The sequence below is a fragment of the Alistipes onderdonkii genome (assembly GCF_025145285.1).
Lineage (GTDB): Bacteria > Bacteroidota > Bacteroidia > Bacteroidales > Rikenellaceae > Alistipes > Alistipes onderdonkii.
This window is the reverse complement of the sequence record NZ_CP102251.1, coordinates 1,380,639-1,438,309: the sequence shown is the minus strand read 5'-3', so window position 1 is coordinate 1,438,309 and position 57,671 is coordinate 1,380,639. Positions and strand designations below refer to the sequence as shown.

General features: G+C 61.5%; 33 protein-coding genes and 1 pseudogene (2 of these 34 cut by a window edge). 20 read left to right on the top strand and 14 right to left on the bottom strand.

What is annotated here, in order from left to right; all coding sequences use genetic code 11:
• The 7 genes from NQ559_RS06025 to NQ559_RS05995 form a co-directional block, all read right to left on the bottom strand.
• Positions 1-1,403, bottom strand: the 5' portion of a protein-coding gene (locus NQ559_RS06025) for a BACON domain-containing protein (protein WP_018695723.1). Its footprint begins 241 nt before the window's first position; the window shows 1,403 of its 1,644 coding nt (coding positions 1-1,403); the start codon lies at positions 1,401-1,403; the stop codon falls past the left edge of the window.
• Between the two features lie 19 nt (positions 1,404-1,422).
• The gene (locus tag NQ559_RS06020) at positions 1,423-4,095 is read right to left on the bottom strand and encodes a DUF4458 domain-containing protein (protein WP_018695724.1); all 2,673 of its coding nucleotides are present in this window, start codon (positions 4,093-4,095) and stop codon (positions 1,423-1,425) included.
• Positions 4,096-4,187: 92 nt separating this feature from the next.
• Positions 4,188-6,086 carry a DUF8477 domain-containing protein gene (locus NQ559_RS06015; protein ID WP_154654015.1) on the bottom strand — a complete coding sequence of 633 codons (1,899 nt, stop codon included), beginning with the start codon at positions 6,084-6,086 and terminating at the stop codon, positions 4,188-4,190.
• Between the two features lie 27 nt (positions 6,087-6,113).
• Positions 6,114-7,058, bottom strand: coding sequence for a DUF4984 domain-containing protein (locus tag NQ559_RS06010; protein ID WP_018695726.1), 945 nt, complete (start codon positions 7,056-7,058; stop codon positions 6,114-6,116).
• 23 nt (positions 7,059-7,081) lie between these two features.
• A complete protein-coding gene (locus tag NQ559_RS06005) occupies positions 7,082-8,587 on the bottom strand; it encodes a RagB/SusD family nutrient uptake outer membrane protein (RefSeq protein ID WP_026318330.1) in 1,506 nt (501 codons plus the stop codon).
• 15 nt (positions 8,588-8,602) lie between these two features.
• The gene (locus NQ559_RS06000; RefSeq protein WP_026318331.1) at positions 8,603-11,557 is read right to left on the bottom strand and encodes a SusC/RagA family TonB-linked outer membrane protein; all 2,955 of its coding nucleotides are present in this window, start codon (positions 11,555-11,557) and stop codon (positions 8,603-8,605) included.
• Positions 11,558-12,340: 783 nt separating this feature from the next.
• Complete coding sequence (locus tag NQ559_RS05995; protein WP_018695729.1) at positions 12,341-13,243, bottom strand: AraC family transcriptional regulator; 903 nt, start codon at positions 13,241-13,243, stop codon at positions 12,341-12,343.
• Positions 13,244-13,335: 92 nt separating this feature from the next.
• Between NQ559_RS05995 and NQ559_RS05990 the strand changes: the two genes are divergently transcribed.
• The 9 genes from NQ559_RS05990 to NQ559_RS05950 all read left to right on the top strand — a co-directional run bounded on the left by NQ559_RS05990 (position 13,336) and on the right by NQ559_RS05950 (position 27,832).
• Positions 13,336-14,757, top strand: coding sequence for a rhamnulokinase (locus tag NQ559_RS05990; RefSeq protein ID WP_018695730.1), 1,422 nt, complete (start codon positions 13,336-13,338; stop codon positions 14,755-14,757).
• Positions 14,758-14,770: 13 nt separating this feature from the next.
• Positions 14,771-16,024 (top strand): L-rhamnose isomerase, encoded by a 1,254-nt coding sequence (locus tag NQ559_RS05985; protein WP_018695731.1) that lies wholly within the window; start codon positions 14,771-14,773, stop codon positions 16,022-16,024.
• Between the two features lie 4 nt (positions 16,025-16,028).
• A complete protein-coding gene (gene fucO / locus NQ559_RS05980; RefSeq protein ID WP_018695732.1) occupies positions 16,029-17,183 on the top strand; it encodes a lactaldehyde reductase in 1,155 nt (384 codons plus the stop codon).
• Between the two features lie 10 nt (positions 17,184-17,193).
• Positions 17,194-18,207 carry an L-rhamnose/proton symporter RhaT gene (gene rhaT, locus NQ559_RS05975; protein ID WP_018695733.1) on the top strand — a complete coding sequence of 338 codons (1,014 nt, stop codon included), beginning with the start codon at positions 17,194-17,196 and terminating at the stop codon, positions 18,205-18,207.
• A 2-nt stretch (positions 18,208-18,209) separates the two neighbouring features.
• Positions 18,210-19,013: a rhamnulose-1-phosphate aldolase gene (gene rhaD / locus NQ559_RS05970; RefSeq protein ID WP_018695734.1), complete on the top strand. Its 804-nt coding sequence runs from the start codon at positions 18,210-18,212 to the stop codon at positions 19,011-19,013.
• Between the two features lie 190 nt (positions 19,014-19,203).
• Positions 19,204-21,837 (top strand): alpha-L-rhamnosidase, encoded by a 2,634-nt coding sequence (locus NQ559_RS05965; RefSeq protein WP_018695735.1) that lies wholly within the window; start codon positions 19,204-19,206, stop codon positions 21,835-21,837.
• Between the two features lie 104 nt (positions 21,838-21,941).
• Positions 21,942-25,184 (top strand): glycosyl hydrolase, encoded by a 3,243-nt coding sequence (locus tag NQ559_RS05960; RefSeq protein ID WP_018695736.1) that lies wholly within the window; start codon positions 21,942-21,944, stop codon positions 25,182-25,184.
• Entirely contained in the window at positions 25,181-26,944 is a 1,764-nt protein-coding gene (locus NQ559_RS05955; RefSeq protein ID WP_018695737.1) for an alpha-L-rhamnosidase-related protein, read from the top strand. The genes NQ559_RS05960 and NQ559_RS05955 overlap by 4 nt, the downstream gene beginning before the upstream one ends.
• A gap of 39 nt (positions 26,945-26,983) precedes the next feature.
• Complete coding sequence (locus NQ559_RS05950; RefSeq protein WP_154654016.1) at positions 26,984-27,832, top strand: alpha/beta hydrolase; 849 nt, start codon at positions 26,984-26,986, stop codon at positions 27,830-27,832.
• A gap of 106 nt (positions 27,833-27,938) precedes the next feature.
• Here the strand turns inward: NQ559_RS05950 and NQ559_RS05945 are convergent, their stop codons facing one another.
• Positions 27,939-28,937, bottom strand: a complete 999-nt coding sequence (locus NQ559_RS05945; protein ID WP_018695739.1) for a glycoside hydrolase family 43 protein — start codon at positions 28,935-28,937, stop codon at positions 27,939-27,941.
• Between the two features lie 3 nt (positions 28,938-28,940).
• The gene (locus NQ559_RS05940) at positions 28,941-31,886 is read right to left on the bottom strand and encodes a glycosyl hydrolase 115 family protein (RefSeq protein ID WP_018695740.1); all 2,946 of its coding nucleotides are present in this window, start codon (positions 31,884-31,886) and stop codon (positions 28,941-28,943) included.
• 423 nt (positions 31,887-32,309) lie between these two features.
• Between NQ559_RS05940 and NQ559_RS05935 the strand changes: the two genes are divergently transcribed.
• From NQ559_RS05935 to NQ559_RS05925, 3 genes are all read left to right on the top strand, one after another.
• The gene (locus NQ559_RS05935) at positions 32,310-32,939 is read left to right on the top strand and encodes a porin family protein (protein WP_026318332.1); all 630 of its coding nucleotides are present in this window, start codon (positions 32,310-32,312) and stop codon (positions 32,937-32,939) included.
• A 160-nt stretch (positions 32,940-33,099) separates the two neighbouring features.
• Positions 33,100-34,884, top strand: coding sequence for a hypothetical protein (locus tag NQ559_RS05930; RefSeq protein WP_018695743.1), 1,785 nt, complete (start codon positions 33,100-33,102; stop codon positions 34,882-34,884).
• A gap of 157 nt (positions 34,885-35,041) precedes the next feature.
• On the top strand, positions 35,042-36,775 hold the full coding sequence (locus NQ559_RS05925) for a helix-turn-helix transcriptional regulator (RefSeq protein ID WP_026318333.1): 1,734 nt from the start codon (positions 35,042-35,044) through the stop codon (positions 36,773-36,775).
• A 72-nt stretch (positions 36,776-36,847) separates the two neighbouring features.
• Here NQ559_RS05925 and NQ559_RS05920 read toward each other — a convergent pair whose 3' ends face one another.
• The 3 genes from NQ559_RS05920 to NQ559_RS05910 form a co-directional block, all read right to left on the bottom strand.
• Positions 36,848-37,315, bottom strand: a complete 468-nt coding sequence (locus tag NQ559_RS05920; RefSeq protein ID WP_026318334.1) for a nucleoside deaminase — start codon at positions 37,313-37,315, stop codon at positions 36,848-36,850.
• Positions 37,316-37,560: 245 nt separating this feature from the next.
• Entirely contained in the window at positions 37,561-38,388 is an 828-nt protein-coding gene (locus NQ559_RS05915) for a hypothetical protein (protein ID WP_018695746.1), read from the bottom strand.
• A gap of 97 nt (positions 38,389-38,485) precedes the next feature.
• Positions 38,486-38,872, bottom strand: coding sequence for a hypothetical protein (locus tag NQ559_RS05910; protein WP_026318335.1), 387 nt, complete (start codon positions 38,870-38,872; stop codon positions 38,486-38,488).
• Positions 38,873-39,174: 302 nt separating this feature from the next.
• On the opposite strand from NQ559_RS05910, the gene NQ559_RS05905 reads away from it, so the two are divergent.
• Entirely contained in the window at positions 39,175-39,960 is a 786-nt protein-coding gene (locus tag NQ559_RS05905; protein ID WP_018695748.1) for a hypothetical protein, read from the top strand.
• Between the two features lie 162 nt (positions 39,961-40,122).
• On the opposite strand, the pseudogene NQ559_RS05900 reads toward NQ559_RS05905, so the two are convergent.
• Together NQ559_RS05900 and NQ559_RS05895 are read right to left on the bottom strand one after the other, a co-directional pair.
• Positions 40,123-41,939: pseudogene (locus NQ559_RS05900) on the bottom strand (beta-N-acetylhexosaminidase).
• Between the two features lie 56 nt (positions 41,940-41,995).
• Positions 41,996-44,173: an alpha-galactosidase gene (locus NQ559_RS05895; RefSeq protein ID WP_032134754.1), complete on the bottom strand. Its 2,178-nt coding sequence runs from the start codon at positions 44,171-44,173 to the stop codon at positions 41,996-41,998.
• Between the two features lie 801 nt (positions 44,174-44,974).
• Between NQ559_RS05895 and NQ559_RS05890 the strand changes: the two genes are divergently transcribed.
• The 7 genes from NQ559_RS05890 to NQ559_RS05860 form a co-directional block, all read left to right on the top strand.
• Positions 44,975-46,015, top strand: a complete 1,041-nt coding sequence (locus NQ559_RS05890; RefSeq protein WP_018695752.1) for a glycoside hydrolase family 130 protein — start codon at positions 44,975-44,977, stop codon at positions 46,013-46,015.
• A 31-nt stretch (positions 46,016-46,046) separates the two neighbouring features.
• Entirely contained in the window at positions 46,047-47,711 is a 1,665-nt protein-coding gene (locus NQ559_RS05885) for a GxGYxYP domain-containing protein (RefSeq protein WP_026318337.1), read from the top strand.
• A gap of 271 nt (positions 47,712-47,982) precedes the next feature.
• Positions 47,983-51,030: a SusC/RagA family TonB-linked outer membrane protein gene (locus NQ559_RS05880; protein WP_083923841.1), complete on the top strand. Its 3,048-nt coding sequence runs from the start codon at positions 47,983-47,985 to the stop codon at positions 51,028-51,030.
• Between the two features lie 21 nt (positions 51,031-51,051).
• Positions 51,052-52,851: a RagB/SusD family nutrient uptake outer membrane protein gene (locus NQ559_RS05875; RefSeq protein ID WP_018695755.1), complete on the top strand. Its 1,800-nt coding sequence runs from the start codon at positions 51,052-51,054 to the stop codon at positions 52,849-52,851.
• Positions 52,852-53,082: 231 nt separating this feature from the next.
• Positions 53,083-56,022, top strand: a complete 2,940-nt coding sequence (locus NQ559_RS05870) for a discoidin domain-containing protein (protein WP_018695757.1) — start codon at positions 53,083-53,085, stop codon at positions 56,020-56,022.
• An 8-nt stretch (positions 56,023-56,030) separates the two neighbouring features.
• The gene (locus NQ559_RS05865; RefSeq protein WP_018695758.1) at positions 56,031-57,464 is read left to right on the top strand and encodes a sialate O-acetylesterase; all 1,434 of its coding nucleotides are present in this window, start codon (positions 56,031-56,033) and stop codon (positions 57,462-57,464) included.
• Between the two features lie 31 nt (positions 57,465-57,495).
• On the top strand, positions 57,496-57,671 hold the start of the coding sequence (locus NQ559_RS05860; protein WP_018695759.1) for a GDSL-type esterase/lipase family protein. The gene runs 544 nt beyond the window's last position; the window shows 176 of its 720 coding nt (coding positions 1-176); it begins with the start codon at positions 57,496-57,498; its stop codon lies beyond the right edge, outside the window.

The following is a 57,671-nucleotide window of genomic DNA, read 5'->3' as shown; positions in this document are numbered from 1 at the left end:
TTGGTGTGCGGCATCACCTTCGGGGTTCCGATCAGCGCACGGGGCAGCGTGTCGGCGTCGATGATGTCCTGTTCGGTGTATTTCTCCCAGTCGTCCATCTTGGGCAGCGGGCCCTGTAGGTAGTTGACCGATAGTTGCAGCGTGTCGAGATCCCATTCGATCATGCGGCGCGGGAATCCTTCTTCATCGACGAGGCCGCCGTAGTTGGTTTCGACGGTGTTGCTCAGGTCATAGATATTCCTGCGCGTGTTGGCGCCCATGAGCAGTGTCCGCAGTTTCGGGAAGTTGGTCGGATTGATCTCGTCGGGAATCTTCTGGAAGTTGTTGCTGCTCAGGTCGAGGAACTCGAGGTTCTTGAGCGCCGTGAAGTTCTTGTCCAGCGAAACCAGCCCGTAGGCGGCGATGGTGAGGCGTTTGAGCTGCGTGAGTTTGGTGATGTACTCGCCGGTGGTGAGGTCTTTCAGGAAGGCGTTGACGTTGCTGTAGAAGTTCAGCTCGTCGGCGGCCGTCAGGTACTGCACTTCGAAAGGCAGCTCTTCCTTGGTGTCGAACATGAAGAACCGGGCGTATTTCACGCGGCCGTTCTTCTCGGGCGTGTAACCCGCCATGCCCTCCTCCCAAAGGGTGACGTCGTCCCAGTTGTCCATGCGTTCGCCGTTCTCCCACGAACTGTTGGTTCCGAGCGTGCGTGCGATGGCCAGCAGGGCGATCGAGTCGCCGCTGCGGGTGTTCTCCTCGATGGGTTCGGCGGCGCCCTGCGTGACGAGCAGGTTGTCCTGGCGGGCGAGTTCCACCTCGCGTTTGGGCTTGAACACCACGTCGGCGATACGCTCGTTGGGCTGGGAGTTGATGCTCCAGTTGAAGCGTACGGTCACCTCGCGCGGGCGGATGCCGCGGTCGAGTTCGACCTTATAGCTGTCGAATTTGAGCCAGCTTTCGGCCGAGGTGGGGACTTCGACGGCGAAGTCGACGTTGGTCTTGACCTTCACGTCGAAATAACGGGTGCCGAAGGCCGAGAAGTTGGCCACGGAAACCTCTTTCTCCCCGAGCGTGATGGCGTAGTCGAAACCCTGCTGGTCGATGGTGATCTCCTTCTTGTCCCAGGTGTTCTGCTCCTGGATGCGTACCACGCCGCGGCGGGGCGAGTCGGTCAGCGCCGAGTCGATGAGGATCCTGCACTCGGTGGTGCCGCGGCCGTTGGCCGGCGAAATGGAAATCCACGGCTCGTCGGTGGTGGCGACCCAGTCCCCCGATGCCGATACTTTGATCTTGTGGCTTCCCCCTGCGGCTTCGGCTTTGATGGCGTCGCTGTCGAGCCCGAACGCGATGTTCTTGTCGGCGTCGGAGCAACTGCATAATGCGATCGAGCAGAGGATGACCGGTATGTAATTCTTTATTTTCATTGTCGTTTCTCCTTAGGTGTTATTCGAGCATTTTGTCGCAGTTCAGGATGTTCTGGGTCTTGTCGTAGATCAGGTTGTAGACCCCCTGCTGCCAGTAGTAGCAGATGGCCGAGGCATCGAACGTGATGTTGGGGTTGTCGCTGATGTCGAGGTGGTAGATCAGGTAGGAGATCGTGTCCTCGATCTTGCGCAGGTCGTTCGAACCGATGTAGAACCCGCGCAGGCCCGTGTGCTGGTAGAGCCCCGTGGGCCACTCGCGCAGGCAGCGCTTACCCTCGGCATCGCGCTGGCCGCGGATGGCGTATACGGTCAGCCCGGCGCAGTTGAGCGGCCCGAACGGGAACTTGTCGAACGAGTTGTACGATATATCCAGCCCGTAAAGGTAGGGCAGCTGCTCGGCCGTGAAATCCTTGGACAGGGCCTTCAGTTTGTTGTAGGTCAGGTCGAGCGATATGAGCGCCGTCGAGTTCTTGCCGCCAAAGCTGCCCTCGGGGATTTCGTCGATGCTGCAACCGCGCAGGATGATGTAGGAAACCAGCGAATTGGTCGTGCCGAGGCATTTGGGGAACTTCGTCAGCCCGGGGTTGGCCGCCAGCGAGAAGGTCTCCACCCGCAGGCCCTTGTATTTGCCCTCCTCTTCGCCTTCGAAGCCGTCGATCTCGTTGTAGGAGAAATCCACCGATTTCATGACGTATTTGGACTTGGCCGAGAAGATGTTGGGAACCTTCTTGAGCTTGTTGTAGGTCACCGAGAAGGTCTCCGTGTCGTCCGTGCCGCAGAAGATGCCGTCGCTGTTGGCCGGGAGCGAAGTGATGTTGTTGTGGTCGAGGTAGAGCTGTTCGGGTGCGACCTCCTTGCCCAGCGGATGGAGCGTTTCGATCTGGTTCCGGGACAGGTCGAGCAGGCCGATCTTCTTCAGGTTGCTGAACGACTCGGGGATCTCCCTGAGTTTGTTGTTGGTCGCATAGAGGATCTGGAGCTTCTCCTTCGATGGGCCGTTGGCGATGGCGTCGAGCCCCTTGTATAGCTCTTCGGCCGACCATTGGGCGTTGTTGGAGATGTTGACCGAAACGAGCTCGGGCATCTGCGCGATCTCCACCGGGAAGCGGGTCATCTTCGGGCAGTTGTAGACCTCCAGGTCGGTCAGCGACTTGAGGTTGGCTACTTCGGCGGGAATCTCCTCCAGCTCGCCGTTGGCGATGTTGAGGTACTCGAGCTTTTCGAGTTTGCCGATGGCCGGGTCGATCGACTTGAGCCCGTTGGTGAGCTTGCCGTGTACGACGTCGTAGGGACGGATATTGTTCTGGAGGCCGGTCTTGCGGTCGATGATCTGATCCTCGGTGAAATTCTTGTAGAGCGACGTGGCCGGGATCGAGATGCCGTGTTCGGCCAGGGCCCGGGCGATCGGCTCGGACGTCTGGGTCGGGATATGGATCAGCGAGAGGAACTCCTTGTGACGCTCCATGCGGGTGCGGTTGCGCTCGGAGAGGCTCTTGTCGTGTGCCAGCGAGGGGTCGTATTCGAGCAGGTTGCCGTCGTTGTGCGTGCCCAGATACAACTCGACGAGCTCCGAGAGCTGGCCGATGGCTGCCGGCACGTGCCCGCGGAAGCCGAACTCGCCGATCGAGATCTTCGCCACGCGGCCGTTGGAGTGCACCTCCACGCCCGGCTGGACGCCCCACAGGTCGGGATCCTTGTTGAAATCCCAGTTGACGCCGGTGGGATAGTTTTCACCCCTGTAAGACCAGTGCTCCCCGTCGAGCGCCTTCCAGATTTCGTAAAGCGCGTAGTAGTCGCGGATATACTCGTCGGCCTCGTAGAGCGTGACGCCGACTTTGGCCTCGGTGGTCTTGTTGTCCTCGATGGTGAAATCCAGGTTCTTGGGACGCTTGTTGGTCTCCAGCAGGATTTTGTTCTTGTCGTAGGCCTGGTATCTCTCCAGGCTGTAATCGCCCGCCTTGAGCGAGAGCAGCGTGTCGCATTCGAGCGAGGAGGTCTGGTAGCCGTCCTCGATGTCCTCGGGGGCCCCGTCCTCGCGGTCGTCCCTGAAGTGGATCGAGAACTTCGCGGGGAGTTTTTCGAACGTGGTGAGCTCGTTGGTCGTCTTGTGCCTTACGGTCAGGTCGAGGAACGCGATCTCGTCGAAGGTGTACTGCCGTTCGGCGGCACGCGTCACCACGGGTGTCTCGGTGAAGTCCGACAAGTCCTTGGAGATCGAGAAACGCACCGTGCCGCGCGGCTCCACGTCGACCGTCAGGTCGTGCGAAACGAGGCCGCCGGCCACGATGTCGAGCCTCTCTTCGCCCGGCATGCCGTTGTAGATCAGCTCGTCGTCGGCATTGAATAACGAGAAGGTGATGAGCTGGTATTGTCCCGCCAGCAGCCGGAGCTTCTCGCTGCGCAGCCCGAATTCGGCGCTCTCCTTGTCGGGGGCCGAGAGCGTCAGCGACTGGGTGATGGTCGTGCCGTCGTAATAGAGCGAGACCTGCACCTTGCTGGCTTCGGAAAGGTAGTCGAGCTGGGGTTTCTGGGCCCGGCTCACGGCGTCGTAGGACGCCTCCTTGTGTAGTTTGAACTGAACGTATCCGTAATCGCGGTCGCGGTTGTCGATGCCGTCGTCGTCGGAGCATCCGCCGAGGAAGGCCGTGGCCAGTGCGAGGAGTGCCGCTACGGAAAATTTAAAAAGTTTCATATCTAAAAACCTGGTCTGTATGTTCTCCATAAATTGTAGTCGTATCGAACAGGGCCCCTGCCCCTTCGGAGAGGGGCCCTGAATCATTGGGGTCAGATGTTGAGCGTGCAGATAATCACCATTACCACGTTCCAGTTGGCTCCGTAGAGGAACATGACGCCCTCCGCGGCGGTCTGAGAGTCCATGTTGACGTAGATCTGGGTCGGGCCGTAGGATTCGGCCGTAAGCCAGCTTTCCGCATCGCCCTGGGCCATGAAGCTCGAGTAGGTCGGGACGTTCATCGCGGCGTTCGTGGTTTCTCCCTCGTAGGTCAGGTGGTAGATCGGGGCGCCGTACTCCGCATACTGTTCATAGTATTCGCCCGAGGTGATCTCTTCGAGGGTTGCGCCGGTGACGTATTCGGGATATGCGAACCCGATGTCCGTGCCGCCGATGTCCGCATTGGGATCGTAGAGGCAGTTGACGGCCGCGATGTTGCCCTGGGCGTCGTAGAAGACGATGTAGCCTTCGTCCTCGCGATCCATGTCGATGATGGCCCCGCCTTCGACGCGGCGTACCGAGAGCCAGTTCTCTTCGTCCGACAGCGGCTGGCAGTCGGCGTCGTAGCATTTATAGCCGGTGAAGTCGCGTTCGAATGTCAGCGTGGCTTCGGGGTCGTTCGACCAGGCCTTGGTGTAGGTCAGTTTGTAGGCGTCGTCGACTTCGAGCTCGCGGAGCGACCAGTGGGTCGAGGGGAGTTTCTCGAACATGGTGCCGATCTCCGCCATGCCGTCGGGGTTGGCAGCCTGGATCGGGCCGGGGCTGGCCAGCTGCGTCAGCGTAGCGAAGACGTAGGGCTGGAACTCTTCCTTGATGTCGTAGTCGAAGAGTTCGTTGGGGTCTTCTACGGCCAGCGATGCCGGGAGTATGATGATCCGTGCCGTGCGGGCATCGCCCTGGTTGACCTGCGTGCCGATGGTGAAGCCCCTGTCCATGATCACCAGGTCGTCGTCCCAGGCATTCTCCGTGACCGTGACCCATTTGGTGTCGGCTTCGTCGCCGCTCAGGCTGGTATTGCTCCAACGATCCGTGACTTCGGCGATGACGTAGATCCTCGCGCCCCTGATGCTCTTGACCGAACCGCGTGCGGCGCCGGGCGACCAGTCGCCGTTCATGCTGTTGTAGATTTCGGCTGCGGCGTTGAATTTGAGTTCCTTGTCGAGCGTGACGTCGAAAATGTCGCGGCAGGAGGGAATCGTGATCGGAATCTCGACCTTCGCGTCGAGGTTGCTCCTGTCGATGAACACCAGTTTGTCCTGCGCCCCGTCGAGCGGATAGGCCGACGGGTTGCCCTGGATGCGGATCTCGACTTTCGTGCCGGGCTGCCCGACCGTCACCGACGGGGTGGATACCCATTCCGGCATCCGGTTGATCGCCCACTCGTAATTGGCTTCGACCAGGATCGGCATCGAGAAATCGGTGCGCCCCTCGGGCCAGGTCAGGTCGATGCTTTGGGCTTCCCCTTCGTTATAGGAGTAGGTGAGGCCGGTTTCGCTGTCGCCGTATTCGAAGTCGCCGTACTCGTCGATCTTGCATGTGCGCAGGCTGAAGCCGCGTTCGAGCGTACCGCGCGTGATCGTGGCGATGACCTTGCTTTGGCCGCCCATCTTGAGGGTTACCTCGCAGACGCGCGTGTCGTCGAACTCATCGAGTTCGGCCACGCCGATTACGATCCGCGATGCACCCGCACCGCCGCGCAGCGTCCAGACTTTTTGTGTTTCGTCCTGTATCCAGAACCATGCGGCGGTGGCCGTCGGGACACTCACCTCCCAGTTCTGGTTGGGCTCTATCTCGAGCGTGTAGGTGCCGCCGGCTTCGATGGTCGCCGAAACCGCCTCGGGGAAGTTGGGGCTGGGGAGCTTCGTATCCTCATCCGAATCGGAACACGAAGCGGCCGCCAGACATGCTCCGGCGAGCAGCGACATCACCAAGTGTAAATAATGTCTTTTCATATTTCGTTTCTTTATTTACGTTATGATTTAGAGCGATCCGGACGCCGTGACGCCTCCCGGGAGCATGCCTTCTTCCCGCTGGAGCCGTTCGGCCTCCTCGTCGCTGACCCATTCGATGATGTTGTAGAAATGGCCTACCAGGCCCATATTCACGCCCATGTCCTCGACATGCACCTTGATCCACAGCGCCACGTAGTGCTGGCAGCTGTTGAAATAGGAGTCGTAGAGCGGGCTGTTAGTGACCAGTATCTTGTTGTCCCCGACGATCTGTCCGAAGATCGAAGCCTCGTCGGCCAGTACCTGGTTCTTGTCCATGGTTACCAGCGGTTCGATCGGATCGCGCGGGTCGAGGCGGATCGTGACGTCGTAGCCCGAGAAGAGCCAGTCGTGCAGGATAATCATGTTCTCTTCGGTGGGGTGCTTCTCGGTGCGGATGAGGCGCTGGATGCTCTTGTTTTCCACGCCGGGGTAGCTGTTGAGGAACGTCGAGGTCACCACGCACCAGCCCGTGAATTCGTTGATGTCGTAGGGGCAGCTTTTCTGCATGACGACCTTCGTCCGGTCGTGGTAGAGATCCCATTTCAGCTGCTCGGGCATGACCAGTTTGAGGATGAAGCCCAGCGAGTCGGTATCTTCGATGTTGTCGTAGAACCCGTGTACCTGTACGTCGGCCTTACGCGAACCGGCCTTTATGGTGATGGTGTTCGACAGGAGGCGGTAGTGCTTCCCCTCGACGGCATTGCTGCCCTGGTCGATGATCTCCACGCCGAATGTGCGGTCGTAATCGCACGCGACGGTCGAGGAGACCGGTACCGAGAAATAGTCTTGGTCTTGGAGTACGGCGTAGGTCGCCAGGGTGTCGGCGAACAGCACGTACTCCGCATCGGAGTAGGTCTTATATTCCTCCTTGCAACCCGTTGCGAGGGCGGCCAGGAGTCCCGTTGCAAACAAAACCGTGATAATTCGTTTCATTGTCTCTCTTCTATTCGTTGTTGCTATCTGTTGCTTTCGTTCGGGAGTATCTCCGAGCCGGGGGCTTCCAGCTCGTGCTGCGGGATCGGCCATACGAAAAGCGGGTTGTCGGCTTCGATCTTGAGCGAGCTTCCCTCGGCCTGCGAATTGGCCTGCGGCTTACGCTCGAAGCCCTTGTGCCAGCGTTTGAGGTCGTGCAAGCGGAAACCCTCCATGTAGAGTTCGCGCAGGCGCTCGTCGGAGATGGTCTGCAACCAGTTGTCCTTCGTGACGTTGATCGTGCCGCCCGATTTGTAGCGCATCTTACGCAGCGTCGAGAGGTCGTTGCCGGCCTTCGAAAAATCGTTCTTTTGGCAGTAGGCCTCGGCGCGGATCAGGTACTGCTCCGCCAGGCGGAACGGCTTGGGCATCGAGACATGGTAGATCTGGTTGGCGATCAGGTTGCGGTTGCCGTAGTATTTGACCAGCAGCGGCCAGCTCAGCCCGTGAGCATAACCGGTCTCAGTCTGGTAGAAGTAGCCCGAATAGCGCAGGTCGGCATCGTCGTAAAGATCCAGGGCAGCCTGGCCGGGGACATAGTCGGGATAGAAATAGGTGTAGTCCTTGTTGAAGTTGAGGAACACCGTGCCGAGCGCCCCGCCGTAGGAGGTGTCGGTGAAGCCGATGCGCCAGATGACCTCGTATCCCAGGTCGTACGCCCACATGTAGTCGAAATAGGTGTAGTCGGAGGTGTAGTTGGTCTTGGCATCGGAGAGCTGGAAGGTGGCTTTTTTTTCGTCGATCAGGGTGCTCGAATATTCGATCGCCGTGTCCCAGTCCTGCATGTAGAGCGCAACGCGGGCGTGCAGCGCCTCGGCCGAGGCCGAGGTCATGTAGACGTTGCCGTAGGCGTCGTTCTCCTTGTCGAGGCGTTTCTCGGCCTCGGCTAGGTCGTCGAGCACGAACTGGTACGAGTCGTAGAGCGACGCGCGGCGGGCCGCCTCGGGCGTAAAGTATTTCGTGCGCAGCACGACGCCCAGTTCCGATTGGGCCGTGTCCGGCTCATAGGCCTTGCAGAAGGTCTTGAGCAGCTCGGTATAGCAGAGCGCACGCACGGCGTAGACCTCGCCCGTGTACTGCTCGAGCTTCTCGATGTTGGTGTCGCTGATTTCGTTGGCCATCACCTCGTCGATGCGGTCGAGGTAGAAATTGCAGTTGCCGATCACCTTGTAGAGGGCGGCGTAAACCGCTTCGAGCTGCAGGTCGGTCGGGCGTATGTCCCAGCGCCAGAACGAGCCGTAGGTATTGGTGTTGCCTTCGACGGCATAGACCAGGTCGGCCTGGATGTCGGGCAGCAGGGTGAGGTAGCCGCTGTAAAGCGCGTTGCTCTTGAGCGAGGCGTAGATGCCGGTGAGCGTCTGCTCGGCGTCGGCGAAGGTGCGCATGGCCTCCTTCTCCGGGATGGACGAGCCGGGGTACTTGTCCAGGCACGAGGTGGCGCCGACAAGTATCGCGAGGGCCGAAAGATAGAATTTTATATTGCGTAACATGTTCATAGTCCCTGATTAGAATGTTAAGTCGAGTCCGAAGGTGAATTGGCGTGCCATCGGGTACTGTGCCTGGTACATATTGCTCGACCCTTCGGGATCGAGGCCCGTGAATTTGGTGAAGGTGAAGAGGTTCTGGGCCTGGGCGTAGATCTTCACGCCGCTGATGAAGCGTGTCTTACGCAGCCACTCCTGCGGGAAGGAATAACTCAGCATGAGGTTCTTCAGGCGCAGGAACGAAGCGTCCTCCAGCAGGCGGTCGTCGAACTCGGTGTAGACGCCGTGGCGCGGGATGTCGGTGATGTCGCCGGGTTTCTTCCAGCGGTTGAGCAGGCGCTTGGACTGGTTGTAGGAGGCGAATCGGCCGTTCGACTCGTCGAAATAACGGTCGTTGTTGATCATCCAGCGGTCGGCGACCCAGCTGAACTGTGCCGACAGCGAAAGTCCCTTCCAGGCCAGCGTCGTGCCGAAGCCGCCCTGCCAGGGCGCCACGTAGCTCTTGCCGACCATGACCTTGTCCTCGTCGCGGAGCTCGGTGGTCAGCTCGCCCTCCTTGGTGTACCACAGCGCGTCGCCGTTGGCGGGGTTGACGCCTGCGAACCGGTTGAGGTAGAACTCGCCGAAGGAGTGCCCCACGACCAGTTTGGTATTGGTGCTCGAAAGCTCGTATTCGCTGACCCCGCTGTAGAGCTTGGTCATCTTGTTCCTGTTGTAGGAGACGTTGGCGTTCACGCTCCACACGAAATCCTTGTGCTGGATGACGTCGGCGGCCAGGCTCACCTCGACGCCGCGGTTGGTCATGTCGCCCACGTTGTCCCAGCGGAAGCCGAAGCCGTTGGAGGTGGTGTAGGAAACGGGAACCTCCATGAGCATGGCGCTGTTCTTCTTGTGGTAGAGTTCGACGTCCACGTTCAGGCGGTTCCAGAAGCCCAGGTGCACGGCCAGGTTGGTGATCCACAGCTTCTCCCACTGCAGGTCTTCGTTGCCCGGCTGCGAGGGGGCGATGCCGGCGTCGCCGTAGTAGTTCAGGCCGCCGCTCACAAGCGCCATGTGTTCGTAGTTGGGGATCGACGAGTTACCCGAGGTACCCGTGCTGAAGGCGATCTGCGCGTTGGTGAGCCAGCGGCGCGAGTTCTCCATGAATTTCTCGTTGCGCAGGTTCCACATCATGCCCACCGAGCCGAACGCCGCCCAGCGTCCCGAGGTGCCGAAGCGCGAGGAGCCGTCGGTACGGACGGAGAAGTCGACGTAGTAACGGTCGGCGTAGTTGTATTCGCCGCGCGCGAAGAACGACAGGAAGGCGTAGTTGTCGTCGGTGACGTCGCTCCACGACGTGGCACGTGTTCCCGACGAGATGTTGACCAGCTTGTCGTTGTTCTGGCCGCGGGTGGCCAGCGTGAACTCCTCGTAGCTGTAATCGACGCCCTCCTGGCCCAACAGGAAGTTGAACGAGTGTCCGCCGTCGAGCGAGAAGCGGTAGTTGATCGTGTTGGTGACCGAAAGGCTCATGCCGTCGGTCGAGTAGCGCTGGGCCGTGCCCGAGCCCAGGTTGGGCGGGTAGTTGGGGTAGGAGGCGCCGAAGCCCGTCGTGTGCGAATAGCCTACGCCGAACTGCGACCGGATGGTGAGCCCCTCGATGGGGGTGGCCTCGGCGAAGAGCGTCGAGATCACCTTGTATTTTTTATAGGAGATCTTGTTGTTGGCCAGCCATTCGAGCGGGTTCTGGCCTTCGCCCTTCCAGGTGCCGTCCTTGATCGAGGCGAGCGAGCCGTCGGGGCGGTGGGGATTCCAGTACGGCATCATGAAACGTGCGGCCGAGATGGGGGTCACGAGCGTATATTCGCCCGACTCGGCGCGTTCGATGGTCTGGTAGTTCATCATCGTGTTGGTGCCGAGCTTGAGCCATTTGGCGGCCTGCTGCTCGACGTTGGCGCGGAGCGAGAAGCGCTCGAAGGCCGAACCTGCGGCGATGCCCTCCTGGTTGTAGTAGCCGCCCGAGACGTAGTAATTGGTCTTGTCGGTGGCCCCCGAAACCGAAAGTTCGTAGTTCTGGAGCAGGGCGGCATCGTTGAACACCTCGTCGAGCCAGTTGACGTTGGTCTTGCCCAGGACGTTGTAGTTTTTGCCGTCGGTGAACCCGATCTCCTTCTCGTACCGGATGCGTTCGTCGGTGTCCATCAGATCCCAGTTGCCGTAGGCGATCTGCGAGAAACCGAGCTGCATGCGGTAGTTGATCTTCGCCCGCTCGGCCATGCGCCCGCGCTTGGTCGTGATGACGATCACGCCGTTGGCCGCGCGCGCACCATATATAGAGGTGGAGGAGGCGTCCTTGAGCACCGAGATGCTCTCGATGTCGGCCGGGTTGATGGTGTTGAAGTCGGAACTGGCGATGGCGACCCCGTCGAGTATGTAGAGCGGCGAGGTACCCGAGTTGATCGAGTTCATGCCCCGGATCATCATCGTTGCCGACGTGCTCGGCTCACCCGAATTGGAAAGTACCGTCAGGCCGGGAACCTGTCCCTGGATGGCCTGGTCGAACGCCGCCGTAGGGGTGTTCTCGACCTTTTCGGCCTTGACGGTCGATACCGATCCGGCGATGGTGCCCTTCTTGCGGACACCGTAAGCGATGACCACCACGTCGTCGAGCGCCTGTGCCTCGCTCTCGAGGGAGACGTTGTAGGTCAGCGAGGCGCTGCCGCCCGGAACCGTGAAGGTGGCGGGCTTGTAGCCGATGTACTGGAAGGTGAGTGTCGTCCCTGCGGCGACGCTGATTGAGTAGCTTCCGTCCGCAAGGGTGCTCACCCCGCTGGCGGCCCCGGAAATCACGTTGACCCCGATGAGGGGTTGCTTGTCATCCGCCGAGGTGACGATGCCTCTGACGGTCACATTTCCCCCCCCCTGCGCTACGGCTATCGCCGGCAGGGCACATAGGAAAAATGCAAGAATGTTGAGTAGGAGTTTCGTTTTTTGCATAAGTAAATGATACTTTCTTACGCAACAAAGAAAAATAATTAAAACGAATTTGCCAAATGTTCAAAATAGATGAAATGTAAGCAGGAGTGTTCGGAAAGGGTCTTTCCGGCCCTCTTTTCAGGGCGAAAACAGGTGCTATAAGACTAAGTATAAATAACTTAACATTTTGTTTTAACCCGAAGAATCATTGTTGAATATGGGCTAAAATATTTTTATAAAAATGAAAATAAAATTCAATGTATTTTGAATATTTTGGGGTTTTCGGGCGAAAAAATACCCTCCGGTACGGTTTGATATGCGGTGGGTTTCCGGTCGTAGGTGTTTCTGGATACCTTATTTTTTTAATAATATTTAATATGTGCCAACCTGCGGGGTGGATTTTTGAAAAAAATATAAAAAATATAAAAATATTTTTCGCCGGAGGGGACGAACTTCCCCGAAAACCTGAGGAGATAACAATTTTCCGGCGATCGGTGATGTACGGAGGAAATACGCGAAACCCCGTAAAGAGTTCTCAAAGGGGATTTTATCGGGGGCGATTAGGCTGAAACGGGAAGTAAAGTAAAGGATGCGCAGTTTTTTGGTGTATTATGCTTGCAGATTGTAAGTGATATGCCGTGATTTCAGTTTAATACATAATATCAACCCCTATTTGCGCCCGCGGGTCAATGCTTTGGTCGGCGGCGGGTTGTAGCCCCCGTGTATCGCTGCCTTGGGCTGCCCGCGGTGCGTCACGGCTTTGGCCTGTCCCGGCGGGTTGCTGCCTTGGCCTGCCCCGGCGGGTCACTGCCCCTTCCCGCCCCGGAAGCGGGCGCGGTACTGACTGGGGCTGAGCCGTTCGCGGAGGCGGAAAAAGAGCGAGAAGGCGCTCACGCTTTCGAAGCCGAGCGCATAGGCTATTTCCGAGATGCTGTGGGCTGTCGTCGCGAGCAGTTCCCGGGCCTTGTTGAGCCGCATCGTGTGCTGGTATTGCGCCGGCGCCATCCCCACGTATTCGCGGAAGACGCGGCGGAACCACGTGTAGCCCATGCCCACTTCGCGGGCGATCTGTTCGGGCGAGCGGTTGCGGCCGAAGTCTGTGCGCATGATGGCTTTCGCGCGGTTGATCTTCTCGACGACGGGGTTGTCGGAGTAGAGCAGGTTGCTGTGCTTGAAGAGCACCGACCCCAGGATGTGGAGCACGATGCTCGAAATGAGCGGCTGGAATCCCACGCGCTCCTCCTCGACCGTGCCGATGATCTCGCGGTAGCACCGCTCGATGCCGCCGCTGCACCCGATCCGCAGCAGGGGGCGCCGGCGGCAGAGGAACCCCTGCTGTTCCAGCCGGTCGATATTGGCGCCGCGGAAGCCGACCCACCACTCCGTCCATCCGGTGCCGGGGTCGGGCGAATAGGAGTGCCATTCGTTGGGGAAGAGCAGGAGCATGGTGCCCGCCTCGACTGTCTGCGACGGGCAGGATGCCGACTCGAAACGTCCCCGTCCGGCGGTGATGTAGACCAGCTGGTACTCGTCGAGCGTGCGGCCGCTGCCTTTGTAAAACAGGTAGTGCTCGGGGTGTTCCGAGACGGGGTAGGGCGTTCCGGGCGGGACGTGCTGGTGCCCGGCCGTGGTGCAGACGATGCCCCACTGCTCGTCGCGCGGGGAGACTGGCAGGTAGTGAAGGATGCTCAGCGGCCGGTCGTCCATAGTGTCAAATCTATATATAGTTTGTCAAAACCATCAACAAAGGTAGGGAAAAGATTGTATAGTTTTGCATCAGTAACCTAAAACTTTCCGTGATGAACCGTTATTTCGTCGGTGTCGATCTCGGTGCCACGAGCGGCCGTGTCATTCTCGCCACGCTCTGCGGCGACGGCATCGCCCTCGAAGTTCTGCACCGCTTCCCGAACCGCCTGCTTTCGATCGGCGGCAAATATTATTGGAACATCTACTCCCTCTATGAGGAAATCCTGCACGGCCTGACGCTGGCCGGGCAGCGAAGGATTCCGGTCGATTCGATCGGTATCGACACGTGGGGCGTCGACATGGCCTGCGTGGCGGCCGACGGTACGCTGGCCGGGCTTCCGAGGGCTTACCGCGATCCCTATACCAACGGGGTTCCCGAGGAGTTCTTCCGGAAAATACCCCGGCAAGAAGTGTACCGCCGCACGGGTATCCAGATCATGAATTTCAATTCGCTCTTCCAGCTCCGTGCCGCGCGCGGGGAGGGGATGTCGGCGCTGGAAAATGCCGCGTCGGTGCTTTTCATGCCCGACGCGCTGTCGTACCTGCTCACCGGCGAGAAGGTATGCGAGTATACGATCCTCTCGACGTCGCAGTTCATGGATCCCCGCACGCGGGAGATCGACGGCGCACTGCTGCGCGAGGCGGGCGTCGATCCCGCGCTTTTCCCGCGGGTGGTGATGCCCGGCCGGAGGATCGGGGTGCTTTGCGACGCCGTAGCCCGGCAGACCGGGCTGGGGGCGGTGCCCGTGGTGGCCGTCGCGGGGCACGATACGGCTTCGGCCGTGGCGGCCGTGCCTGCCCGGAACAGCCGCTTCGCCTACCTCTCGTCGGGGACGTGGTCGCTGATGGGCATCGAGGTGCCGGAGCCGATCATTACGGAGGAGTCCTATGCGATGAACTTCACCAACGAGGGCGGCGTGGACGGCACGGTGCGGTTCCTGAAGAACATCACCGGCATGTGGCTGCTCGAACAGTGCCGCGCGGTGTGGAGCCGCCAGGGCAGGGAGTATAGCTATGAAGAGATCGTGCGCATGACCGAGGGCGCCGCCCCGTCGCCGGGGGTCATCGACCCCGATGCCGCGGAGTTTGCCGCGCCGACCGACATGCCGCAGGCGATCCGCGCGTGGTGCGCGGCACACGGCGTCCCCGTCCCGGCGGACGATGCGGCGCTGATGCGGCTGATATTCGACTCGCTGGCCGCGAAATACGCCGAGGTGCTCGGTAAATTGCGGCGGCTGGCGCCGTTCGAAATCGAATGCCTGCACGTCATCGGCGGCGGCGCACAGAACGACCTGCTGAACCGGATGACGGCCGACGCTGTCGGCATCCCCGTCGTGGCGGGCCCTGCCGAAGCCACGGCGCTGGGCAACATCATGGTGCAGGCGCGTGCCGCGGGCGTGGTCTCTTCGCTCGCCGAAATGCGGCGCTACATCGGCCGCTCGATCGAAACGAAAACATATCAACCGAAAAAATAAAACTGTCATTCTTATGAAAACGGAACTTATCGAAAAGGCATACGCCATCGCGCGGGAACGCTATGCGGAGATCGGCGTAGACACCGAAAAGGCGCTCGCGGCGCTTCAGAACATCTCGCTCTCGCTCCACTGCTGGCAGGCGGACGACGTGACGGGCTTCGAAACCCGGGGCGGCGACCTCACGGGCGGCATCCAGGCTACGGGCAACTACCCGGGCAAAGCCCGCAACATCGAAGAGCTGCGTGCCGACATCCTCAAGGCCAAGTCGTTCATTCCCGGTACGCACCGCCTGAACCTGCATGAGATCTACGGCGAGTTCGGCGGCGAGACGGTCGACCGCGACCAGGTGGAGCCCCGGCATTTCCAGGGCTGGATCGAGTGGGCGAAAGAGCACGGCATGAAGCTCGACTTCAACTCGACGTCGTTCTCGCACCCCAAGAGCGGCGATCTCTCGCTGGCCAACCCCGACCCCGGAATCCGGGACTTCTGGGTGGAACACACCAAGCGCTGCCGCGCCATTGCCGAAGAGATGGGCAAGGCGCAGGGCGACCCCTCGATCATGAACCTCTGGGTGCACGACGGCTCGAAAGACCTTACGGTGAACCGCATGCTCTACCGCGAGCTGCTGCGTGACTCGCTCGACCGCATCTTCGAGACCGAATACGACCACATGAAGGACTGCATCGAGTCGAAGGTGTTCGGCATCGGGCTGGAGAGCTATACCGTCGGGAGCAACGACTTCTACATCGGCTACGGAGCCAGCCGCGGCAAGATCGTGACCCTCGACACGGGGCATTTCCACCCCACGGAGATCGTGGCCGACAAGATTTCGTCGCTGCTGCTGTTCATCCCCGAGGTGATGCTGCACGTGTCGCGCCCGGTGCGCTGGGATTCCGACCACGTGACGATCATGAACGACGATACGCTGGAACTGTGCAAGGAGATCGTACGCTGCGATGCGCTCGACCGCGTACATATCGGGCTGGACTATTTCGATGCCTCGATCAACCGCATCGGCGCCTATGTCATCGGCTCGCGCGCCACGCAGAAGTGCCTGATGCAGGCGTTGCTCGAACCGCTCGCGCAGCTTCGCCGGTACGAGGCTGCCGGACAGGGCTTCGAGCGCCTGGCGCTGCTCGAAGAGTCGAAGTCACTGCCCTGGAACGCCGTATGGGACATGTTCTGCCTGCGCAACGACGTGCCCGTGGGCGAGGAGTTCATCGCCGGGATCCAGCAGTACGAAAGGGAAGTAACCTCCAAACGCTAAGGCCATGTACCGCATCGTACTGAACGAGACGTCGTACTACGGCGCAGGGTGCCGCTCGGTGATCGCCGACGAGATCCGCAAGCGGGGCTTTAAAAAGGTGCTGCTCGTAACGGACAAAGACCTCATCCGGTTCGGCGTGGCCGCGAAGATCGAGGAGGTGCTCCGCGGGGCGGACATTCCCTATGAGATTTACAGCCAGATCAAGGCCAACCCCACGATCCGCAACGTGCAGCAGGGCGTCGAGGCGTTCAAGGCTTCGGGCGCCGACTGCATGGTGGCGCTGGGCGGCGGTTCGTCGATCGACACGGCCAAGGCCGTGGGCATCATCGTCAACAACCCCGAGTTCGCCGACGTGCGCTCGTTGGAGGGCGTGGCCGACACCAAGCACCGCGCCGTGCCGACCTTCGCCGTGCCGACGACCGCGGGGACGGCGGCCGAGGTGACGATCAACTATGTCATCACCGACGAGGAGAACCGCAAGAAGATGGTCTGCGTCGATCCCAACGACATCCCGATGTGCGCGGTGATCGACTGCGAACTGATGATGTCGATGCCCCGGGGGCTGACGGCCGCTACGGGCATGGACGCCCTGACGCACGCCATCGAAGGGTATATCACGCCCGGGGCGTGGACGATGAGCGACATGTTCGAGCTGAAGGCCATCGAGCTGGTCGCCGCGCACTTGCGGAATGCCGTCGAGGACGGCAGCGACCCCGTCGCCCGCAACGGCATGGCCGAGGCGCAGTACATCGCGGGCATGGGTTTCTCGAACGTCGGGCTGGGCATCGTGCACTCGATGGCGCACCCCCTGGGGGCGTTCTACGACACGCCGCACGGCGTGGCGAACGCACTGCTGCTGCCCTATGTGATGGAATACAATGCCGAGTCGCCCTCGCGCGCCAAATACCTCGACATCGCGCGGGCGATGGGCGTCGATACCGCGGGCATGAGCGTCGACGAGGGCGTGGCCGCGGCTGTCAGGGCCGTGCGCGACCTGTCGTTGAGCATCCGCATCCCGCAGCGCCTGCACGAGATCGGCGTGAGGGAGGAGGACATCCCCGCGCTGGCCGTGGCGGCGTTCAACGACGTCTGCACGGGCGGCAACCCGCGTCCGACCTCGGTCGGGGATATCGAAAAACTATACCGTACCGCATTCTAAAACAAAGGCCATGAATACGCTTCTCGGACTTCTGATCATCGCCGTCGGCAGCTTTTGCCAGTCGAGCTCCTATGTACCCATCAAAAAGGTGAAGGAGTGGTCGTGGGAGAGCTTCTGGCTGGTACAGGGCATCTTCGCATGGCTGGTGTTCCCGCTGCTGGGGGCACTGCTGGCGGTTCCCGCGGGCAGCTCGCTCGGGGAAATCCTCTCGACCGACCCTTCCGCCGCCTTCAAGGCCGCCGGCTACGGCGTGCTGTGGGGTGTGGGCGGCCTGACGTTCGGGCTGTCGATGCGCTACCTCGGGGTGGCGCTCGGGCAGTCGATCGCCCTGGGCACCTGCGCCGGGTTCGGCACCCTCTTCCCCGCCATCTTCGCGGGCGAAAACCTCTTTGCGGGCAAAGGGCTGATCCTGCTGCTGGGCGTCTCGATTACGCTGGCGGGCATCGCCGTGATCGGCTACGCCGGGTCGCTGCGCTCGCAGAACATGACCGACGAGGAGAAACGCGCCGCCGTCAAGGACTTCGCCCTTACGAAGGGGCTGGCCGTGGCGTTGCTGGCGGGCGTGATGAGCGCCTGCTTCAACCTCGGGCTGGAGGCCGGGCGGCCGTTGCAGGTCGAGGGCGGCAGCGCCCTGTTCCGCACGCTGCCCGCCACGCTGATGGTGACGCTCGGGGGCTTCGTGACCAATGCCGCCTACTGCCTGTGGCAGAATGCGCGCAACCGCACGTTCGGCGACTACGGCAAGGGGTCGCTCTATGCCAACAACCTGCTGTTCTGCGCGTTGGCCGGGGCACTGTGGTACTCGCAGTTCTTCGGCTTCGGCATCGGGCAGACCTTCTTCGAGCCCGGGTCGGTCGTGGCGGCATTCGCCTGGTGCATCCTCATGGCGCTCAACGTCACCTTCTCCAACGTGTGGGGCATTATCCTCCGGGAGTGGCGCGGCGTGTCGGCCAAGACCGTGGGCGTATTGGTCTGCGGCCTGGCGATCCTGATTTTCTCACTCGTATTTCCTAATTTGTTCTGACGATGAAATCCATACTCGAAAACCGCCCGGCGCTGGCCGCCGAGGTGGACAAAGTGGCCGAAACGGCCGGCTACCTCTGGCAGAAGGGGTGGGCCGAACGCAACGGCGGCAACATCACGGTAAACATCACGGAGCACGTCGACGACGCGATCCGCGCGATGGAGCCGGTCAGCGGGCGTTTCCCGATCGGCACCACACTGCCCCGCCTCAAGGGGTGCTATTTCTTCTGCAAGGGTACCAACAAACGTATGCGCGACCTGGCGCGCCGCCCGATGGAGAACGGCTCGGTAATCCGCATCCTCGACGACTGCGCGTCGTACGAGATCATCGCCGACAAGGCGGTGAAACCCACTTCGGAGCTGGCCTCGCATCTGGCGATGCACAACCAGATGATCGCCTCGGGCAACGGCTACAAGGCGGCGCTGCACACCCATCCCATCGACCTGATCGCCATGACGCATAACCCTGCGTTCCTCGAAAAGGACGTCTTGACCAACCTCCTGTGGAGCATGATTCCCGAGACGCGGGCCTTCTGCCCCAAGGGGCTGGGAATCGTCCCCTATAAGATGCCCTCGTCGGTCGAACTGGCCGAGGCCACCATCGCGCAGCTGCGCGAGTACGACGTGGTGATGTGGGAGAAACACGGCGTATGTGCCGTAGGGCCCGACATCTTTGAGGCGTTCGACCAGGTCGACGTGCTCTCGAAATCGGCGCAGATCTACCTCACGGCCCGTTCGATGGGCTTCGAGCCCGCCGGGACGACGCAGGAGCAGATGGACGAATTGAAACGGGCGTTCAACCTCTGATCCAACGATGCCCCGGGCGGGGACGGCAACCCCCGCCCGGGAGCGGCGGCCGACGGGCATCCCCGTATGCCGGAAGCCTGCGGACGGGGTATCCCTGCGGCTTCGGGCGCCGGAGCTGTCCGTACTTGTACCCCGGAACGCGGCGGGTGCTGTTGCCGCCGGAGGACGGAAACGATAATTTTACCGTTTTATGAAAAAGATACTCTTAACGCTTTGTTTTGCGGCTGCTGCGATCGGTGCGCAGGCCGCGGCACCGTGTACGCCCGTGGGGCTGCGGTGCGAACATCTGGAGGCGCCGCTGGGCATCGACGCCCCGGCGCCGCGACTGGGCTGGCGTCTGGACGACAACCGTTCCGGGGCACTCCAGCGGGCTTACAGGGTCGTCGTGGGGCGGGATTCCGCCGCCGTGGCCGCCGGACGCGGCGACGTGTGGGATTCGGGGCGCACGGATTCGGACGGGATGCTCGTCCGTTACGCCGGGCCGCAGCTCGATCCCTTCACCCGTTATTACTGGGCCGTGACGGTCTGGGACAAGGACTACGCGCGCTCCTCGTCCGGGGTCGCGGCGTTCGAGACCGGCATGATGGGGGCCGGGAACTGGCAGGGATGCTGGATCAGCGACCACCACGACATAAACCATAAGCCCGCGCCCTATTTCCGCAAGGAGTTCTCCGTGGGCAAACGCGTGAAATCGGCCCGCGCCTATGTCGCGGCGGCCGGGTTGTACGAACTCCATATCAACGGGCGGAAGGTCGGCGACCACCGCCTCGACCCGATGTATACGCGCTTCGACCGCCGGAACCTCTACGTCACCTACGACGTGACGCGGCAGTTGCAGGACGGGGCCAATGCCGTGGGCATCCTGTTGGGCAACGGCTGGTACAACCACCAGTCGGGCGCCGTGTGGAACTTCGAGCGGGCGCCGTGGCGCAACCGCCCGGCGTTCTGCTTCGACCTGCGTATCGAGTATGCGGACGGGACGCACGAGGTCGTGAAGTCCGACCTCGACTGGCGCACCTCGGGCGGGCCGCTGGTGTTCAACAGCATCTATACTTCGGAGCATTACGACGCGCGGCTCGAGCAGCCGGGTTGGAGCGCTCCCGGGTTCGACGACTCGGCCTGGGGTGGGGTGATGTACCGCGGCGCGCCGTCGCAGAGGGTCACGGCACAGCAGACGGTGCCGATCCGCAACGTCACCCAATACAGGCCGCGCAGCGTGCGCAAGCTCGACGAACGGAGCTACCTCTACGATTTCGGCCAGAACATGGCCGGTGTGACGAAGCTCCGCCTGAGGGGTGAAGCCGGGACGCAGCTGCGGCTCATCCATGCCGAACGCCTGCGCGAAGACGGCCATGCCGACCTGTCGAACATCGACGTCTATTTCCGTCCGACGGACAAGGACGACCTGTTCCAGACCGACGTGGTGACCCTGAGCGGCCGCGACGACGAGTTCATGCCCCGGTTCAACTACAAGGGCTTCCGCTATGTCGAGGTGGTTGCCGACCGGCCGGTAGAGCTGTCTGCGGAGAACCTGACGGCCTATGCCATGCACAGCGACGTGACTCCCGTGGGGCATATCGAGACGTCGAACGACCTGGTGGACAAACTTTGGGACGCCACCAACAAGGCCTACCTCTCGAACCTGATGGGTTACCCGACCGACTGCCCTCAGCGCGAGAAGAACGGCTGGACGGGCGACGGTCACCTCGCTATCGAAACGGCGCTGTACAACTACGACGGCATTACGGTCTACGAGAAGTGGCTCGCCGACCACCGCGACGAACAGCAGCCCAACGGTGTGCTGCCCGACATCATCCCCACCGGCGGCTGGGGCTACGGCACGGCCAACGGGCTGGACTGGACGAGTACCATCGCCATCATCCCGTGGAACCTCTACCTCTTCTACGGGGACACGAAGCCGCTGGAGGATTGCTACGAGAATATCAAACGCTATGTCGATTACGTCGACCGCCGCAGCCCGGGGCACCTCTCCTCGTGGGGACGCGGCGACTGGGTGCCCGTCCGCTCGCAGTCGTCGCTGGAGCTGACCTCGTCGGTCTATTTCTACGTCGATGCCACGATCCTCGCCCGTGCCGCCGCCCTGTTCGGCCGGGAGGCCGACCGGAAGCACTACGAGGCACTGGCCGGCGAAATCCGCGGGGCCATCAACGACAAATACCTCGACCGTGCGACGGGCATCTATGCCAGCGGCACGCAGACCGAGCTGAGCGTTCCGCTGATGTGGGGCGTCGTGCCCGAGGAGATGGTCGCCAAGGTCGCCGGCAACCTCGCCCGCAAGGTCGCCGAAGCCGGGTTCCACCTCGACGTCGGGGTGCTGGGCGCCAAGGCCATCCTCAATGCGCTGAGCGAGAACGGCCATGCCGAAACGGCCTACAAGGTCGCGGTGCAGGACACCTATCCTTCGTGGGGATGGTGGATCGTGAACGGCGCCACCACGCTGCTCGAAAACTGGAACCTCGAAGCCACGCGCGACATCTCGGACAACCACATGATGTTCGGCGAGATCGGCGGGTGGTTCTTCAAGGGGCTGGGCGGCATCAAGCCCGACCCCGAAGCGCCGGGCTTCAAACACATCCTGCTGCGCCCGAATTTCGTCGGCCCCGAGGAATTCGAGGCTTCGCACGACGCCCCCTGCGGGCGGATCGTGTCGGCATGGACGCGCCGGGGCAATACGGTGACCTACCGCGTCCGAATCCCGGCCAACAGTACCGCAACGCTCTACCTGCCGGCCAACGTGGACGGCGGGAAGGTGCATCAGCTGGGTGCCGGAAGCCATACGCTGACGCTCAGGGTGGCCAAATGACCCTTCCGCCTCGGGGCGGAAGGCTGCTGCCGCGGGCCGCATTCCCGTGCGGGACGGCTGCCTGCACAGGACGATTTTTACCCATAACCTGAAATATTCCTGCGATGAACAAACTATCGAAACTGATTCTGATGCTGCCGCTGGCCCTCGCTCCGCTGGCGGGGCAGGCCGCCCCGAAGGGCGGCTCCCATGCCGCCCTGGCCGCGGGGTTCGTGGCGCCGCCCGACTCTGTCCAGACCTCGGTTTACTGGTACTGGCTTTCGGGCAATGTCTCGAAGGAGGGCGTGGTGAAAGACCTCGAAGCGATGAAACGGGCGGGGATCAACCGTGCCTTCATCGGCAATATCGGCCTCGGGGAGCTGGCGACGCCCTATGCCCCCGTGAAACTCTTTACGGACGAATGGTGGGAAGTGACCCATGCGGCGCTCAAACGCGCCTCGGAGCTGGGTATCGAGATCGGCATGTTCAACAGCCCCGGCTGGAGCCAGGCCGGAGGGCCGTGGATCGAACCCGGGCAGGCCATGCGTTACCTGGCTTCGGTCAAGGCGCATGTCCGGGGCGGCGGGAAGGTCGAGGTGGAGCTGCCGCGCCCGTCGGCCGATTTCCAGGACGTGCGGGTGGTCGCCTATCCCGCTCCCGCCGTGGGGCGTGCGGCGCTGACGGCGGCTGACACCCGTGTGACGGCTGCCGGCACGACTGCCGGGGCGCAATGCCTCATAGACGGCGACCCGGCGACGGAGCTCCTCTTCGACGGCAGCCCCGAAGCCGTCATCGACTTGGTGACGGACGCCGACCTGGATCTGCGCAACATCACGGTGTGGCCCGCCCGCCGTCCGATACGTGCTGAGGCCGAATTGCAGGTGAAGGGGGCGGACGGCTACCGGACGGTCGCATCGTTCGGGATCGACCGCTCGAACCCCAATATCGAGGTCGGTTTCGACCCTTACGCCCCGGTTTCGGTCAGCGTGGCGAAGACCACGGGGCGCGAGTTCCGGCTCATAGTCCGCGGCGCGGGGAAGGATACGGGTTTGGGGGAGGTGCTTCTCTCGTCGCTGCCCCGTGTGGAGCGTTATGCGGAGAAGACCTTTGCCAAGATGTTCCAGTCGCCGCTGCCCTACTGGGAGGAGTACCAGTGGCGCGATCAGCCCGTGCTGGACGCGGAGTCGCTGGCGGTCGACCCCGCGGAGGTGGTCGACATAACGGAATGTCTCGACGGCGACCGCCTGGTGTGGGAAGCCCCTGCCGGGGAGTGGGTCGTCATGCGTACCGGGATGCGCCCGACCGGCATCCAGAATTCGCCCGCGGCGCCCGAAGGCACCGGGCTCGAAGTGGACAAGATGACCCCGGCCTACCTGCAGCACCATTTCGACGCCTTTATCGGTGAGATACTCCGCCGCATCCCGGCCGAAGACCGCAGGACGTTCCGCGTGGTGGTGGCCGACAGCTACGAGAAGGGCGGGCAGAACTTTACGGATACCTTCCTGACCGACTTCAGGGAGCGTTACGGCTACGACGCCCTGCCGTTCCTGCCCGTTTACGACGGCGTGGTGGTCGGCAGCCAGGATATCTCCGACCGGTTTCTGTGGGACATGCGGCGCCTGGCGGCCGACAAGCTGGCCTATGCGCATATCGGGGGGCTGCGCGAAATCGCGCACAAATACGGGCTGACGTTGTGGCTGGAGAACTACGGCCACTGGGGTTACCCCGGCGAGTTCCTGCAGTACGGCGGCCAGTCGGACGAGGTCGGGGGCGAATTCTGGGGCGAAGGGTCGCTGGGCGACATCGAGAACCGTGCCGCCTCGTCGTGCGCCCACATCTACGGCAAGCGGAAAGTGTCGGCCGAGTCGTACACCTCGGCCGGGAACGATTTCGGGCGTTATCCGGCGATGGTGAAGCCGCGCGGCGACAGGTTCTTCTCCGAGGGGATCAACAACACGTTGCTGCACGTCTACATTTCGCAGCCGGGCGACGAACTGCCCGGCATGAATGCCTGGTTCGGAACGGAATTCAACCGCAACAACACGTGGTTCTCGCATATCGACCTCTTCACGGATTACCTCAAGCGTGTCAATTACATGTTGCAGCAGGGGCTCAACGTCGCCGACGTGGCCTATTTCATCGGCGAGGACGCTCCGAAAATGACGGGCGTCACCGACCCGGCGCTGCCCCGAGGGTACCAGTACGATTATATCAACGGCGAGGTGCTGCTGGAACGCGCCACCGTGAAGGACGGCCTGTGGACGCTTCCGCACGGGACGCAATATCGGATACTGGTGTTGCCGAAGCTCAAGACGATGCGCCCCGAACTGCTTGCGAAGCTGCAGGCGCTCGTCCGTGAGGGCGGCGTGCTGCTGGGGCCTGCGCCGCAGCGTTCGCCGAGCCTCGAAGGCTATCCCGATGCCGACGCCCGGGTGCGCCGCATGGCTGCGGAGCTCTGGGGCGGGGTCGACGGCAAGGCCGTGAAGGCCGCCCGCTACGGCAAGGGCGCCGTGCTGGACGGCATGACCATGGAGGAGGCGCTGGCCTATGTGCAGTGCCTGCCCGACTGCGAGGTCGGGGCCGATGTCCCCGTGCTCTTCGGGCACCGCGATGCGGGCGACGAGCAGATTTACTTCCTGACCAACCAGTCGGACGCGCGCATCGCTTTCCCCTGCACGCTGCGTGTGACCGGCTCTGTGCCCGAGGCATGGGATGCCGTGACGGGGGCGATCCGTCCGCTGCCGGAGTTCGAGGATGACGGTCGCAGGACGACGCTGCCGATGGTGTTGGAGCCCAACCAAAGCCTGTTCGTCGTACTGCGCGCGGATGGGGCGGGCGCTGCGCACAGGGACGGGACGGCGAATTTCCCGACCCCGGTGCGGGTCAAGACGCTGGACGGGCCGTGGACACTGACCTTCCAGGAGGGGCGCCGGGGCCCGGCGGAGCCTGTCGTGGCGGACGAACTGAAAGACCTGCGGCTCTCCGACGACGAGTCGGTGCGCTATTTCTCGGGCAGTGTCCGCTATGAGACGACGTTCGACCTCAGGGGGAAGGAGAAATCCGGCCGGCTGTACGTGAACACGGGCCAGGTCGGCGTGATGGCCAAGGTCTATGTCAACGGCAAGTACGCCGGGGGCGTGTGGACGGCGCCGTACAGGGTCGACGTCACGGACTTCGTGCGCAAAGGGAAGAATACCCTCGTCATCGACGTGGTCAATACGTGGGTGAACCGCCTGATCGGCGACAGCAGGCTCCCCGAGGATCAGCGCGGGACATGGACGCTGAACAATCCGTGGCGTCCCGATTCGCAGTTACAGCCTTCGGGGCTGTTCAACCCGGTGGTAATCGAACGGATGATTGCACGATGAGACAGATAGCACTGCTTGCCCTGCTGCTGGCCTTTGCGGCGGCCGTGTACGGGCAGGAGAACATACTGGAGAAGGGGCTGGAAGGCCGGAGTGCCGCGGATGTGATTTCACGCAGGTACGTGACCCCGCTGCGGCTGGTCGCACTGCCCGGCGAGCTGACGGCGGGGGTGGAAAATCCCGAAGCGCTGCTCCGGAATTTCGACGGGCAGCTGACGACCGGGACGCCCGATGTCTGCCGCCTCTCGACCCGCGACGGGCGCTCGGCTTCCGTGCTGCTCGATTTCGGCAAGGAGTTGTGCGGCGGGATCGCGCTCTCGGCGGCGATACGCGCCGACCAGCGGGCGCTGAAGGTGCGGATCCGCCTGGGCGAATCGGTGAGCGAGGCGATGAGCGACGTCGGCGGCGACGCCCCGATGGCCAGCGCCACGAACGAGCATTCGCTGCGCGATTTTACGCTCGGCGTGCCGTGGCTGGGCAATGTCGAGGCCGGGAACTCGGGGTTCCGCTTCGTGCGGATCGACCTGGTGGAGCCCGATGCGGAGCTCAATCTGAAAGCCGTGCGGGCGATCCTCCGTTACCGCGACGTCCCTTATCTGGGGTCGTTCCGCTGCGATGATGAACGGCTGAACCGCATCTGGGAGACGGGGGCCTACACCGTCCACCTCAATATGCAGGAGTACCTCTGGGACGGGGTAAAACGCGACCGTCTGGTATGGCTCGGGGACATGCATCCCGAGGTGATGACCGTCCAGAGCGTGTTCGGCGGCAATGAGGTCGTGCGCCGGAGCCTCGACCACGTGCGCGACAATACGCCGCTGCCCGGGTGGATGAACTGGATCGCGGCCTACTCGATGTGGTGGGTCATTATCCACCGCGACCTGTATATGTACGAGGGCGATTTGAACTATCTCGGTGAACAGCAGGAATATATGCGCGCCCTGCTGCGGGTGCTGGCGTCGCAGATGGACGGCGACCGCGAGAACCTGCAGGGCGGCCAGCGCCTGCTGGACTGGCCCACGTCCCAGATGCCCGACGTGATCCATGCCGGGTATCAGGCCCTGATGGTGATGGCCATGGAGGCCGGCGCCGAAATCGGCGGCTGGCTCGGCGACAGGCAGATGCAGTCGGAGTGCCATGGGGCGCTGCGGCGGTTGCGGCGGCACGTGCCCGACCACCTGCGGAACAAGCAGGCGGCGGCGATGCTCGTGCTGGCCGGGCTGGCCGACCCCGGCAAGGTGTGCCGGACGGTGATCGCCCGGGGCGGGGCGGAAGGTTTCTCGACCTTCTACGGATATTACATGCTCGAGGCGCTGGCCGAAGGCGGCCTTTACGACGAGGCCTTGCAGATCATCTCCGATTATTGGGGTGCGATGCTCGACCTGGGGGCCACGACTTTCTGGGAAGACCTTAATTACGCGCATGCGGCCGGTGCGGCGCGTATCGACGAGCCGGTTCCGGCCGGGAAATTCGACATCCATGCCGAGTCGGGCGCCTATTGCTACAAGGGGTTGCGCCACAGCCTTTGCCACGGCTGGGCATCGGGCCCCACTCCCTGGCTTTCGCGGCACGTGCTGGGCATCGTGCCGCTCGAACCGGGCTGCAAGTCCGTGGCGGTGCGCCCCCACCTGGGACACCTGAAGTGGGCCGAGGGGACGTTCCCGACCCCGTGGGGCGTTATCCGGGTGCGCCACGAGCGCGGTGCCGACGGGAAGGTCTCGACGAGCGTGTCGGCACCCGATGGGGTGCGGGTCGTGCGCTGACCCCGGAAAAAATCGTATTACTGTTAACAACCGATGGATATGACAAAGAAACTGATTTTGGCGGCGTGGGCGCTGCTGCTCGCCGCAGCTGTCCCTGCACAGCAGAAGGAGGAGTTCAGGTTATGGCCCGAGGCCGGGAAGTATGCCCCGGAGCGGCTCGGTGCCGGATTCGACCGCGACAACGCCCCCTATGTCACGTTGTACCGCCCCGAAGGGAAGAAGCCGGCGCCGGCCGTGGTGGTCTGCCCGGGCGGTGCCTACGGCGGCCTGGCTATCGGCCATGAGGGCTATCAGGTGGCGGAGTGGTTCGCGGCGCGCGGGTTTGCCGCCGTCGTGCTGAAATACACCATGCCCCACGGCAACTACGACCTGCCCCGCCGGGACGTGCAGCAGGCGATCGAGCTGGTGCGTGCGAATGCGGCCGGGTGGGGCGTAGACCCCGCGCGGGTCGGCGTCATCGGCTTTTCGGCCGGGGGACACCTGGCCTCGACGGCTGCGACGCACTTCACCTGCGATGCGAACCGTCCCGATTTCGCCGTCCTGGTCTACCCGGTCATTACGATGGACGAACGTTTTACGCATGCAGGGTCGCGGAGGAACCTGCTGGGCGGAGCGCCGGCCGAGGGACTCGTTGCGGCGTTCAGCAACGAACTGCGCGTGACCAGCGGGACTCCGCCGACGTTCATCGCCTTCAGCGATGACGACGACGGGGTGCCCCCGGTCAACGGCACGTTGTTCTACAATGCGCTCAAAGCCGCCTCGGTGCCGGGCGAGATCCATATTTATCCGACGGGCGGGCACGGCTGGGGCTGGAACGAGACCTTTAAATACAAGGACGAGTTCCGAAACTCGCTCGTGCGCTGGCTCTCCGAGCGGCTGGGCGAATGACGCCGCATCCGTTCGCCATAAGTGCCGGCAGGCACCAAAATCCCCGTTCGGCAATGCTGCCGAACGGGGATTTTGGTCGTGGACGGTTTCCGGTTGCGGGACAGGTTTACCGCGCCTTGCCGGCAGCGGGAATGGGGCGGGCTTCGACGCCTTCGCGGGTCATCCTGACCGGGACGATGTGCCCCTCGGCATCGAAATACATGCGGTCGATGCAGGTTTCACGGCTGCTGGCTGCCGTTTCGTCCAGCGGGCGGCGGTGGTAGACGATGTACCATTCGTCCCACCCCGGAACCTGTATGACGGAGTGGTGCCCGGCACCGCGGGCGATTGCCGGGTCTTGTTCGAGGATCTTGCCGATGCGTTCGAACGGCCCGAAGGGCGAGTCGGCGATGGCGTAGGCGACGCAGTAATCGGGGCCCGTCCAGCCCCCTTCCGACCACATGAAGTAATATTTTCCGCGGTGCCTGAGCATGAACGGCCCCTCGGTGTAATTCGCGGGGGTGACCTCCTTGTAGAGGGTGCCGTCGTCGAAGGGCACGATACGCAGCAGATCCGGCGACAGGCGTACCATGTTGCAGTGCCCCCAGCCGCCGTAGTACATGTAGTAGCTGCCGTCGTCGTCGCGGAAGACGAACTGGTCGATGGGCTGGGCCCCGTTGACGATGCTGTCGATGAGCGGCTTGCCCAGCGCATCGCGGAACGGCCCGGCCGGGGAGTCGGCCACGGCTACGCCGATGCCGCCGGTTTCACCCTCGTGGATGTCGTTGCCGGCGAAGAAAAGGTAATACTTGCCGTTGGCATGAACGGCCGCGGGCGCCCACATGGCGCGTTTCACCCACTTCACCTCGTCGTTGGAGACGATCCGGGGGTGCTTCTGCCAGTGTACGAGGTCTTTCGACGAGAAGGCGTCCATGAAGGTCTGCTCGTCGTAGTCGGCCGAGTAGGTCGGGTAGATCCAGTAGGTGTCGCCGAAGACCACCCCTTCGGGGTCGGCGTACCAGCCCGGGAAGACGGGGTTGCCGCTCCTGCCGGCTGCCGAGGCCGTATTTTGCGCCGCGGCGCAGTATGCCGCAAGGCATGCGAAAAGGAGAGTTACGTATTTCATAAGTTATTCGATTAGGGTCGATTGCGGGCCGAGGTAAGAGCGTTTCATGCCCCCGAAGTCGAGGACGATCTTTTGTAGGACGATGCCCGGGTCGCCGACGCGGATGCGCAGCGTGTGGCGTCCCGGCTTGTCGATGTGGAGCGTCGATTTGTTGACGGCGCAGTTGCGCAGCACGCTTTCGAACCACACCTGCGAGTATTCGACGTGCGACGAGGAGGGGGTGGCCAATGCCCCGTCGTCGATCTGGACGCTGTACTTGGTGTCGGTGTTCGTGTTTTCGCCGATGCGGAAATCGCGGTCAGCGTGGAGCGGGAAGGTCGGCAGCACGTAGGTGTAGACATCGACCGAACCGGCATCGAAGGCGTAGAAGTCGTATTCGGCGCACGGGACGTCGCGGCTGCGGAAGATCTGGAGCGGGGCGGTCGGGTCGCCCAGCTGCAGCGCGGGGCCTTCGATGCCGAGGTCTTCGACGGCTGTTATTTTGATTCGGTCGCTTTCACGGACGCGGTGGCAGCCTGCGGCGGGGATCGAGACGCAGCCGTTGTTCTCGACGTAGATGCCGCGGAGCTCGGCGCGCGACGGGGCGGTGGGGTTGAAGAGCGATACGAGCACCTTCTCGGACTGTTCACCCGCGCGGAAGACGATCTGGGCCGGCACCGCGTTCCCCGAGGGGGCTTTCTCCCAGTCGATGCCCACCGTGATGCGCTCTTCGTCGGCGGTTTTTCCGGCGGATTTGCTCAGGACGACCCAGGGTTCGGAGGCATGCGCCGTCCAGGCGAGCGTGCCGCCGCCCCGGTTGTATATCTCGACGGGGTAGGTGCGGCGCAGGTAGTTGTCGAACGCAGGCAGGGCGTGGAAGGCCCGGGCGCCCGTGACGTCCTCGCCTGCGACCTGCAATGCCAGCCGGGGAGCGCCTGCGGCATCGTGCGTTGCCAGGTGCGGCAGGTTGAAATAGGCGCTCACGCCGTCGTAGTTCTGGCGCATGGACATCATGTGGTTCCATTTGCCGCCGAGCAGCGAGTTGTACCCCCGGGTGATGACCTGCAGGCTGTCGTAGCAGCGCTGCACCTCGTCGCGCACGGCATTGGTCGCCGCGCGGCCCTGGCGTGCGTACCAGCGGTTGCGCTGGCCGCCGAGTGTCATGCGGTTCATCAGTTCGGCGCCGCGCAGGGGGTAGTAGACCAGCTGGTAGAAAGCCGGGCGGGCTTCGTCGCCGATCTCGTGCAACAGGGCTTCGGCCCGGGCGCCGAGCTGCCGGTAGGCCTCCAGCCGCCGCTGTGCCTCGTCGTAGTTGGTGAACGAGAAATCGGTGTCGGTAAGCTGCTCGCAGTTGTGGTCGAAGCGGTTCCAGTGGTAGCCCCAGCCCATGTATTCGGGTTTGCGGGGGAAGGCCAGCCGCAGGTGTTCGCGGGTCATCGCCTCGAGGCGGTCGTAGTACGCTTCGCCGAAGATGCCGGCCAGCCAGCGTGCCGGGTAGGTCACGACGTTGTCGGCCGTGAAGCGGCCGATGTCCCAGGCCATGTCGAGGAAGAGCGAAACCTGCATCTCCGAGCCTTTCAGGTCGCCGCAGTTCACCAGCCACAGCCGGTCGGCCGTGGTGTCATAGGCCTTGCGCAGCTCTTCGTACATCAGCGACGGGGGCGTCGTGCTGAACCAGAGGTAGCTGTGCGGTACGCCCAGGTAGGAGACATGGTAGTAGACCCCGGAGCGCCCCGTGCGCCGCTGCTCGCGCACGCCGCTCAGACGTTTCATGTAGCCGTAGTTGTCGTCCGGCCAGACGATCGTGATGTCGTCGGGCAGTTCCAGCCCGTTGGAATAGATCTCCAGTACCTCCTTGTAGGGTGTGAACGCCTGCGGGACGGTCTCGACCGGTCGGTCGATGTTCTCGGCGAGGATTCGCCGCTGGTCGAGCAGCGCCTGCTGGAGCATCCGCACCTTTTCGTGCATGGGCAGCGTGGTCGACATGGCGCCGTCGTGCAGGCCGCGCAGCGCCAGCGTATAGACGTTCTCGTAGGGGCTGTTCTCGCGCACGCGCTGCGTGAGCACGCGGTTGATACCCTCCTTGTTCTTGTCGTAGTTCCAGGGCCCCATCGTCTTGGTATCCCATTCGCTGGCGGTGTTCAGCAGCAGCGGTTCGCAGTGGGTCGATCCCATCACGATGGCGAACGTGTCGGCTACGAGCTTGTTTTCGGGGATTTGGTTGAATGAGGTGGAAACGGGGTGCATGGCCGGGGCGAGGTAGTTGGCCTTGAGGCGCAGCAGCAGTTCGCAGACCTTGGCGTAGGTTCTGGGGCCGATGTTGCCGCGCTCGGGCTCGAAGGTCTGCGAGGCCCAGGGCGTCAGACCCCAGTCTTCGTCGTTGAGGAAGATGCCGCGGTAGCGCACCGACGGCGTCTGGGAGTAGGTCGGCGGGGCGTCGACATGGAGCGCCGCATGTTTTTTCACCGGGACGTCGGCCCACCAGTACCAGGGGGATACGCCGATCAGCTCCGAGAGCGTGAAGAGCCCGTAGGCCGCGCCGCGGCGGTCGCTGCCCGCGATGACGAGGGCTTTGCGGATGCCCGGCAGGGGATTGGCGACGGTCTGGATCAGGTAACGTTCCCAGGCGCCTTCGAGCGGGGCGGTGTCGATCTTCCCCGCTTCGGCCAGCCTGCGGATGAGGGCGCTGCCTCCGACCGTCCCGACGATTACCGCCGGGCCTGTTTCCCCGGCCGCGGAGGTCACCCGCGGGTATCGGCCCGTTACGGCCTCCACGTCGGCGGCGAAGAGCTCCGCCGCGCGTTTCACCACCGCGGCGTCGGATGCGTCGTAGAGGATCGCGGCCGTCTGGCGGGGCGAAGCGAGGGTGAAGGCGTATTTGGTTTTCGGGCTTTTTTCGTGTACGGCCACCTGTGCGCGGCCTGCGGATACGGCCACGAGGGCCGACAGCATAAGGATATAGTGTTTCATGGGTGTCGGTTTGCATTGCTAAGGTAGGAATTTCGCCGCAATGCCCGAAATTTTGCGCCGGAAAACAGGGCGCGTGGCAGGATTATGTACTTTTTTGGCAGCATCGGCAGCTGCACGGGGTGCTGGCTTCGGGCCGCGGGCGGGTGCCGGCCCTCTTTTGCGGGTGTCTGGGCACCCGGGATACCGCTTCCTTCCGGCCCTGCCCCTTCCTTCCGGTTCGTCCCGCCCCGCCCGGTCGCCCATGCCGTGATCCGGATAAATTCATACAACAAGGCGACAATCTGGGATACATTTCCCGCGGTATGGTTTTGCCGGGAGGGGATGCCCTGACTATCTTTGTTCCAACCTTTTTGAAACTCCGGTTTTTGCGGGACGTCTATTTTTCATTATAAATTCTATTAACCCATTAATCCAAATCGAAGTATGAAAAAAGTACTCCTTCTTTTGCTCGTCATCCTCGTTGCCGTGCCGGTGTCGGCGCAGAAAAAGTTTACGTTCGGGCCCAGGGTCGGTTTTACCGTCGCAGACCTTCATGCCGACGATGACGAAAAGAACGATGAGATATCCGGAGTGAGAACCGGACTGGTGGTCGGTGCTTTTGCCGAGTACCGCGCCGTGAAATGGCTGGCCGTTTCGGCCGACGTGCTGTTCGCGCAGAAAGGCGCCGAGAACGAGTTCAGCATCAAGACCTCGGAGTTAGACCAGACGACCAAGAACAATTTCAAGCTGAACTATATCGACGTGCCCGTGTTGGCCAACTTCTATGTGACGAAGGGCCTTGCGCTCAAGGCCGGCATTCAGCCGTCGTTCCTGGTAAGCGCGAAGAACAAAATATCCGCAACGCTCGACGGCGGGTCTTATAAGGAGACGGCAGACCTGAAGGATGAACTCAATTCCGTCGATTTCTCAATTCCCGTGGGTATCTCCTATACATTCAAGATGGGCCTCGTGCTGGATCTGCGCTACCATATCGGCTGTACCGACCTGCTCAAGGACGGGGACTATAAGCTGACGAACCGGGTGGCTACGCTGACCGTAGGCTGGAAATTCTGAACGCCGGCGGCATCGCTCCTTTCGAATACATTTATATAATCCGGACGTTTTTTAGCCGTCCGCCCGCTCCTTGCGGTGGCCGGGGCATTCCACTCCGCCCCCTGCCGCCGTGCTTCGCGGAAACCCGTCCCGAGGGACTGTAATTTATTGAAACCGGAAGATGAAACGGAAAATTTTATTTGCAGCGGCGCTGATTGCCGCAGCGGCAGTCGCATTTTCGTCGTGTGAGAAAGACACCGACCATGACGACGACAGAATTTATATCGAGGAAGGCGAGGGCCTCGCAGACCCTGTCACGGCCTCGGACGAAAAGGTCGAACTGCCGGCGGCGATCGTCGGCCGGATGCCCGATTACCTCCAGACGGCGCTGAACGTGCGATTTACGAATGCCGGAAGCGAGATTTCCGATGACCTGAAGGTGGTGGTGATCGCCCAGGATCAGGTGGCCGCGAATACGGACAAACTGCTCGGCGTCTACGGGGCCGGGGGAGTGGTCGTCGTCGTGAATCCCGACGATGTGCAGCTCAGCGACTGGTGCGATGAGAACGGAGTCCGTTATGCCGGGGACGGGGGGCTCGACAACGGGGAGGATCACCACCTGCTGTATGCGTTCAATAAGAATGCGAATTATTATTTCCTCGATGACTTCGTCCATGACGATGACGAGGGGAGTTGCAACATCTTCCTCGACACGTTCGTCAGCTGGGTCAATAAATACGCCGCAGCCGCAGAGGAGAGTTCCGCCTCTCTTTTGGGCGGGGCGACCCGGGCGGATTACGACATCAAAAAGTTGTTCGCACCCCAGACCGTCAACCATACCTACCAGATGTGCCTCAATGACAAGACGCTCGCGCATGTCGTGGCGTCGAAGGCCGACAAACTGACCCGTTCGGGCACGATCGACGTCGCCTATTCGGTCTATCCGCTCTACTCGTTCCAGGCCAACGGCAGCTCGGCGGGCGACTACTATATCGTTGAGGGGACATTCACCGTGCACAACGACCAGATGTACAACGGCTCGTGGACGAAAAAACACGGCGGTGTGAAGTCGCACCTTTGCGGTTTCTACCTGAAGAAGTTTGAGGTGAGCAACTCCCTCTGCGCAACCGACGGCACTGTGCTTCCGGGGGTTAAATTCCCCAGCCAGGGAACTCCTGTGCCCGAGACCACGATCGGATCCACGAGTTATTCGAGCGGCTTCCAGTGGAGTATCGGAGGCTCTATCTCCGGCGGTATGCTGGGCAAAGACCCGCAGGTTTCCGGGACGCTGAGCGGCAGCATCGGCTGGAACAACTCCGAAACGCGGACGGTTTCCGACCTTACGATCAACAAGAACAGCCCCGGCGGGAAGGTCGGTTACGTGTTCGACGTCAACAACAGGCCTCATACCTCGAGCGGGAAGAAATACACCTCCGTGCCGTCGATCGCATCGAGCGACTTTACGATCCATCAGTCGTGGATATGGTACGTGCCTTCGACCGCGGACAACGATACGAAGGAGTTTGCCATGAGCGTGTGGGTGAAGCCGACCTACGAATCCTACCACTGGTATTCGTCGGCGGCAGATTTCTCCACTTCGTCGTGGGACGATGCGGTGCCCGAGGGCGACCGGACGTTCCGGGTGACGCTTTTGAAGCCCAACCGCATCCCGAAGGGCGTGCTCGAACTCGCCAACACGAAGACGGGGCGGGAATATATGACCGATATTAGGATATGGAAGGAGAGCTCCAGCACCTCGAAGGCGCCCGATTATACCATTCCGGGCAGCTTCCGAGGCAAGGCTGCGACGATCGAACTGCCGACAGGCAGGTACAGGGTGCAGGTGAAGCTCGGCGCTTCGGCGGATCTGCTCGACCCCTACCATACGCCCGGCACGGTCGAGATCCGGCTTGCGGAGACGACCTCCGTGGATGCCGGGTTCGATTTTGCCATAGGATCCTTTTAGGTCTGCGGTGCGGATCTTCCCGGAAAGATTGCCCGGCACTTGCCTGCCGGGCAATTTTGTTTTTGCACCGGGCGGATTTTTGTGGCGGAGCCACGAGGGGAATATCCCTGAATTTTTCATATATTTGTACTTGTATTCTTATTATTTTATCGCGTCTATGGTCTGTTTGCCGTTCAGAAGGCTGTTCCTGTTTGCCGGCCTCCTGCTCTTTGCGTCGGGTTCCCGTGCGGCTGCGGAGGAGGAGCTGCCGGACAGCCTGCTCACCGAAGATTATCTCTACGAATATACTTTTACGGATTTCGGCAAGGCCCGGCGCATTATCGAACGGATGCGCGAGCGGAAAATACTCGAACCCTACCGGCTGGATATTGCCGAAGGCGACCTCTATTTCAATACGGGGCGCCACCACCAGGGGCTCCGTTATTACAGGCGTGCGTTCGAAAGCGATGTGGTGCGGAAAAGCGATGCGGAATACATGGACGTCCTGCACCGGATGATCTCCTCCTACGATTGCCTCCACGACGAGGAGCGGCAGGCGGAGTGTACCGAGCTGCTGCTCCGAAAGGCCCGCGCCTGCAACGATACGGCGATGGAGTCGGTCGCACTGTTCAACATGGGCAAAATGCTCTGTTATCAGGAGGATAAGGAGCGGGGCTACGGGCTGATCCGGGATGCTATCGCCCTGATGGAAGGGGCGGATTACAAATACAAGTACGACAACCTGCGTTACGATTACAATACGCTGCTGATCCTGTTGCAGCGCGACGGCCGTTTGGAAGAGGCCGTGGGGGTGTTGGACGACCTCGAACGGGTCATCGGGAGCTCTTCGGAGGGGGTACCCTCGATTGGCGGCCTGTACGAGAAGGAGCATAAGACCCTGATGGCACAGCGTGCCGTGCTGTACGGCCAGCTGAAGCGTTACGATGAAGCGGAACGGGCCTATCAGGAGTGGGTGCGCATCGGCGGTGCCTACACCAAGGACGACTACCTGGTCATTCCCTACCTGATGGGGCAGCGGCGTTACGACGAGGCCATCCGGCTCTGCGAGCCGCGCGAGCGCTTCCTGATCGAGCACGGGGACACGATCAATTACCACATGATGTCCGTAAAGCGGACATTGGGGCGGGCATATGAGGCGCGCGGCGATTTCAAACGTGCTGCGGCCTATTTCGAAGGGCTGGCCGTGTTGACCGACAGCCTCAAGCGCCGCGAGCAGCTGAGTGCTGCGATGGATCTGGCCATTGCCAACGACGTGCATGAAAAGGAGCAGCAGTTGCAGGCCACGGCCGCGCGGCTCCGCATCCACAGCATCCTGCTCGTATCGGCGCTGGCCATCGTGCTCCTGTTGGCGGTGCTGTTGTGGCGCAACCGCTATTACATGTATACGATCCGCCGCAAGAACATGGCGATGGTGGATACCGTGGCGGGACTGCTCGCCTATAAGGAACGCCTGCTGCATGTCGGAGGGCAGACGGAAGAGGGGACTGGCTGCGTTCCCGCCCCTGTGACGGGGGATTCCGGTGCGGTCGACGGTTCGGACGGGGACGACCGGAAGGCGATGAGGCTTTTCGAACAGCTCGACCGGAAGATCAACGAGCAACGGCTTTTCCTGAATCCCGGACTGTCGCGCGAAGACCTGATGCGGCTGATAAACATTTCGAAAAACCAGATCGCACAGGTTATCCAGGCCGGTGCGGGCACCAACCTGGCGGGTTATCTCAACGGGCTGAGGATGGAGTATGCCGCACGCCTGCTGATCCGCTATCCCGAATACACGGTCAATGCCATCGCACAGGAGGCGGGGATTCCCAACCTCTCGTCGTTTCACCGCCTGTTCAAGAACCGGTACGGCATGACGCCTTCGGAGTTCCGCAAGGCGCAGTGCGGCTGATCGCCGAAGCATATCCATGAAAGGGCTCCGGCGGAATCCTCCGCCGGAGCCCTTTCATGGCCGGTTGCCGGGTCAGTATTCGACCTTGTCGGACTTGGCTTCCCAGGTTTCGAAGGCTGCGATCGCCTCTTCGGGCAGCAGGACGGCCGATTTCAGTTTCCGGTCGGCGGGTTTGAGCGAGAGTTCCCGGTAGATGAACGCATCGTCGAATCCGATCCTGGCGGCATCGTGCTTGTCGTTGCCGTAGTACATCCGATCCAGCCGCGCCCAATAGATCGCCCCGAGGCACATCGGGCACGGTTCGCAAGAGGTGTAGATTTCGCAGCCGCTCAGGTCGAACGTGCCCAGTTTCTTTGCTGCGGCGCGGATGGCGCTCACCTCGGCGTGTGCCGTGGGGTCGCAGTCGGGCGTGACCCGGTTGGCACCGGTGGCGACGACCCTGCCGTCCCGGGCGATGACTGCGCCGAAGGGGCCTCCGCCGGCCGCTACGTTCTCTTCGGAAAGCCGGATGGCTATCCTCATCAGCTCCTCTCTGCTCAGGGGAGCCGCCTGCTCCGTATCCTGCGCGGCCGATCCGCTTTGCGGCTGCTGCGCCTGCGCGGGGAATGCGGCGAGGAGCAACGCCGATCCCAGGATTGCGATTGTTTTTTTCATCTCCGATTCGTATTGAGTATGTTTGCCGTTTATGCTGCCCATGTGCCGGAGCGCGCGCCGGGGCCTGTCTGTCCGGGCGGGACGTTTGCCCGGCGCACGGACGGGACGGCTCCTCTGCGGGGGCTGCCCGCTTAGCGGACGCTCACCTTATAGGAAAATACGCCGCGGCGGGTCTTGCAGGCGATGTAGAAATCCGATTCGTTGCAGAACGTGACGCGGAACGTGTGCTCCTTGATTCCCTTTATGCTGCCTTCGAGCATCACTAGCCCGCTGTCGTCGTAAACGCGGTCGATGGTGAGCGCCTCGGACATCTTGTCCTGGCTGTAACGCGAATCGGTGTTGACCATCGTCACCTCCTCGACCACGTCGAACGCGGTGTGCCCGTCCACGAGTTTCCGGACGTCGGCCAGCCGCGGCATCTGGCTCGAATAGGCCACCCCGAAGAGGGAGGTTTCGGCGGTCGATCCGGCGCCGGTCAGCCAGTTGTATTTCGTGCCGTCGCTGCGCATCTGTACCATGTAGACGACGTTGCCGCCCAGGATCGCGGCCTGCATCTTCATCTTGTCCAGGGCGCGGCGCTTCACGCGCTCCTGGTTCGAGAATTCGGTCGTGCCCTTTGCCTTGGAACTCACGTCGTCGATTTTATAAAGCCCCTGCACTTCCGACTCGACGCTCGCGATGGAGACCTGTTCCCACTCCATCGGAGAGGAGAGGCGGCGGAACGAGGTGCGGGCGGCGAATTCCTGCACACGGCCGCTGCGGAATACGATTTTGCTCACGGCGTTCAGCGAGAGGCTGTTGCTGTGCGACTCGCCGGGGTACTGGTACTTGGCGGCCGTCTCGGTGATCTCGGTAATGTTGCACGGGATGACCCCTTCGTGGGTATAGATCGTGTCGACCTGTGCCGAGGCGGCGAAGATGCCCGCGAAAAGGGCGAAAAATGACAGTATGGATTTCATGCCTGATGTAGTGTTTTGTGACTGTTTCGATCGAAAAAGGCAGCGGAATCCCTGTCCCGCTGCCTTTCCTGGCTGCATGATATGTTCGGACGGGGGATTAATTGAATTCGAATACCTGCGACACTTCGAGTTTCTGGGTGCCCGTGTTGAAGAATCCGAATTTCACTTTTACGGTCTTGGTGTGCGACATCCCCGCCACTACTGTTCCGACAGAATTTTTGATCTGAGAAACATTCTCGTTGAAAATCCGCTTCACCGCGGCCGGTGTCGCATACTGGGTGCCGACCTGGGATTCCATTGCGGCGAAGGTGGTGTTGAGCACTTGGATATTGTCTTGCGACAGGTCGCCGGCATCGGTCAGTTCCAAGACCATTTCATAGGCATAGGTCTTGTCCTTGTCATCGTCGTCGTCGCTGCAGGCGGAGAACAAAGTGATGCAAAGAAGGCCCGTAACGAGCATGGCAATAAAAGATTTGAATTTCATTTTCTTGTTCTTTAAAAGATTGTGAATTGTGAAAGATTTATTTACAAATATATGGCGGGAAACAATCTTTTCCAAGGAAGCCGCTGTCCCAATTTGTCGCATTATTGTGTGACTTTGTCATAATATTTTGATTGACAGTGTTGTATGCGTGCCGGCCCTGCTGCCGGGGACAACATGACACAACAAGATGACAAATTGGGAGTCGTTTTTCCGCCCGCCCGGCGGAAATCGGGTGTTTTTCCGTTAGTTTTGACATCCCGAACGGGATGTCCCGACGGGGTGCGATCCTGACAAAAATCACCATGAAACCGAAAAAGACCCGTTTTTTCTTCACGAAGCAGTGGTGGGCAGACTTGTCGACCAATTTCTTCGGTGCGCTGCTGGGCATCGTCGTCACCTTCGGTACGACGGGGTATCTGGAGTATTGCGACAAAAAGGCGATGGGGCGGACGGCTGCGCTGATGACCATCGGCGATATCGAATATTCGATCCGCAAGCTGGAGGCGGACTGCGAAACTTTCCTCCGGTACGATACGGTTTTCCGGGCTGTGCTGGATCGTTATCCCGACCGGCTCGACGAGGTGCCGGCAGATACTCTGGGCTTATACCTCAATAGTTTTTTCGCCGATAAGTTCTATATCGTGAACCCTGCGGCGGAAGGGGTATTCGCCCACAGCAGCGATATCTGGAGGACGCTGGACAACTATGCCTTACAACAGCGTATCGGGCATTGTTTCGCACTCCGGAACATGCTGAACGACACCTCCGTCCAGTTGCAGCGGCGGCAAAAAGAGGCGGCCGAGGCCTTCTTTACCGAAAAGTTTTTCGGCGACCGCAAAGATTTTCTGGCAGCCGTCCGGGAGCTGACGAGCCTGCCCTCCGTCCGGCAATATTTCGCACTGTACCCGCTCGATGTCGAAATCCTGATGCAGGGGGTTCGGCAACTCAGGGCGATGAACGACCGTAACATACAGGATATGGACATTACGCGCGAGGAGCTTGAGGATTGCGTCGTGTCGCTCGATTACAGTGCGGATGTCATGAGCAGGGACTGCGACGCCGCCGTTCGGGGCGGGGCGTCGGAGTGAAGTCCGGTTATAAAACGGGGAGGGGGGGCCTGCGGTTAGCGGGCACCCCTCCCCGTTTTTATTGTTATTCCCTCCGTCGGGGAGGTGTCCCGAATGCGCGTTTTTCCGGCGGGGCGGGAAACGCGGGCGGGAAGCGTGCGCATTGGCCTTCGATCCGCCGGGTTACTCTCCGGGGTTTCCCATGCGGGTGGTGACGACCATGCTCCGGCGTCCGGCGGGGGTGACGGCGACGCATTTGAGCACCCGTTGTTCCCCCCGGGGAACGATGACCTCCAATTCGCCCGGCACTTCGCGGTCGAAGTCGTAGGGCGTGGCGCCGTTGAGCGTGTAATAGACCCGGCAGCCCGGGAAAGGCGGGCGGATCGTGAAGCGGAAACATCCCCCTTCGAGCGTCTCTTCGCGGATGCCGTGGGGTTGCGGAACCTGATAGGCTGCCCCTTCGGCGTCGAGCCGCGCAAGGTATGCCGGAAGGCGCTGCCGGGAGAACTCTTCCCACGATTTGCGCGTCACGGGCGACCATGCGATCTCGGAGAGGGCATAGATGCGCGGTAGCAATTGGTACTCGACTCGTTTCCCGGTCGCCACGAATTCCGTCCACAGGTTGGCCTGTATGCCCAGCAGGTATTGCTGTTCCTCTTCGGAGAGCCCCTCGGCCGGGTCGTAGCCGTATATCTTCTCCAGCGGCAGGGAGAGGTTCAGGCTTACGGGCTCGTCGGGCGAATCCGTCCCCCGTTTGTCGAAATAGAGGTACTGGCCGGGGGTCATCACCACATGGTGGTGCTCTCTGGCCGCCGCGATGCCGCCCTGCGTGCCCCGCCAGCTCATGACGACCGCCCCGGGCGACAGCCCGCCCTCCATGATCTCATCCCAGCCGATCAGCTGCCGGCCTTTCGATGCGAGGTAGCTGTCGATGCGGTGGGTGAGGTAGGATTGCAGCTGCGTCTCGTCATGCAACCCCTCGGCCGCGATACGGGCCTGGCAGTCGGGGCAGGCCTCCCAGCGGGTGCGCTGGCACTCGTCGCCGCCGATGTGGATCAGTTTCGAGGGAAAGAGCGCGAGCACCTCGTCGAGCACGTTTTCGAGGAATTCGAAGGTGCTCTCCTTGCCCGGGCAGAGGACGTTGCCGGGGCCGCAGATCCAACCCGCTATTTCGTAGGATTCGGGGTTGTTCACGCACCCCAGCCAGGGGTAGGCCGTGAGGGCTGCGAGCGAGTGCCCGGGCATTTCGATTTCGGGGATGACCGTGATGTGCCGCTCGGCGGCATAGGCGACGACCTCGCGGATCTCGTCCTGCGTGTAAAAGCCGCCGTATCTTCCGAATTCGAAGGTGGCGGGCTTCTCTTCGTAGCTGCCGATCTGGGATTTCGAACGCCACGCCCCGACTTCGGTCAGGCGCGGTAGTGTTTGATCTCGATGCGCCAGCCCTGGTCGTCGGTCAGGTGCCAGTGGAAGCGGTTGAGCTTCGCGGCGGCCATGCGGTCGAGGTAGCCCTTCACGAACTCCACGGGGAAAAAGTGGCGGCAGACGTCCAGGTGGAGTCCCCGGTAGCCGTAGCGGGGGTAGTCCTCGATCTCGGCGCAGGGGATGTTGCCGTCGGCGTCGGCCATTTGCAGGAGCGTCTGGAGCCCGTAGAAGATGCCGCTTTCGTCGCCCGCCGTGAGTTCCGCCTCGTGTTCGGCGACGCGGAGCCGGTATCCTTCGGCGGGGATGCCCGCGCGGGCGTCCAGTTGCAGGAGGAGCGTGTTCCGCGTTTTCCGGGCCGGCTGCTTTCCGTGCGGGGCGGCCAGTGCCGAGGCCACCCGGATCAGCCCTTCGGGCCGGGAGGCGAAGCCTTCAGCGGTGACTTTACAGCCCGGGGCGGCGAAGTGCCCTTCGCGGAGTTCGGCCCGGACGGGCTGCGGGATGAGTTGCAGGGGGCGCTGCGCCGCGGTTGCGCACAGCGTGGCCAGCACGGCGATCAGGGGGAATAGTTTTTTCATGGCGCAAGTATTTTGTCCGGCCGGGCCGATGCCGGCCCGGCCGGGGGCTGGCGGGATTACTCCGCCGCCTTGAGTTCAAGTACGTGGCTGGCATGTTCGCCGCCCACCTCGAAGTCGAGGCCGGTCTCCATCAGGAACGCCCCGGTGAAGGTCTTGCCGTCCTGGGGAATGGGCTTGCCGTCGAGGCTGAGCTCCCTGACGAGGTATCTCTTCTGCGGGTCGAGCCCGGCCATCCGGAACGCCGGCCGGGGCATGTTGTGGTACTGTTCCAGCTTGTAGACGAAATAGGCCGCGTGGTCTTTTTCGGGCGAGACGTACATCAGCGATGCGTACCCGGTCTTGTCGAAGGGCGAGATCAAGCGGTAGAGGTCGCCCTGCTGCACGACGGGGCGGATCAGCTTGTAGTCGGCGATGGCGCGTCGGGCGAAGGCCTTGTCCTCGTCGGTCATGTGTGCGGGCTGGAGCTCCATGCCCATGCGTCCGCTCATCGCCACGTCGAAACGCAGCTTGAGGGGCGTCTTGCGGCCGGTCTGGTAGTTGGTGTCCACGCTCACGTGCGAGGCCATCGCCACGGCGGGGAAGAAGTTCGAAACGCCCCACTGGATGAAGATGCGTTGCAGGGCGTCGGTGTTGTCGCTCGTCCAGAATTCGTCGTAGTAAGGCAGCAGCCCGTAGTTGATACGGCCGCCGCCGCTGGCGCAGGCCTGCATCACCAGGCCGGGATATTTGGCGTGGATGCGCTTGAGGATGTTTTCCAGGCCGCGGTGGTAGGCGATGTAGAGGTGCGACTGTTTGTCGCGGGGCAGGTAGGTCGACCCGTAGTTGAACAGCGTCATGTTGGCGTCCCACTTGATGTAGGCGATTTCGGGGTGCGCCGTCATCAGCTTGTCCACGACGCCGAACACGAATTCCTGCACTTCGGGGTTCGACAGGTCGAGCACGAGCTGGGTGCCTCCGCGACCCTTGTGCATCTCGCGGTGGGGCTGCTGGATCACCCATTCGGGGTGCTTCTCGAAAAGCTCGCTCTTCGAGTTGGTCATCTCGGGTTCGATCCAGATGCCGAACTTGAGCCCTTTCTCCCTGGCCGAGGCCGTCAGCCCCTCGATGCCCTCGGGGAGTTTCTCCTTGCAGACCACCCAGTCGCCGAGGCTCGATGTGCCGTTGTTGCGCGGGTATTTGTCGCCGAACCAGCCGTCGTCCATCACGAACATCTCCCCGCCCATGGCGGCGAAGTCGGCCATCATCTGATCCATCACCTCCTGGTTGACGTTCATCGAGACGCCTTCCCAGCTGTTGAGCAGGATGCTGCGCTGCTCGCCGCCGTGGTTGAGCCGGTGCAGCCGCGCCCAGCGGTGGAAGTTGCGGCTGACGCCGCCCTTGCCCTCGTCGCTGAAGGTGAAGGCGAATACGGGGGTCGTAAAGACCTCTTTCGGTTCGAGGATGTATTGCGACTGGTCTTCGTTGATGCCGGCGAAGATGCGTGTGGTGTGGGCATTGTCGTTGTCGATGGCGATACGGTAGTTGCCGCTCCATGCCAGCGTGCCGCCGATGACCATGCCGTGCTGTTCGTCGGGGCGCCCGTCGAGCGTGAGCATGAACGACGGGCAGCTGTTCTGCGTATTGCGTACGCCGTCCTTGTCCTTGATGACCCTCATGCCGTCTCTCAGCGCCTCCTCGTAGAGGTATGCCTCGGCGCCCCAGGGGCCGTGGAAGTGCGAGAGCCAGTTGTCGCCGCGGCGCACGGGCAGGAAGGCCGACGCGAAACGGTAGAGCGTGACGGGTTTCTTTTCCAGGTGGCGGATCTCCGTCCAGGTCTCGATCACCTCGCAGTCGGGATAGGTCTTGTAGTAGATGGTGACATAGAACGGGTAGAATTTGTCTCGGGTCGCGATCGCCGTGACCTGGCCGCCGTCGCGGTTCTCCCTGGTGACCGACTCCACGACCAGTTCGAGCGACATGTTGCCGTCGTTGTGGGTTGCCTGAATGGCTGTTTCACGCGAGCACTGGACGCCGAACTGGGGGTATACCGGGTCGTTGAAGGCGCTCCCGCTGTCGAATACGTCGCCGGGATTCGCCAGCCGGGGGCCGAAGTACTGTATCCGGGGCGATTCACCCTTTTGGGCCGTGATCAGGATAGAGCTTTTCCTGTTGGAAATAACGATGTTATCAGCCCGGAGAATCCCGGAACCCAATAACGCGGCGCATAGCAGCACACTTGCAAAGAGTTTGTTCATAGGTGTTCCTTAGATTAAATAAGTTTTGGATTAATAGTCATCATTCTAAAAATATGTGGTAAAATTAAGAATAATTATGAGAAAATTTAGCATTATCGGGCATTATTTTATCACTCCCGGTCGATATTCGTGCCCGGGAGTATCCCCTGCCCGGGGCGGATGGCCTTGGAACGCGGGAAATGCCCCGGTTTGCGGAGGGGCCGGGGAGGGCCGGGAGTCTGAAGGTCGGTTCCGGGAGCGGTGGTTTCGGAGATGGTTCCGGGAATGGTTTCGAGAGTTGGTGGTTGCAGGGATGGTTTCAAGGCCGGTTCCCGGGGGTGGGTGCAGGATGGTTTCGGGCGGGGTGGGTGCTTCCGAGAGCAGGTTCCGTGGGCGGAGGTTTCAGAGATGCTTTCGAGGTGGGTGCGGGAGCAGGCGCAGGAGTGTGTGTGATTTCGGGAGTGGTTCCGGGGGGGTGAGTTCGAGGATGTTTCCGGAGTGGTTCCGGGCGGATGCGGGGATGGTTCCCGGGGGTGGTTTCGGGGGCGGGTACGGGCATGGCGGCCGGCCGTCGGACGGGGATGTGCGGGCGGGATGGTTTGGGGCTGCCGGGAGCGGCCCGGGGAAGGGAGTATACGGATTTTTCGGGCGGGAGGTGTGCCTTAATCATACTGTTTGTTGCTGATTATTAGTATTTAATGTGTCCGTATGGAACATTCCCGGGTTCTTGCGGGTATCCTGTGATTATACCATTTTGGTAGTATTGTATACAATTCGGCGCGGAATATAATCTACTTTTGAATTACAAAAAAACCACTGACCATGCGCTACGCACATAACCCGATCCTGAGCCCCGAAGATTTGTGTCCGAGCCAACCCTCGATGCAGATCGAATGCCTGCTGAATCCTGGTGTATTCCGTTACGACGGGAAGGTCTGGATGCTGGTCAGGGTCGCCGAACGCCCTGCACAGGCCGAAGGGGAGATCAGCTTCCCGGTGCTCGACGCGCAGAACCGCGTGACGGTGATGCGTGTCCCGGCCGCCTCCCCCGAACTCGACCTCTCGGATCCGAGGGTCATCAATTACAAGGGCGAGGATTTCCTCACGACGATGTCCCACCTGCGGCTTGTGAGCAGCACCGACGGCATCCGTTTCCGCGAGGAGGCGGGGTATCCGCCGCTGACGGGCAGCGACCGTTACGAAGCGTACGGGATCGAAGACTGCCGCGTCACGCAGATCGGCACGCAGTATTACCTGACTTATACGGCCGTCTCGGCCAATGGCGTGGCGGTGCGGATGCGCAGCACGTCGGACTGGCGCCGTTTCACCGATTACGGGCTGGTGCTGCCGCCGCACAATAAGGACTGCACGCTCTTCGACGAGAAGGTCGGTGACCTATATTATATGCTGCACCGCCCGAGCAGCCCCGAGATCGGCGGGAATTATATCTGGATCGCCCAGAGCCCCGACCTCCGCCACTGGGGAAACCACAGGTGTGTGGCCCGTACCCGCAAGGGGATGTGGGACAGCGCCCGCATAGGTGCCGGGTGTGCCCCGATCCGTACAGGCGAAGGGTGGCTGATGATCTACCACGGCGCAGACGCTTCGCACCGTTATTGCCTGGGTGCGATGCTGCTCGACGCCGCCGACCCGTCGAAGGTGCTGGCGCGCAGCCGCACGCCCGTCATGGAGCCTGAGGAACCCTACGAACTGGAAGGCTTCTTCGGGAATGTCATCTTCACCAACGGCCACCTGGTCGATGGCGACCGCATCGCCCTGTACTACGGGGCTTCGGACAAGGTGATCTGCCGGGCCGACCTCTCCGTAGGCGAAATCCTGGAAAACCTGCGCAAAGACTTATAATAGAAATCCTAATAAAACCTACTTAAAACTCATGAAGAAAACTTTGACCTATTGTTTCGGTTCCCTGCTTTGTCTGATGACGCTCGCTTCGTGCCAGAACGGCGGTTCGTGCTGCGGCCAGGCCGCCACGGACGTCGACCTGACGGGCAGGCTCTATCCGAAAGTCAAAACCCCGACCAAATCGCTTGTCATCGTAGACCTGCAAAACGACGATATCGAGGGGCAGGTCGCTGCCATCGGCCTGCAGGGTATCGTCAACCGCGACAGCGAACAGAAGATCTATGTGATGAACAGCCGTTGCAAGGACAACCACGGCGGCTGGAAGACCGGCCCGCACGACATGGCCCAGATGGGGCAGTTCTGGCTCGACCGTGTGCTGAAGGATATTCCGCAGGAGACCCTCACGCTCGATGCGACCAAGTCCAATCCCGGGTTCTCGGCGCTTGTCGAGCAGTATAAGAAGCATATCAAGGGCGTAGTCATCTATGACCCCGAACTGGTCGAGGCCACGATCGAGGCGGCGACCACGATCGCGGCACAGACCGACGCCCTGATCGTTTCACCCCGCCTTTACGAGGAGGTGAAGGGGTACGATTTTCCGGTGATCCGGGATCTGCGCGGGATGTTCAAGACCAACATCGAGTGTGTCGACTGGCTCGTGGAAAACTATTTCGAGACGGCCAACCGCGACGTGGCTTTCACCTGGTCGCACATGACCACCGATTTCCAGGAGAGCTGGGGCGCAGCCAACAAGGACTACGTGGTTGCCAACCGCCTGTTCACCTATTTCCTCGACATCCAGGATCATGACCAGTGCGCATATTACGAGAACATCGTCAAGAAATACCCCGCCGGCACCCAGATCATGGGCTGGACGGACGAATTGAAGGCCGACAAGCTCTTCGCCGAATACGGGTATTTCATGGTGCCGTTCATTTCGGTCGAGAACATGACCGTCATGTCTTCGTTCCCCTCGGTGCAGGGTACGCCCATCGAACCCAAGGCGCTCAAGGCCGAGCCCAATACCGTTTATATCGCGATGCTCGTCTCCGACGGCGACAACCTGCTGCATACGATGATCTACATGCCCTACACGATCGAGGAGTCGGCCGCCTACGGCGACGTCCCCGTGACGTGGATCATCAACCCCGCCATCGTAGACCTCGCGCCGCGTGTTTTCACCTGGTACGAGCAGGTGATGAACGAAGGCGGCCAGGAGATGGGCGCCATGATGGGCGACGGCTCCCCGACGACCGACCGTTACAGCGGTTTCTCGTTCTATTGCTCGCTGACGCGGCATTACCTCAGGCAGGCCGGTATGCACACCCTCAAGCAGATGGTCGACGGCGAAGCCGTGGCCTGGAACGTACAGCCCTACTGCCTCGAAGGCGGTTATGCGGGCACCGACTGGCGCGGCATCGGTTCCGACGAATACCACATGGACAACGACTGTTTCCATATCGGTACGACCAATTCGCGTCCCGAATACCTGAACAAGGTGCTGGACAGCGCCCCGGTAGACGAACCGCTGTTCCTGTCGGTCATGATCGGCACGGCGAGCGAGGATGTGACCACCTATGCGTCCGAGCTCAAAAAGCAGATCGAGGCCCGCAACGACGGCCGGAAATACGTGTTCCTGAGGACTGCCGACCTGGCCGCTACGTACCGCGCCTATAAGGGTCTCCCCGTAGAATAATCGTGCGGAATGCCGCGTGCATCGGTGTGCCCCGACGGGCACACCCTGTACGCTGACACCCCTGATTCCTGCGGCGGGTGTTTCCGACTGCACCCTGTAAAAAGCGTTGTGATATTCATAAATACCTAATTATAAACCACTTATTAACTTAACACCTAATTGGCCATAAACTGAAAAGATGTAAAACCTACCGATCCGCCGGGAACCGGGCGTTCCCGCGGGAAGCAAAGAAATGACAACCAACGAACTACATTAATGATTGATTAAAATTATGAAACAAAGCTTACTGAAATTAGCTTTTGCAGCAGTGATGTTGATGCTTGTCGCTCCGTTCGCAGGCAGTCAGGCTGTTGCACAGACGCACAATCTGACCGGAACCGTCGTCGACGCACAGGGGAATCCGGTTGCGGGTGCCGCCGTGGTGATCGACGGGACGACGAAGGGTACCTCGACGGGTTCCGACGGTTCCTTCGCACTGAACGGCGTTATGGCGAACCAGAGCCTCCTGGTGACATTCATCGGTTATGAACCCCAGACGGTTGCGATCGGCTCACAGACGAATATGAAGGTCGTGCTCAAGGAAGACAACCAGACGCTCGACGAAGTGGTCGTCATCGGTTACGGTGTCCAGAAGAAGAGGGACGTGACGGGTTCGATCACCTCGGTGAAGAGCGACGTGTTCGAATCGCGTTCGGTCGAGAACGCACAGCAGGCCCTGCAGGGAAAGGCCCCGGGCGTGCAGGTGCTCTCCTCTTCGGCCGCTCCGGGTTCGAGCCCCTCGATCCGTATCCGCGGTTTCAGCTCGAACAATTCGGGCGCTTCGGAACCTTTGTATGTAGTGGACGGCCTGAAGGTGTCGGACATCTCCTACCTGGATCCTTCGTCCATCGAGTCGATGGAGATCCTGAAGGACGGCGCTTCGGCGGCCATCTACGGTGTCGAGGCCGGTAACGGTGTCGTGCTCATCACCACGAAGAAGGGTAAGAAGGGCGACGGCCGCATCTTCTACGATTTCACCTACGGCATCACCTCGCTGGCACGTAAGGCCGACCTGATGAATGCCGAGCAGTACGTGGCCTACCAGACGGCCGCCGGCAACAACCAGTCGCTGTCCGCGTGGGACGGCAAGACCGATACCGACTGGTTCGACGTGCTTTACGGCGACAACGGTTCGTTCCAGCGCCATACGGCCGGCATCGAAATGGCCAACGACAACGGTTCGGTTTACGCTTCGCTGTCGTATATGGACAACGACGGTATGTACTATGGCAACAAGGACTGGCTGAAGCGTGTCACCTTCCAGCTCAACGGCGACTACAAGGTCAAGAAATGGCTCACCTTCACGACCAACAATACGGTCGAAAGTTCGCGTTCGCAGAACAGCGGCGACGGCGTGAGCACGCTGGGCAACAGCAACCAGTTTATCAACCCTTACGGCATGGATCCGTTGCTGCCCGCTTTCTGGGACAAGGACAACCTGCCCGCATACATGACCGAGCTGATCGCACAACAGGGCGACGACATGTTCATGAAGAACGAAAAGGGCGATTACGTGGGCATCCCGTTCGCCGCCAAGGACGCAGTCAACCCGCTTACCCACTATTACAGCAACACGGGCGAGCATAAGAATTTCGCCCTGCGCGGTGCTTCGTCGCTGGTTTTCGCCCCCGTCGAGGGTCTTACCGTCACGTCGCGCGTGGGTTATCGGCTCGAATCGACCAATTACAGCTTCTACGGCGTGCCGACCTACTTTGCCGTGTCGTCGCGTACGAAGATGCAATTGGACGGGAAGACCACGATGAACCGCTTCTACATGTGGGAGAACTTCGCCAACTACAACCGTTCGTTCGGCAAGCACACGATCAACGCGATGGTCGGTATGTCCTACCAGTACGAGTGGAGTAACTTCACATCGGGTTCGACCAACGGCCTGACCGACAGCAGCAGCAATTTCCACCACCTCGACTTCGCTTCGACCGATGCCACCAAAGGCGTGGGCGGCAGAGTAGGCGAAATGTCCAGTATCAGCTATTTCGGCCGTATCGGCTATACGTTCGACAACCGTTACAACATCATGGTCAATTTCCGCGCCGACGCTTTCGACCGTTCCAAATTGTCGAAGGAAGCCCGGTGGGGTTATTTCCCCTCTGTGTCGGCCGGCTGGACGATTTCCAACGAGCGGTTCATGCGCGATATCGACCCCAAGATCATTTCGTTCCTGAAGCTCCGCGCTTCGTACGGTGTCAACGGTAATATCAGTGCACTGGGCGCTTTCATGTACAGCTCGTCGATGAGCGTGGGCGATTATTACCCCATGAACGGCTCGCTGGTTTCCACCGTCTATCCTTCGGATGTGCTGGCCAATCCGGATCTGAAATGGGAGACGGCACGGCAGTTCGACGTCGGCGTCGACGCACGCTTCCTGAACAACAGGCTGACTTTCGGGATGGATTTCTACAACAAGAATACCGTCGACCAGATTCTTACATTGACGCCACCCCTTGCGACGGGTACCACGAGCATGGCGAAGAACATAGGCAAGGTGAACAACCACGGCTTCGAGTTCGAACTCGGCTGGCAGGATCAGGTCGGTGAGTTCACCTACGGCGTCAATGCCAACCTTGCCACCATCAGCAGCGAGGTCAAGGAGATGGAAGGTGCGCGTATCGTGAACGACCTGTCCGATTTCGTCTATTTCGACAAGGGACAGCCCATGTGGAGCTACTACGGTTACAAATACCTCGGTGTCAATCCCGAGGACGGCAGCGCCATGTATTACGACAAGGACAAGAGCGGCACGATCGACGACAAGGACAAGGTGTACCTGGGTTCGGCCATCCCCGACTTTACCTACGGCATCACCCTCAACGCCGCTTACAAGGGCTTCGACCTGACGGTATTCGGCAGCGGAAGCCACGGCGGCCTGCTGAGCCTCTACGGCGCCCGCCTGACGCCTTCGGCCAACAAGCCCTCCGAACTGTGGACGGATTCATGGGACGTGAAGGGCGCCGGGGCCAAATACCCGCATCCCGATCCGATCGGCGATACCGCTTCCAGAAACTCGAGCATGTGGCTCAAGAGCGGTTCCTATTTCAAGATCAAGCAGATCCAGCTGGGTTACACGCTGCCTTCGTCCTTTACGAAGAAGATCGCCATTTCGCGCCTGCGCGTCTATGTTTCGCTCGACAACTTCTTCTGCATCACTCCCTACTGGGGTATGGATCCGGAAGCTGTCAGCGGTACGTCGGGCATCGGTATGGACAATGGCGACTACCCGACCCCGAAGACCCTGACATTCGGTGCAAACCTTTCGTTCTAACCTAAAAACATTATGACTATTATGAAAAAGCATATTTTGGCATTAGCCGGTCTGCTTGCCGGAGCGATGATGGCGACTTCGTGCTCCCAGGCGCGTCTCGACGAAGTGGAGCACCTCGGGGTCACCGAGGTGGACAAGACCTATGCGGAGGCGAACGATATGACGGCCCAACAGCTGATCGCGAACGTATACGTCACGGCCAAGTACCTGATGATGGGCGACTGGGGCGTACACTACATTGCAACCACCTCGGCCAAAACGGCCGAGTGCTGGCCGGGCGGTTCGGGCCCGAACGACGGTACCGAATACCACCGTATGTCGGCCATGATCGACGATTCGGAGAACAACGCCTACAAGGAGATGTATACCCGTTTCTACAAGATCATGTACAAATGCAACATGATCGTGGACAAACTCAACGACGGTTCCGCCGAGCGCAAGCGCGTGATCGCCGAGGCCAAGGCCTGGCGTGCATGGGCGATGATGCGCCTGACGCAGCTGTGGGGCTCGGCCCCGCTCGTGGATCACGTGCTGGACGGTATCAACTATTCGTTCTATCCCGGCAACTCGAACCCCGAGGACAACTGGAAATGGATCATGACGCAGTTCGACGAGGCTGCTGCCGTGCTTCCCTCGAAGAGCGGACTGGGCGGCCAGAAAGCCATCGGCGGCCGCTGGACGGCCGAAGCCTGCTACGCTTACAAGGGCCAGGGGTACATGTGGCAGAACGATTATGCCAACGCCAAGGTCGAACTGGCCAAGGTGATCAACTCGGGCAAATACGAACTCTGGGATAAGACCGCGACCATGGGCCCGTCGAGCTACGGCACGAACATGCAGCTGGCCAAGAGCCAGAACGAAAACTGGAGCGACGGCAGCGAGGAGTACGAATACCTGACGCTCTACCGTGCCGAGGCCGATTTCTGCGACGAGTTCCTGCTCGAGCTGGACATCGACGGCGACATGACGACGATCACGAGCACCGAGCCTTACTGGTTCCGCGCCTACATGAACTGGCGTAAGGACGAGGTCAACCTGCCGGGCAACACGACGACCGCCTCCGACGGCTGGGGCTTTATCAACCCGACCCGCACGTTCGGTTATGCATTTGCCAAGCACGACGGCAACAGCGTGCGCCGCCGTGCGGCCATCGCCACTTACAGCGAGGTGTACCACGACTTCCCCTACCTGAACAAGGACGTGCGCGGCGTCATGTCGAGCATGTTGTTCGAGAACGAGGGCTATTTCCGCATGAAATACTACGACTATGTGGACGACGTGGTTCCCGAGCGTTTCGCAAGCGGCCAGACCAACGGCAACCGGACGAACTTCCCGCTGATGCGCTATGCCGACGTGCTGCTGCTCTATGCCGAGGCTGTCTGCATGTCGGGCGAGGGTACGGCCAATATCTCGGGCCTGGAGGCGCTGAACAAGGTGCGCCGCCGTGCGGGCCTGACCGACGCCCCCGCGCTGGATATGGATAACGCCGAGTACGGCATCAAGGCCGAGCGCCGCTTCGAGCTGTGGCTGGAGGATTGCAGCCGCTATGTCGACCTGATCCGCTGGGGCGATTACAAGAAATTCATCACCGACACTTCGATCGACGGCGTGAGCGAGCATTGGGGTAACGAATGCGCATGGCTCGTCGGGCTCAAGGACGCGACCAAGCGTACGACCGATCCTACCGATTGGAGCAACTACGAAGTGCGCTACGACCCGCTGTCGACGCGCGGCACCTGGAGCGACCGCTTCTACCTGTGGCCGTTCCCCTATGCCGAAACGACGCAGAACCCGAACCTCGTCCAGAATACCGGTTGGTAAAAACCGGTTGTGAAGGCCGTCCCGGCCGGTTACCCGGGGCGGTATGATAATCCGGCGACGGCAGTGGATCGTTTCTGTTTCACTTCGCCGTCGCCGGGATTTTTTCCGGCCGGGCCGTCCGGATCGGCCTGCATCCGCAGGTTGCCGCCCTTCGCGTGTGGCCGGGAGGTGCCGGATGACCGGCGGCGTTGAAGCCGTGCGGGAGCGAATTATCCGTAAAAAAATGAAGGAATGAAAAAATATCTGTTGATCGCAGCGTCGCTGTTGCTGAGCCTTCCCCTGGCAGCCGCTGTGCAGAAAGTGTCGCTCAACAGCGACGGCCGGGTTGCCGCGTGGCAGCTCCGGGCACAGGACGAGGTGCCCGATGCGAAGGCCATGCTCGGGGCCGGTTACGATGCGTCCGGCTGGGTCGCCGCGGTCGTCCCGGGGGCGGCCTTCACGTCGTTCGTCGAGGCGGGGATCGAACCCGACCCCAACTTCGGCGACAATGCCTACAAGGTGGACAGGAGCAAGTACGACCGCAATTTTTGGTACAGGGCCGAGTTCGCGACCAAAGACCTGCCCGCCGGTGCGCGCCGCTGGATCTGCTTCGAGGGTGTGAACCGCGGGGCCGAAGTCTATCTCAACGGCGCGCGGCTGGGGTCGCTCGACGGGTTTATGGATCGCGGCATGTTCGAGGTTACGCACCTGCTGCGGCAGGATGCTGCGCCCAACGTGCTGGCCGTGCTGGTGCGCGTGCCGACGAACCCGATCGCCAACCATGCCAGCCCGACCTATATTTCCAGTGCGGGCTGGGACTGGATGCCCTACGTCCCCGGGCTGCTGGGCGGCATCACCGACGACGTGTATTTCACCACGTCGGGCGACGTGTCGCTCGTCGACCCGTGGGTGCGTACCAGGGTGCCTTCGCGCGAGCAGGGCGTCATTTCGCTGACCACCGAACTGAAGAACCACTCGCAGCAGGAGAAAACCGGGGTCGTGAGGGGCGTCATCCGCCCGGGCGACATTACCTTCGAGAAGCGATTTAAAATAGGGGCGGGCCAGCAGCGCACCGTGGGCGTCGACCCCCGCGAGTTCCCGCAGCTGACCGTCGACGACCCGGCCCTGTGGTGGCCCAACGGGTATGGCGACCAAAACCTCTATACGTGCGAGCTGACGTGCGAGGTCGACGGCGAGGTTTCCGACCGCCGGACGGTGACGTTCGGCATCCGGGAGTACTCCTACGATTTCGTGAAGGGCGTGTTCCAGCTCTCGGTCAACGGCGAGCGCATCTACTGCAAGGGCGGTAACTGGGGCATGAGCGAGTATATGCTCCGCTGCCGGGGCGCCGAGTACGACCTCAAAATCCGCCTGCACCGCGAGATGAACTACAACATGATCCGCAACTGGATCGGTTCGACAACCGACGACGAGTTCTACGAGGCGTGCGACCGCTACGGCATCATGGTCTTCGACGATTTCTGGCTCAATTCGCATCCCAACCTGCCGGACGACGTGTTCGCCTTCAACCGCAACGCCGTGGAGAAAATCAAGCGGCTGCGCAACCATCCTTCGATCGCCGTCTGGTGCGGCGACAACGAGGGCGTGCCCCTGGCGCCGCTCAACGAGTGGCTGCGCGAGGATGTCAAGGCCTTCGACGGCGGCGACCGCTGGTACCAGCCCATTTCGCGCGAGTACGGATTCTCGGGCAGCGGCCCCTGGGTGAATGCCCATCCGATCTGGTACTTCACGGCCCACCCGCTGGGCTACGGAGACCACAAGCTCGACGGCTGGGGCTTCCGCACGGAGATCGGTTCGGCCGTGTTCACCAACTACGAGAGCTATAAGAAGTTCATGCCCGAGCCCGAGCGGTGGCCGGCTTCGCCCGGGATGCTGGACAAGCATTTCTTCGGCAACTCGGCGGGCAATGCGCGTCCGACCCGTTATTTCGCGGCCGTGGAGTACAATTACGGCAAGGCCGCGGGCGCGGAGGATTTCTGCCGCAAGGCGCAGCTGCTCAACATCGAGGTCAACAAGGCGATGTACGAGGGGTGGCAGCACCACCTGTGGAACGACGCTTCGGGCATCCTGACCTGGATGAGCCAGTCGGCCTACCCGTCGTTCGTATGGCAGACCTACGATTACTATTACGACCTGAACGGCGCCTACTGGGGCGTGCGCAAGGCCTGCGAGCCGCTGCATATCCAGTGGAGTTACGCCGACAACACGGTCAAGGTGGTCAACGCCAGCGGCGAGGCCTACAACGGCCTGCGTGCCACGGCGGCGGTCTACAATATGGACGGCAGCGAGGTGAAGCGCTACGCGCAGCGGGCCGCCCTGTCGTCGCTGCCCAATACGGCTGTCAAGGTGATGACGCTGCCGTTCCCCGAAGACCGCAACCTCGCACGGGGTAAGAAAACCGTCGCCTCGTCGTCGGAGAATGACGATTCGCATGCCGCCAAGTCCGTCACCGACGGCAATACGGGCTCTTCGTGGCGCTCGGGCGGCCCGGGTGAGCAGTGGGTCATGGTAGACCTGGGCGCGCCCACCGAGTTTTCGGACATCGTCCTGACGTGGGAGAGCGAAGCGGCCAAAGCATACGAGATACTCGCGTCGGACGACGCCTCAACGTGGCGGACGGTCTACACCAGCGGCAAGCCCAGCACGCCCATCGACCGGATACGGATCGACCCCGTGACGGCGCGCTATGTCAAGTTGCAGGGCACGGCGCCCCACGACGACTGGCAGCTGGTGCTCTTCGAAATGGAGCTTTACGGCCCGGAAACCCCGGCCGAAGAACTTTCGCCCGTGCATTTCATCCGCCTGCGGCTGGCCGACGATGCTGGGAACCTGCTCTCGGAGAATTTCTACTGGCGTTCGAACCGCCTGGGCGACTACCGTGCGCTGAACGACCTCGAACCCGCGAAACTGGATGTACGCACGAAAGCCGAAACGGTGGACGGCAAGCGCATCATCCGCGCGACCGTCACGAACCGGGGCCGCAGCGTGGCGTTCGCCGTGCGCCTCATGCCGGTCTACGCCTCGACCGGGGAGCAGATACTGCCGGTCATCATGGACGACAACTACTTCACGCTGCTGCGGGGCGAGACCCGGAAGGTCGACATCGAGATCGACGAGTCGCTGCTCGGGGACGATACCTACAAACTGGTCGCAAGGCCCTATAACGATTGATTGCGGGTATGAAAAGGTTTTGTGCGCTGGCGCTCCTGCTGTGCGCGGCATGGGCGCCGTCCGAAGCGAAAATCAAGCTGCCCGCCATCGTGGGCGACAACATGGTGCTGCAACAGTCCTGCGAAGTGAAGCTCTGGGGCTGGGCGGCGCCCGAGGCCGAAGTCAGCGTCGCCCCCTCGTGGTGCGGCGCCGTACGGACGCAGGCCGACAAGAAAGGACGCTGGTGCGTGACGGTCGCAACCCCGGCCGCCTCGTTCGAGCCGCGCAGCATCGCCCTGGGCGACGGCGACGGCGAACCCGTCGTGCTGAAGAATATCCTCATCGGCGAGGTGTGGCTCTGCTCGGGGCAGTCCAACATGGAGATCCCCGTGCAGGGAGGCCGCGACTGCCCGATCGAACATGCGCAGGAGATCATCGCCGAAAGTGCGCAGTACCCCGACGTGCGGCTCTTCTCGGTGAAAATCGACGGCGGGCTTCGTCCCCGGGAGGATGTGACGGGTGCCTGGTGCGAAGCCTCGCCCGGGAGCGTCAAGACCTTCAGCGCCATCGGCTACCTGTTCGGCCGCAACCTCCGCCGGGCGCTGAACGTCCCCGTGGGGATCATCAACAGCAGTTGCGGCGGCACGTGGATCGAAGCGTGGTTCCCGGCGTCGCTGCAACGCGGGTTCGCCGATTTCGACCCGGCGTCGGTCGCCACGCGCGAGGGGCAGAGCGGCATGAATACGGTCGAAATCCTTTACAACGGGATGATTTACCCGTTGCATAACTTTGCGATCAAGGGGTTCTGCTGGTATCAGGGCTGCTCGAATGTCGGGCGCAGCACCTGTTACGCCGACAAGATGGTGGCGATGATCGACCACTGGCGGGAGTTGTGGGGCGGCGAACGCAAGCCGTTCTACTACGTCGAGATCGCACCCCATGAGGACGGCGAGCAGAACGTGAACGAGGCGCTGGTGCGCGAGCAGCAGGCGCGGGTGATGGACATGACCGACAACGTGGGTATGGTTTGCACCAACGACCTGGTCTACGACTACGAGACGTGGAACGTGCATCCCAGCCAGAAGGAGCCCATCGCGCGGCGTCTGGCCTATTGGGCGCTGAGCCGGGACTACGGCTACGGCGATGCGGTCAAGACCATCGGGCCGCGGTTCAGGTCGATGGAGGTGCTCGAAGGCGGTGTCGTGAGGGTGCATTTCGACGGCAGCGACTGCGGGTTCCTCGTCAAGGGCGAGATCGAGGGCTTCGAACTGGCCGGCAGCGACGGGGTGTTCCGCCCCGCGAAGGCCGTGCGCCGGCGCCCCGACCCCACGGTGCTCTATGTCTCGAACTACGACGTGGGCAGCCCCGTGTACCTGCGCTATAATTTCAAGAATTGCAGCGTCGGCTGCCTGTGGGATGCCTTCGGGCAGCCCGTAGTGCCGTTCCGGACGGATAATTTTTAACTTTGTGGAACCGATCTAATATTTTGCGGAAATGAAAAAACTGATCTTGTTATGTGCGCTTTGCCTGTTTGGGGCGGGCGTTGTTTTCGGCCAGGCCTATTCCGACCTCCTCTACCGGGACTGGGCGGGGCTCAGGGCCTATGCCCAGGTGAACAAAACGCTGGGCGACGTGCGCCCCGACGTGGTTTTCATGGGCAACTCCATCAC

Excerpts from the sequence above, each read along its gene's own strand:
- NQ559_RS06020 (WP_018695724.1), bottom strand. The coding sequence starts at position 4,095 with ATGAAACTTTTTAAATTTTCCGTAGCGGCACTCCTCGCACTGGCCACG.
- NQ559_RS06015 (WP_154654015.1), bottom strand. The coding sequence starts at position 6,086 with ATGAAAAGACATTATTTACACTTGGTGATGTCGCTGCTCGCCGGAGCA.
- NQ559_RS06010 (WP_018695726.1), bottom strand. The coding sequence starts at position 7,058 with ATGAAACGAATTATCACGGTTTTGTTTGCAACGGGACTCCTGGCCGCC.
- NQ559_RS06005 (WP_026318330.1), bottom strand. The coding sequence starts at position 8,587 with ATGTTACGCAATATAAAATTCTATCTTTCGGCCCTCGCGATACTTGTC.
- NQ559_RS06000 (WP_026318331.1), bottom strand. The coding sequence starts at position 11,557 with ATGCAAAAAACGAAACTCCTACTCAACATTCTTGCATTTTTCCTATGT.
- NQ559_RS05995 (WP_018695729.1), bottom strand. The coding sequence starts at position 13,243 with ATGGACGACCGGCCGCTGAGCATCCTTCACTACCTGCCAGTCTCCCCG.
- NQ559_RS05990 (WP_018695730.1), top strand. The coding sequence starts at position 13,336 with ATGAACCGTTATTTCGTCGGTGTCGATCTCGGTGCCACGAGCGGCCGT.
- NQ559_RS05985 (WP_018695731.1), top strand. The coding sequence starts at position 14,771 with ATGAAAACGGAACTTATCGAAAAGGCATACGCCATCGCGCGGGAACGC.
- fucO (WP_018695732.1), top strand. The coding sequence starts at position 16,029 with ATGTACCGCATCGTACTGAACGAGACGTCGTACTACGGCGCAGGGTGC.
- rhaT (WP_018695733.1), top strand. The coding sequence starts at position 17,194 with ATGAATACGCTTCTCGGACTTCTGATCATCGCCGTCGGCAGCTTTTGC.
- rhaD (WP_018695734.1), top strand. The coding sequence starts at position 18,210 with ATGAAATCCATACTCGAAAACCGCCCGGCGCTGGCCGCCGAGGTGGAC.
- NQ559_RS05965 (WP_018695735.1), top strand. The coding sequence starts at position 19,204 with ATGAAAAAGATACTCTTAACGCTTTGTTTTGCGGCTGCTGCGATCGGT.
- NQ559_RS05960 (WP_018695736.1), top strand. The coding sequence starts at position 21,942 with ATGAACAAACTATCGAAACTGATTCTGATGCTGCCGCTGGCCCTCGCT.
- NQ559_RS05955 (WP_018695737.1), top strand. The coding sequence starts at position 25,181 with ATGAGACAGATAGCACTGCTTGCCCTGCTGCTGGCCTTTGCGGCGGCC.
- NQ559_RS05950 (WP_154654016.1), top strand. The coding sequence starts at position 26,984 with ATGACAAAGAAACTGATTTTGGCGGCGTGGGCGCTGCTGCTCGCCGCA.
- NQ559_RS05945 (WP_018695739.1), bottom strand. The coding sequence starts at position 28,937 with ATGAAATACGTAACTCTCCTTTTCGCATGCCTTGCGGCATACTGCGCC.
- NQ559_RS05940 (WP_018695740.1), bottom strand. The coding sequence starts at position 31,886 with ATGAAACACTATATCCTTATGCTGTCGGCCCTCGTGGCCGTATCCGCA.
- NQ559_RS05935 (WP_026318332.1), top strand. The coding sequence starts at position 32,310 with ATGAAAAAAGTACTCCTTCTTTTGCTCGTCATCCTCGTTGCCGTGCCG.
- NQ559_RS05930 (WP_018695743.1), top strand. The coding sequence starts at position 33,100 with ATGAAACGGAAAATTTTATTTGCAGCGGCGCTGATTGCCGCAGCGGCA.
- NQ559_RS05925 (WP_026318333.1), top strand. The coding sequence starts at position 35,042 with ATGGTCTGTTTGCCGTTCAGAAGGCTGTTCCTGTTTGCCGGCCTCCTG.
- NQ559_RS05915 (WP_018695746.1), bottom strand. The coding sequence starts at position 38,388 with ATGAAATCCATACTGTCATTTTTCGCCCTTTTCGCGGGCATCTTCGCC.
- NQ559_RS05910 (WP_026318335.1), bottom strand. The coding sequence starts at position 38,872 with ATGAAATTCAAATCTTTTATTGCCATGCTCGTTACGGGCCTTCTTTGC.
- NQ559_RS05905 (WP_018695748.1), top strand. The coding sequence starts at position 39,175 with ATGAAACCGAAAAAGACCCGTTTTTTCTTCACGAAGCAGTGGTGGGCA.
- NQ559_RS05895 (WP_032134754.1), bottom strand. The coding sequence starts at position 44,173 with ATGAACAAACTCTTTGCAAGTGTGCTGCTATGCGCCGCGTTATTGGGT.
- NQ559_RS05890 (WP_018695752.1), top strand. The coding sequence starts at position 44,975 with ATGCGCTACGCACATAACCCGATCCTGAGCCCCGAAGATTTGTGTCCG.
- NQ559_RS05885 (WP_026318337.1), top strand. The coding sequence starts at position 46,047 with ATGAAGAAAACTTTGACCTATTGTTTCGGTTCCCTGCTTTGTCTGATG.
- NQ559_RS05880 (WP_083923841.1), top strand. The coding sequence starts at position 47,983 with ATGAAACAAAGCTTACTGAAATTAGCTTTTGCAGCAGTGATGTTGATG.
- NQ559_RS05875 (WP_018695755.1), top strand. The coding sequence starts at position 51,052 with ATGAAAAAGCATATTTTGGCATTAGCCGGTCTGCTTGCCGGAGCGATG.
- NQ559_RS05870 (WP_018695757.1), top strand. The coding sequence starts at position 53,083 with ATGAAAAAATATCTGTTGATCGCAGCGTCGCTGTTGCTGAGCCTTCCC.
- NQ559_RS05865 (WP_018695758.1), top strand. The coding sequence starts at position 56,031 with ATGAAAAGGTTTTGTGCGCTGGCGCTCCTGCTGTGCGCGGCATGGGCG.